The sequence below is a fragment of the Streptomyces sp. NPDC042259 genome, from assembly GCF_055582085.1.
In genome coordinates this window covers 54,379-111,104 of sequence record NZ_JBVJDW010000002.1, presented here as the reverse complement: position 1 = coordinate 111,104, position 56,726 = coordinate 54,379, and the positions used below count along the sequence as shown (strand labels likewise).

Sequence of the window (56,726 nt, the reverse complement as noted above, 5' to 3'; positions counted from 1 at the left end):
AGGTGAGGCGGGCGGTCGAGGCCGCGGCCGCGACCACCACGAGCGCCGGCAGGGCGTCCCGCACCCGGTCGGGTACCAGACCGCCGCCCAGGATCGGCACCATCGCCTTCGCGGTGGCGGCGAGGACCACGGCGGCCGACACCCCCGACACCACCTGGGCGAAGATCATGATCAGCACGGCGCGGGGATCGATCTCCCACGCCATACGGCCGATGCGCCCCACCAGTCGGGGAATCTTGCCGCACAACCGAAGGAACGACGTCTCCTCGAACGCGTTTCTCGTCCCCGCCCCCCGGTAGGCGATCTCCTGCGGTTCCGGCGGCGGTGGACGGCGCCCGGCCCGCCCGTCCCGGGGTGAACGCGGATCGTTCGACATGGGGTCTCCCTCACTCGTTTTCCGTGCCAAGTCGCAGGCACCCGGTGTCCAACCGGCCGAAGTGGGCGAAGGACACGTATTCCCGGCACCACACCGGACGCGGTGCGCGCCGAGAGGGGGCGCGCGGAGAGGCGAATGCGCCCGTCTCTGAAGCGTTCCTGACACGGACTGCACGATCGGGCCGCGTTTTCGCTTAGCTGGTCCATGAGGGCCCAGCGGCCCCCGGGCGCCGAGGGGGTGGCGCTGCCGACCGGTGAAAGGGACACGTCCGTGAAAGACCACATGCCGCCGGACCGGAGGAGGGCCCACCATGGCTGACCAGCCCCGCCCGGTCCTCGGAGAGGAGGTGTCGGCCGCGTTACCGGCCGACTTCGTCGCCTTCTTCTCCGCCCACCACCAGGCATACCTGCGGTACGCCCACATCCAGCTCGGCAGCACCGCCGACGCCGAGTGGGTCGTGGAGGAGGTCTTCGGGCAACTGGCCCTGATCTGGGGGGAGGTGCTGCGCAGACCGAGTGTCCCGGCCTTCGCGCTGGCCACGCTCCGGGAGGAGATCGCCAAACTGCTGGCGGCCCGGGGACGGGACGTGGCCCTGGTCGAGACGGCCGCCTTCGCCGTCGTACGGGAGGCGACCCGGGCCCGCCTGGGCGTCCTGGAATCGGCCCTGGGGCTCTACGCCGCGATCACCCGCCTCCCCGACCGCCAGTACGACGTCATCGTCATGCACTTCGTGCTGGGCTACCCGGTGCGGCGAGTCGCCGGGATCATGGGCCTCTCGCCCGCCACGGTCCGCTCGCACGTGCGCGGAGCCCGTCGGCGGCTGGCCCGTGACCTACGGATCGACTGGGCCGCCGACGAGGAGGACTGAATGATTCACACACCTCACAAGAGCGGCCACGGACAACTCGCCTCGATCGGAGAGCTGTTGGCCCACGCCGACGTGCTCACCACACGGTTCGACGACTACGACGAGGAGGCCGCCCTGCGCCGCATCGCCACCCGAGTCGTCCTGGACCGGGCCAACGCCCTGGACCGCACGGCCCGTGCCATCCGCCACGGTCTCGTGGGCGGCCGCTGGACCCCACCCGACGGTCTGCCGCACGGCCAGCGCACGGCGCTCCACGCGCGCGCGGCCGACGAACTGGGCACGCTGTCGTCCAGGGTCGTGCACGACCGCTCCGCCATCGCCTCCATGGCCCTGCTGGTCGACGACCCGGCCAGGATCGAACCCGTCGGCGCGCTGACCTTCGCCTGCCTGCTCCACCTCGCCGACCGCCAGGAGGGCGCGGTGTTCTGGTGGCAGTTCGCCGCCGGAGCCGAATCCGCCACCGCCGCCCACTGTCTGTATCTGCACCATCTGCGGCACAGCGAACCCGAAGCGGCCCGGCACTGGTTCACCCAGGCCACGGAACTGCACGCGCGAGGAGGCGACGTGTTCGAGGGCGAGGCCCCCGTCCGCGTCAAGGGCGACGCCCCCCCGAGCCGCTACGGAGTGCCCGACCCCGGCCCCCGGCCCTTCTGGGCGGAAGGGCCCGGCCGGCCGGCCGACGGCACCCGGGTCTATCCGCCCGGCGCCCGGTGGCGGACGCACCCCGCGCATCTCACCGACGCGGTGCGGCGGCTGGAGAGCGGCAGCGACACCGACTTCGGTACCGTTCCGCGCCCCGCCCCGGAACTGGCCGCCGAACTCGAGGACACCACCCGGCCCCTGCGCCCGCGTCCCTCCACCCTCGACGGACTGCCCACGGGCCTGCCGTTCTGACCGGGGGCGCCGTTCGCCGGCTGCCGACGGGCGGCCGGACCGAGCGCCTCGTCATGCGGTGCCGGCAGCGACTACTCCGGGCCGCCTGCGACGAGTGCGTCGAAGAGGGGCCAGCCGTCCGACTCCGTCTCCCCGGGGGAGGCGGGGAGCAGTCCCCTCGCCGCCGCCTCGTCGAGGATCCGGCGGACGACGCCCGGTTCATGGAGGTTCAGCAGACCGCCCCGGCCGTCGCCGACCGAACCCGAGTACCAGAGCCCGTCGGCCACGTATCGGCCCGGGCCGGCACGGAAGACGACGCGCAGGGCCGCCCCGGTGCCCTCCCGGTGAAGGGCCAGGACTTCGCGGCAGGGCCGGTGCCGGTGGCGCACGGTCCACAGCCAGGTCTCCTCTCCGACGACGAGGCGCCGGAGACGACGGTCATTTCTCACACCACGACGGTACGAGACCGGGCGCGGTGACCGACATCGCCCGGCAGAGTGCGGCTGGGCCCCGGCGCGCGCCAGGGCCCAGCGGATGTGCGGTGGTCGGGGCCCGGACCCGGCGGGGAGGCTCCCAGGGCCTCAGTGCGCGGAGGCGGTCCGCTGCCGCAGGAAGCCGGTGAGGGCCAGGGCCAGTGCCAGGCCACCGGTGAAGTACACCTGGACGCGGGTGTCCGCGTCGAGGGCCATGAGGATCAGCACCCCGGTGACACCGGCCAGCGTCACCCAGGTCAGATACGGGAAGCCCCACATCCGGACCACCAGCTTCTCGGGCGCCTCGCGCTCCAGCCGGCGGCGCAGCAGCAACTGCGAGGCCGCGATGAAGCCCCACACCACCAGCACGACCCCGCCGACCATGTTCAGCAGCCAGGCGAAGACCGTGGTGGGCCACCAGAACGACAGCAGAACGGCGAAGAAACCGAACGCGGACGAGGCGAGCACCGCGCGCCGCGGCACCCCGCCGGTGACCTTGCCCAGGGCCTTGGGGCCCTGGCCGCGCGCGACCAGCGAGTAGGCCATCCGGGACGAGCCGTAGATGTTGGCGTTCATCGCGGACAACAGGGCGATCAGAATGACCACGTTCATGATCTCGCCGCCGGCCGGGACACCGAGCCGGTCGAGCACGGCCGCGTACGGGCCCTGCTCGGGGACGGACCCGTCGTTCCACGGGATCAGCGTGACGATCACCAGCATCGAGCCGACGTAGACGACACCGATGCGCCACATCGTGGTGCGCACGGCCTTGGCCACGCCCCGCACGGGGTCCTGCGACTCGGCGGCCGCGATGGTGACGGTCTCCAGGCCGCCGAAGGCGACGACAGAGGCCAGCAGCCCGGTGAGCAGCCCGTCCGTGCCGTTGGGCAGGAAACCGCCGTCGTGGAGGAGGTGCGCGGTGCCGGGGGAGTCGCTGCCGGGCAGGAGACCCAGGATCGCGAGCGTGCCGAGGCCCAGGAAGAGCACGATGGCGCCGATCTTCAGGGCGGCGAACCAGAACTCGAACTCACCGAAGTGTGCGACCGCGCCCAGATTGGTTCCGCAGAAGAGCGCCATGAAGACCAGCACCCACATCCAGGACGGGGTGCCCGGGAACCAGCCCTGCATGATGCGGGCCGCGCCGATCGCCTCGACCGCCACACCCACGACCAGCAGGGTCCAGAACATCCAGCCGGCGGTGAAACCGGCCCACGGGCCGATCGCGCGTTCGGCGTGCACGGAGAAGGAGCCCGAGGCCGGATTGGCGGCGGACATCTCGCCGAGCATCCGCATCACGAACATCACCAGAAGACCGGACGCGGCGTACGCGAGCACGATCGACGGGCCGGCCGCGGCGATGCCCGCGCCGGAGCCCACGAAGAGCCCGGCGCCGATGACACCACCGAGGGCGATCATCGAAAGGTGCCGCTGCTTGAGTCCGTTCGACAGCGGGGAACCCTGCTGCGGGGAGTTCTCGGTCCGCGGGGGAGGGGAGTGAAGTGTCCGGCTCATGGTCGTGCCTGTCCATTATGCGAGATCGGGAAGTCACGAGTATGAGCACGCGGAGAACGGTCCGCCCCGCTCGTCCGGTATTCGGACACTTGATTCACGCAACGTGACCGCCGTGCGGCATGCCCGCCGCGGACGAGCCGCCCGGGCCGCCCCGGCAGAGGCGGCCCGAGCCCTCGGCAGGAGGGCGCGGCGGACCGGCACTCCGGGCGCGGCGCGCCGCGCCCCTTGTGTCGCGCTGCGTCACCGGATGAGGCCGGTCATCAGGTGGGGAGCCGGGTCACCAGGTGTGGGCGACGTCTACGATCAACCGGTCGCCGGACTGTGTCACCCGGAAGGGCAGCTTCGCGCGGACGCCCAGACCCACCTGCGTCTGCCCCTCGAAGCTCGCGCCGAACCTGGTGTCCTTGAACGTCTTGTAGCCGGTGATGTTCACGCCCGGCAGCGGCGCTCCGGCCTTCCCGGGGTAGGTCGGCTTGCCGGTCGCCGGGGAGTAGCTCGGAGCGTTCACGTACACCTGCAGGATGGCGCCGCCGCCGACCGGGATCCGGTCACCGGAGCCGTCCTGGTGGAACGCCTTGACGTACCCGACGTGATAGCCGAGCTTGCCGGTCGCACCGCCGATGTCGAAAACCATGCGGTCGTAGCACGCGTTCCGGCTGGTGGTGATGTTTTTCAGCGGCTTGGAGCCCGAGTCGCGGGCCGTCTTGTCACCGCTGCCCCAGGCGGTCGAGCAGGTGGCGGCCCCGGGGGCCGTGCCCGCCCGGCCGGTCGTGGCGTCGGCCGTACCGGCCGTGCCCGCCAGCCCGGCGCCCGCCAGTACGAGCGCCGCGGCCGCTGTCGTCAGCCGTCGCATGACTTACCTCCCATATGAACTGAATACAGTTACACAGGGGAGGACGGTGCCGAGGGCGGCGGAGTTGCGCAGGGGACGCCTTTCGGTCAGCGGCGGGACGAGGTTGTCGCGAAGGCGGGGGCCGGTGGTGCGTTCCCGGCGTTTCGTGGCGGTGTCAGACGACCCAGTGCGGCCGTCGGCCGGCGTTCGAGGGCGCGAGGCCGTCGGCGAGGACGGTGGCCATGCGTCGCACGGCCTCGCGCAGGGTGTCCGCCGGCATCGTGTAGGGGAGGCGAAGACGCTGCTCGAAAATGCCCGGGTCGGTCGCGAAGAAGGCACCGCTCTCGATCCGCACCCCGTTGTCCAGCGCCCGCTCGGCCAGCGCCGAGGCGACCGGCTCGCCCAGGTCGGCCCAGAGCGACAGGCCGCCGGGCGGCAGCTGCCAGGCCCACCGCGGAAGGTGCGTCGCCAAGGCCTCGGCCAGGGCGGCGCGCTGCCCGCGCAACTGCTCCAGCCGGGCCGACAGGAGTTCCCCGCCCCCTGCCAGCAGGTCGAGGGCCAGGAGCTGATCCAGGACCGAGCCGCCCATGTCGGTGGCGACGCGCTGCCCGGCGAGTTCGGTGACGAGCTGCGCGGGCGCGCGCAGCCAGCCGATGCGCAGACCGCCCCAATGGGTCTTGCTCATCGACCCGATGGTGATGACCTGGCCGGTCCCACCGGGTGTGGTGTGGGACGCGAAGGGCGCCGGCGCGGGGACGTCGAGGGCGAGTTCCGCCAGCGTCTCGTCGATGACCAGCCAGGTGCCGGACCGGCTCGCGGCGCGCAGGACGCGGCCGCGTTCGTGCGCGGGCATGAGACAACCGGTCGGGTTGTGGAAGTCCGGTATCAGATAGCCCAGTTGGGGTACCGCCTGGCGCAGCGTGGACTCCATGATCCCGACATCCCAGCCGGCGTCCGTCACGGGGACCGACACGGTGCGGAGCCGGGACCGGCGCATGGCCTCCAGGGCGTTGGGATAGGAAGGGTTCTCGACCATGACCCGGTCGCCGGGGCGGCACAGCAGCCCCAGGACGAGCGTGAGCGCGTGCTGCGCGCCGGAGGTCACCAGGATCTGTTCGGGCACGGTGGTCAGACCTCGCCGGGTGAACCGCCCGGCGATGGCGGCGCGCAGTTCCGGCAGCCCGTAGGGGTGGTAGCCGGGAGTGTGCGCGTGTTCGGCCGCCTGCGGGGTGATGCGGGCGAGGGCGTCGACGAGTATCCGTTCCGGCAGCCCGGGGGCCGCCCTGGCCAGGTCGATCGCGGTGTCCCGGGGGCCGAGTAGCCGGCTGACCCCACGGGGGGCACGGCCCTCGGGCAGGGCCGTCCAGGTGCCGGATCCCTGGCGGCTGCGCGCGTAGCCGCTCTCCCGCAGCAGGTCGTACACGGCGGTGACGGTGTTCCTGCTGGTGTCGAGGGCGGTCGCCAGTTCCCGTTCGGCGGGGAGCCTGACGTGCAACGCGATGCGTCCGTCCAGGATCAGCGCGCCGATCGCCTGGGCGAGATGACGGTACACGGGCCTCGCACCCGCGGGGTCGGGCAGCATCGCCGCCAGCTGCCGGCTGCCGAGGGTCCGGTCCGCGCGGCCCACCCTGTCCGCACGCGGGAACGGATTCGTGTCAGCCATACCATTCTCCGGGGATTGGCCATGTCATCTGGGCCAATCACTGTACAGAGTTGCCCCCGTGGCCCTGAAGGCACGCATCCACGCACACGGCGGAGGCAACCCGGCATGCAGCAGGACATCACGGACCGCGGCGAGGACACGCAGCCCTCCGGGCACTTTGAGCCTGAACTCCCGTGCGGCCGCCACGGTCGGTCCCCGGTCCCGCCCGGCCCCCGCACGAGGCCCTCCCCGCCCCCACTCGCCTACGTACCGCTCGGTGAGCGTCCGCTGCGGCGTCTGCCCCAACTGTTCACCGGCCTCGCCCTGTACGGATTCAGCCTCTCGCTCATGGTCCGGGCCGGGCTGGGCGTCAACCCCTGGAGCGCCCTGAACGAGGGGCTGGAGAAGCACACCACCCTCAGCTTCGGTACCACCAGCGCCCTCGTGGGCGTTCTCGTGCTGCTGTTGTGGATCCCTCTCAAACAGCGACCGACGTTCGGCACCGTGGCCAACGTCGTCGTCCTGGCCTGCTCGTCCGACCTCGGTCTGCTGCTCCTCCCCGCACACCTCGCGCTTCCCGCCCGGACCGGCCTGCTCCTCGCCGGTGTCCTCCTCAACGGATGGTCCGTCGCCCTCTACGTCGGCGCGCGCTTCGGCCCCGGGCCACGGGACGGCCTGATGACCGGTGTGGCCGCCGCGACCGGGCGCTCCCTCCGGCAGGTCCGCACCCTGATGGAGATCACCGTGCTCGTCGTGGGCTGGCTGCTCGGCGGCGGCGTGGGGGCCGGCACCGTGCTGTACGCCCTGGCGGTCGGCCCGGTGACCCAGTTCTTCCTGCCCTGGTTCGCCTACGGGAGCCGGGGCCGCCAGGTTCCGTCCTGAGCTGCGCCGTTCGGGTCCATGATCCCGGGACGTACACGGCGTTCCGTGGAGCGGGACGGTGCCTGCCGCAGACTGAGGGCGTGCAGGCCGGCGGGAGAAGCGCCTGTGCGGCCGCGCGTGCGAGGGAAGGGTCGTCGTGGTGACTCAACGGGAGTGCGGAGCACATGGGCCCCTCCGGTCGGCAGACTGTCCGTGCGGGTTCCGCGCTCATCGGTACCTGAGCGCGGGCAAGCGCCGCCTGTACGCCGGGGTGCTCGCGGCGGGCCTCTTCTGGACCCAGAACCCGCAGGCCGGTGTGGCGTCGGCCCGCAGCGGGGAGGAGCGTCCGCGGTATCCGGTGCGGGTCGCCGCGTACGTGGCCGTCAGCGGTGCCGGGACCGTCGCCGTTTTCGACGCCCGGCTGGACAGACCGGCGGGCTCGGTCAAGGTCGGTGCCGGACCGACCGGCATCGCGGCCGCTCCCGACGGTGACACCGTCTACGTGGCCAACGGACTGTCCGACACCGTGTCCTTCCTCGACACCCGCAGCCAGAAGGTCACCTCGACCGTCCCCGTGGGCCGCTACCCCTTCGCCGCCGTGCCCACCGGCGACGGGAAGCGGGTGCTGACGGCGAACTGGGGGTCGGACTCCGTCTCCGTCATCAGCACCGCGACCCGCAAGGTGACCGCGACGACCCCCGTCGGCAACCTCCCCCACAGCATCGCGACCCTCGCCGACGGACGGGCCTATGTCACCAACAGCGGTTCCAACACGGTCACCGTGCTGGCCCCGGACGGCAAGGCCCAGGCCACCATCACCGTCGGTGACTTCCCCAGTGGCATCACCAGTACCCGTGACGGCAAGCGCGTCCTCGTCTCCAATACCGGTTCGGGCACCGTCTCCGTCATCGACACCGACACCGGCAAGGTGACCGCGACCGTGCCCGTGGGCACGGCACCGCTGGGCCTGGCCGTCGCCCCCGACGGACAACAGCTGTACGTCGCCGACTCCGCCAAGGACACCCTCGTCATCGTCGACCTGACGAAGTCGAGCGTCACCGCCCGTATCCCGGTCGGCAGAACCCCCCAGGGCGTCGCCCTGACCCCCGGCGGCCGCAGAGTCTGGGTCACCAACGACGACTCCGACACGGTGACCGTCATCGACCCCACGACTGCCAGCGTCCGCACGACGACACCGGCCGGCAAGCACCCCGAAGGCATCGCCATCACATCGCGCTAGCACGGCGGAGGTGCCCTCAATCGCCGGACGGGCTGCTGTGCTCTGTCCTCAATCGCCGGACGGGCTCGTTATGGCTGACCTCAGCCGAAATCCAGCCCGTCCGGCGATTGAGGACGCGCCCGCAGGGCGCTCGCCGCCGCAGGCGGCAAGGACGGCCAGGTAGCCGAAGGAGCCGCCGGCCAGGCGAACGGCGCTCGCCGCCGCAGGCGGCCAAGACGGCCCGCAGTCAAAGGCCCGCCGGCCAGGCGAACGGCGATTGAGGACAGCCCATCGTCAACATCCCGGCCACGCCCTAGTTCTGCACCTCGTGGACCCACGCCGACAGCCCCGCCAGGAACCCCGCCCGCTCGCTCGGTGACAACCCGTCCAGAGCGCGCAGCAAAGGCTCGCCCCGGCGGGCGACGAAGTCTTCGAGCGGCGCGCGGAAATCCTCGGCGATCGACACCAGGATCCGGCGGCGGTTCGCCGGATCCTCGGTGCGTTCCACGATGCCCGCCCGGTTCAGACCGCCGACCAGTTCGCTGGCCGTGGGCAGCGACACATGCAACCGGCGGGCGATCTCACTGACCGACAGCGGCTGCCCCGCCAGCAACTGTGGCAGTACCGCGCCGTGGCGCGGCGTCAGCCCGTGCGTCTCCATCGCGTCGCGCAGCGGAGCCGGCATGAGGCCCCGCACCACCGGCCCACGGAAGAACGGTTCCAGCAGCGGTACGAGGCCGACGACGGCGATCTCGTCGGGGGTCGGTCTCCGGGGGGCCTTCCCGGCCTCGTCACTGTGCGGCATACTGCGAGTGTAGATGGTTTGGATTTCCAAACTATTACCATTTTCGAAGGGTGGGTTCCGTGTCCTCGGTCAGCTACATCGACGCCGTCAACGACGCTTTGGAACGGATGGACGATCTCGGGTACGAGCGCGGGCAGGGCGCCGATCTCGCCAATCACGGCCCCATGGGGGCCGAGGCGCTCGCGCTGCTCGGGCAGGAGGACGAGGTCGCCACATGGGTGCGGCGCTACCGGCGTGCGATGGAGCATCACGAGCCGCCGGCCGCGCGCTTCCCCCTGGACGCCTCGGACGAGAGCTCCTGGCGTCCCGCGCTGGGAGCCTTCGACAGGGCCGGGGACTGGGAGCTGCTCTTCGTCCGGGAACTGGCCGAGGCGCACTGGCGGGAGGTCCTCGTCCGCTGGTGGCCCCGGCTGATCCCGGGCCTGTTCGCCGGTCTGACCCACGGCCTCATCCGCACCGCCCACGCGGTGCGCGGGCTGTACGCGGCCGGCGACAAGCCCACGCCCTTGCAACTGCGGGAGCTGGCGCGAGGACTGGCGTACTGGGCCGCCCGCTACGCGGAACTCCCCGGCCGCCCGCGGCTGGCCGGCCCGCGTACCCTGTCCGCCGCGGTCGCCGCTCTGCCCCGCGTGGCGCCGGACGGCCCGATGGGGCCGGACGCGGCCCGCGGCCGCCTGGAGTCGCTCGCCACGCTGCCCGGCTACGCCGAGTCGCTGGAGTGCCTGGCGCCCGAGCAGGCGCCCCGGATGCTGAGCGAGATGACGCTCCAGTTCGCCGACGTCTACCTCGGCCACCCCGAGGTCTTCCCCGTCCCGCTGGTCCACGGCGTCACCGCGCCGGCCGCCGCACGCCTCGTACTCCCGCACCTGCCGCACGAGTTGTACGAACCGACGCTGGCTCAGCTGTGGCAGGTCCACGCGGCGTTCCTGCTGGTCTTCACCACCGACCGGCGCGACGAGGGCACGCGGGCCTGGCGGTCGGAAGTCGCGGAGCTGCCCCCGATGGCCGAACTGGGCGCACGCGCCGCCGAACACGGCGACGAGCATGTCATCAAGTTCACCGAGGCGTGCCTGCGGGAATACGCCCTGTGTCCCGACCCGCGCTACCCCGCCGCCGCGTTCGCCGCGCAGCGGCGCATCTCTCGCCTGGACTCCGGCGGCGCCATCGGCGACGTACGGACCGGCACCCCGTAACCGGGCCGGGCGCTCCTCCGGCCGGGGCGTGGGCAGGGCCGGGGACAGACAAGGGCTGGAGGTGCGCGGGTTCCCAGCGCGGCCGCATGCCTGCCCCCGGTTATGAGATCGCGTACCCACCGAAATGCCCGCGATGCGTCGTGTCCACCGCCGCCGCACGGACGCGCCCGAATCGGCGCCGTCGTCGGACACATGTGTGGGCCGGTCCGGATCCCCACGGATCCGGACCGGCCCACACGACGAACAGGGTCAGGTCACCATCGATACCACCGGCCACGGCCGCCACCCGCGCTGGTGGAGCGCATCAGGAAGCCGAGGAGCCAGATCACGAGCACGACGACCGCGACCCACCACAGGATCTTGAGTGCGAAACCCGCACCGAAGAGGATCAGGGCGAGCAGCAGGACCAGAAGCAAGGGAACCATGTCATCCACCTCCAAACGAACGTGTGCCCCGTGAAAAGCCGTTCACGCCTGGCGGTTCTCCCGGCCCGTCCCCCGGGGTGACGGCAGCGGTACCGTGGCGATCGCGCGCTCCACGAGGCTTCCCAGATACAGCGTCCCGTCGTGTTCCAAGGCGCTGGTGGTCAGGTGATAGTGGGGAGCGCGGCGCCGCAGGTCGTGCACCAGACGGCCCTGGGCGTCGCGGCCCTGTGCGTGTGCCGTGCGCCGGGGTTCGGGCAGCAGCGCGCCCGGCAGCGCCCACAGCGCCTTGCGCAGTGCGGGGTGGTGGCGGTGCAGAGCGTCGAGAAGGGCGTCGCGAGGGCCGGCCAGGGCCACCCAGACCAGACCGTCTCGGCTGGTCGTCAGGTTGTCGGGGAACCCCGGCAGGTCGTCGGCGAAGACGTCGGTGGTACCCGCCCGGTCACCGGTGAGCCACAGCCGCCGCAGCCGGTACGCGCCCGACTCGGATATGACGAGGAACGACTCGTCGGGAGCCAGACAGAGGCCGTTGGCGAACTGCAGCCCGTCCACCACGACCTCCGCGGCGCTTCCCGGCACCCAGCGGATGACACGGCCGGTGCCGGAGTGCTCGAGGATGTCGCCCTTCCAGTGCCGCAGGCCGAACCGCCGGCTGGAGTCGCTCACGAAGACGGTGCCGTCCCGGGTGACGGTGACGTTGCTGCACAACCTCAGCGGTTCGCCGGCCGCCTCGGACAGAACGGTCTCCACCGAGCCGGTCGCCGGATCGGCCCGTAACAGCCCGTTGTCGGCGTCGCAGACCAGGAGCCGGCCGTCCGGGAGCCGGTGCATCCCCAGCGGACGGCCGCGTATGCGGGCCACTTCCGCCACGCGCCCGGAGGCCGTTTCCACCCGCAGGACGCGGCCGTCGGCCACGCCGGTCAGCAGGTTCCCCGAAGCGTCGAGCACGAGGTGCTCGGGGCCGGACCCGTCCAGCGGCAGCAGCCGCAAGGGCGGCATCGTGGGGCTTCCCGCTCCGGCCGGCGGCCGGCGGGGCCGCGGCGGCCGCCAGACGACCGGCTTCAGACGTGGCTTACCCGGCATGGGCGAGCCGTCCCCGCCGGGCCCGTACGCAGCGCAGCATCTCCTCCGCGTAGGGCAGGGCGATGAAGAGACCCACCGCCGCGCCGACCGACGCGAGATACGCCGCCGGAAGCGGCTGGTCCTTGGGGACGAGCTTCCAGTCGTCCGGAGCGGCCTTCTCGCCGCCGCGCAGGCCGGCCCGCACCTTGTCCCAGTGCAGGCAGGCGGTGAAGGCCGCCGCCGACAGCGGCAGCACCTCCAGGAAGCTGTGGATGTGCTGCTCGACCGGCCGCACTTCCCGGTCGTGGGTGGCGATGGTGACGTCCCACAGCGCGGTCGCACCGTGCGCGACGGCCGCGCCGCCCATCAAGGAGAGCACCAGCGGGTTGACCTTCGCGACCAGGGCCGCCACGACCGGGATGCCGGCCTCGGTCATCATCAGCGCGTGCACCGCCGACTCCCGTACGCCGCTGGTCTCCTCGATCCGGGTACGCCGGTGCATCACCCAGTCCGCCACGGCGGGAACGAACCACAACGGCAGCACTCCGTACATGAGGAACCTGCGGCTGGCGTTCTCCACGTCGTCCGCGTCCGGGGGAATGCGCAAGGCGGGCCGGTCACGCCACCGCAGCCACCGGCGTGCGGGGCCTGTCCGGGATATACGCATGGAAGTCCTCCCTCGTGGTGATGGTGGCGGCAAAGCCGGCCTGGCCGCCTGGAGCGGACTCGTTCGGGCCGGGTCCGGGGGTGAGCGGCTCGCATGCCCGCTCGATGTGACGTGGCGCCGGGAGGACAGGGGCGGCTCGCCGGGTGTGCGCACGCCGGGCCCGGCGGGCCTTCCCGCCGGGCGTGGCTCTGTGCCCTGTTTTCCGCGGTGTTCCGCTTCCTGCCATGGCGCCCCTTCACTGTTGCCGCCGCGTGGCCGGGTACCCGGCCACGCGGCGGGTATTCCCGCGTCTCACCCGCCGGACGGGTGAGACCGTGGCGAACCGGTGGGGCCGGTGGGACCGGCGGAGGACCGGAACCCGGGCCGCGCGAAGGCGGTACGGGAGCCGTGGGCGTTCCGCCCGTGTGAGGGTGTGCCGCCCGGGTGCCCGCCCTGTTCCAGGGGGCGAGCGGCCATCCCACCGCCACTCCGACGGCGCTGCCGGAAACCGCAACGTCCCTGCGTAATGGGCGTGTCGGCCGATTCGCGAACCGCTGTCGCCGACCCTTATGCCCAACGCCCCGGGTCGCTACGATGACGGCGATGGTCACGGCCCGGAGCGCCTTCGGTCTGCCGCGGACTCGCCCTGTGGGCGCGGGTCCGCGGCGCCTGTTGTTGCTGGCGACGCTTTTGCTGGGACTGCTGTACACCCACGGTCTGAGCAGTGAGGGGGCCGGCGGTCACGCGGTCACCGCCATGCTCTCCGGGGTGACCGCCACCGGATACACGGCGGAGGCCGAAAGCCTTCCCGCGGCCACTCGTGCGGCCGCGGGCCCCGGCGCCCACCGGCAGGAGCCGGCTCCCCACGGCTCCGCCGGACACGGGGTGGAGGACTGTCTGTCCGGTCAGCCCCAGCAGGCCTCGCCCTTGCCGATTCCCTGTGCCGCACGGCCGGTCCTGGTGCCCGTACGGTCCCTGCCGCAGGCCGTCACCACAGCGGCCGAGGCCGCGTCGGCGCCCCCGCCGTCGATCGATTCCGCGATTCTGATCATCTAGGCCCCGCACCGTAACGAACGGCCTCCCCTCCAGCACGCTCGGCCGCGCTGCCGGAGAGACCGCGTCGCGGAACGCCTTCCCGGGGATTCCTCACGGGTCCTCGCGGCTTCCCGTAGGTCCTCGCAGGCGAACGGCGTCCCCCGAGGGCTCCCCCGCTGTTCGTCCGTCCGCCGCCCCGCCCGTCGTCACGCCTTGTCGTGCCGCGCGCGGTCCGGCCGCCCTACCGGCTGTCATACGGAGCACTGGTGACGTACGACCCCCCACCCTTTCGCGCCCTCCGCAACCCCGCCCCGTCCTCGGCACACCACGCGGGCGCGCGGCGTCCCCCGGTCGCCGCCCCGGCACCCCGCCCACGACGGTGGCTTCCCGTTCTCGGCCTCGCGGCCGTTCTGCTCCTCACCCTCTTCGGCTGTGGCCCCGCCGCCTGCGGCCAAGGCCCGGCCCAGCCCCCGTGGCAGGCGACGGCGGCCAGCGGCCCGCCAGGCGGCAGCCTCCAAGGCGGCAACTCTCAACGCGGCAGCCCGCACGGCACCCGGCCCGCGCGGCCCGAGTCGTCACACCACCACGGGCCGGTCTGTCACGGGCCGGCCACCACGGACCGTTCCGGGCGAACCGGGCGCCGGGCCCCGGAGCCGGTGCCCTCGGCCCTCGTCGTCACCGGCTTCACGGCCCTCTCCCCGCCCCCGGTCGTCCCGGGCTGCCCGCCGCACGGCGAGCGGGCGGGGAGGAGGACGGGGCGGGCGACACTCCTCCGCCTCTGCCGGTGGCGGACGTAGGCCCGTGCGACCACGGCCGAGTGACACCACCTCGGCCCTCCGCACACACCCGGCCCCGCACCGCCCGCATCCCACACGAGAGCGAGACAATGACGCCTCCGCAGAGCCCCAAGGCACCTTCTCCCCACCCCGAAGACGTGGCGCAAGCCCCAGTGAACCCCGCCCACCCACCGGCCCGGGGTGTGTCCGGGCTGGTCGGCAACACCCCGCTCCTGCGGGTGTCCGAACCGCTCGCCCCCGCGGGACGCGGCTTCTGGGCGAAGCTGGAGGGCTTCAACCCCGGCGGGATCAAGGACCGTCCCGCCCTGCACATGGTCGAGCGCGCCCGCGCCCGTGGCGACCTGCGCCCCGGCGGCACGATCATCGAATCCACCAGCGGCACGCTGGGGCTGGGACTCGCCCTGGCCGGCATGGTCTACGGCCACCCCGTCGTCCTCGTCACCGACCCGGGCCTGGAACGGTCCATGACCCGGCTGCTCACCGCCTACGGCGCCCGGGTCAACGTGGTCGCCGAACCCCACCCCACCGGCGGTTGGCAGCAGGCCCGCAGAGAACGCGTGACCCAGCTGATGGAGCGGAACCCCGGCTCGTGGTGCCCGGACCAGTACAACAACCCGGACAACGTCTCCGCGTACACGCCGCTCGCCCTCGAACTGGCCGCGGGGATCGGCCACATCGACGTCCTGGTGTGCAGTGTGGGCACCGGCGGCCACTCCGCCGGCGTCTCGCGGGTGCTGCGACAGCTCTACCCCCGGCTGAGGCTCGTCGGAGTCGACACCATCGGGTCGACCATCTTCGGCCAGCCCGCCCGCACCCGGCTGATGCGCGGCCTCGGCTCGAGCATCTACCCCCGCAACGTCGCCTACGGCGACTTCAGCGAGGTGCACTGGGTCGCCCCCGCCGAGGCCGTGTGGACCTGCCGGGAACTCGCCTCCTCGCACTACGCGACCGGCGGCTGGAGCGTCGGCGCCGTCGCGCTCGTCGCCGGGTGGCTGGCCCGTACCCTGCCCGCCGACACCCGGATCGCCGCGGTCTTCCCGGACGGCCCGCAGCGCTACCTCGGAACGGTCTACGACGACGACTACTGCGCGGCCCACGGGCTGCTGGACGCCCGGCCGGCGGTCGAGCCGGATGTCGTGGGAAGCCCCGACGAGAAGGAAGTCAACCGCTGGACGCGGTGCGGGAGGGTGATCGACCCGCTCGCCTTACCCACCCCACCCCGAGAAGCCTTGGGAGTCCGGCCGGCCGCGTCGGCGGCCCCGCCGGATGTCACCGACGACGACAACCGGCGGACGGCCCCCGGCGTCCGGGAGCGGAAGCGGTGAGGAAAACGATCACTCAGGTGCGCTCCTTCGAGAGCAGCGTCCAGTTGCTGATGGTGAACCAATTCACCATCAATCTCGGCTTCTACATGCTGATGCCCTATCTGGCCCAGCACCTCGCGGGGAACCTGGGCCTGGCCGCGTGGCTGGTCGGATTGATCCTGGGGGTGCGGAACTTCAGCCAGCAGGGCATGTTCCTCTTCGGCGGCACCCTCGCGGACCGGCTCGGCTACAAACCGGTGATCATCGCCGGGCTGACACTGCGCATCGTCGGTTTCGCCGTCCTCGGACTCGTCGATTCCCTGCCCGCGCTGCTGACCGCGTCCGCGGCCACCGGACTGGCCGGGGCACTGTTCAACCCGGCCGTCCGGGCGTATCTGGCCCAGGACGCCGGCGAGCGCCGGGTGGAGGCATTCGCCCTCTTCAACGTCTTCTACCAGGCCGGGATACTCCTCGGCCCGTTGGCCGGCATCGCGCTGACCGGCGTGAGCTTCCGGCTGACCTGTGTGGTGGCCGCGGGTGTCTTCGCGGTGCTGGCGCTCGTGCAGATCCGTGCCCTGCCCGCCCGTACCGCCCCGCCCGACCCGGACAAGCCGGCGGTGTCGGTCCTCTCCCAATGGCGGACCGTCGTGACCAACCGGCCGTTCCTGCTCTTCTCCCTCGCCATGATCGGCTCCTACGCGCTGTCCTTCCAGATCTACCTGGCGCTGCCCCTGGAGGTGAAACGCGTCGCCGGAGACGGAGAAGTCAACACCGTGGGCGTCGGGCTGTTGTTCGCCGCGTCCGGCTTGGCCACGATCTTCTGCCAGACCCGGCTCACCACGTGGTGCAGGAGGAAACTGGGCCCGGGGCCCTCCATGGTCGCCGGGCTGGGCTGCCTCGGCGTCGCCTTCCTGCCGCTCCTGGCCGCCACGGCGCTGACGGTGCCGGGCCAGGGGCCGGCGCGCTGGGCCCTGGCCGTCGGGCCGCCCTTGGTCTCCGCCCTGTTCATCGCCTTCGGCACCATGCTGGCCTACCCGTTCGAGATGGACACGATCGTCGCGCTGGCGGGGAACCGGTACGTGGCCACGCACTACGGCCTCTACAACACCATCAGCGGTATCGGCATCACCGTCGGCAATCTCCTCACCGGTATGACGCTGGACGCGGCCCGCACCGCCGGAGCACCGGCTCTGCCCTGGGCCGTCCTCGCCGCCACCGGCGGTGTCTGCGCCCTGGCCGTCCTCGGCCTCCACCGCACCGGCCGCCTCGGCCTGGCCACACCAACGCGACCGCACCCCGCGACGGTCTGATCCGCCCGGCCGCCGACGGGTGGTTCCCCCAGGGGATTGATCAGCCGGGCCCGCAGTACCTGTCGGGCCCGGCCTCAATCACCGGACGGGCTGGAAACGCGCTGGATGGCGACGAGGGCGACGTCGTCCCCGAGGGTGCCGCCGGTGTGGGCGAGCAGGTCCGCATGGACGTGGTCGACGAGATGCTGCGGGCCGGTCTCCTCGCACGCGGCCAGACGTTCCGCGAGAGGGTAGAAGGCACCTTTGCCGTCGCGTGCCTCGATGACGCCGTCCGTATAGATCAGGATCAGATCGCCGTTCCGGTAGTCGAACGACTCGGAGACGTAGTCGTCCTCGGTGACGTCACCGCCCAGGCCGAGCGGGAGGGCCGGGTCCTTCACCGCGAGCGCGGTGACCTCGCCGTCGCGCAGGAGCAGGGGGGACGGGTGGCCGCAGTTGACGAGCCGGACCCGCTCGCCCTCGTCCGGGATCTCGAGGACGGCGGCGGTCACGAAGCACTCCCCGGCTTCGGGCCCGGTGGCCGGTTCGGCCGTGTCCCAGTAGACGGTGTTGTGGAGGTGGGCGACCAGCCGGGGCAGCGGAGGATGGCGGTGGGCGGCGGCGCGGAAGGCGCCGAGGAGCAGGGCCGCGTGACCGACGGCGGCGAGGCCCTTGCCCCGTACATCGCCGATCATGACGCGGGTCCCTTGCCGGGTGCGGACCGCCGCGTACAGGTCGCCGCCGATACGGGCCTCGGCGTCCGCCGCGATGTAGAGGGACGCCACCCGCAGCGGACCGATCCTGGACGGCAGCGGTCTGAGCAGGACCTTCTGAGCGACATCGGCGACCAGCCGGGTCTGGCCGAGGGTCCGCTCGTGCCGCTCGTGGACGATGCGGAAAGCGACGATGAACAGGGAGACGGCGAGGGTGGCCCCGATCTGCGTCTGCTGGTCGGCTGTGTCCAGGCGGCCGAAGACCACGCTGAGTACGGTCTGGGTGCCCACGGCGAGAGCGCCGATGAGGGCGGTCAGCCGGGGACCGCCGATCGCCGCCGTGATGGCGGGTGCCACGACGAGGAGCGGCCCCAGATGGATGTCCGCACCGGTCGCCAGGTCGACCGCCGCGATCACCGCGATGAGCCCGAGCGGCACCGCGATCAGTCCGGGGCGGTCCCGCCACGGCTGGCCCTGGCCCAGCGGACGGTGCGGAAGGCGCATGGTCCCTGCTTACCCTGCCGACGGCGCCCGGGTCTCGTCCGACACGTCCGGTGTGCGGTGCACGCGGACACCGTCGCCGGCACGCCGCCGTGCGCACCCGCGTGAGATTGGCGTCCTACGGCTTCCGCGCGGGCGGCGGCCGAGGCGGCACCCCCGACGTGCCGGGGCTGCCGCCCTTCGGGACCGCCGGTCAGGTGACCCTGGCGGGAAAGAGGTGCCATCCCCGCGGATCGCTGGAAGACAACCAGGAGACGACATTACGCACGGCACACGGCCGGGCGGACACCAGGGACGGACCATGCAGACCGACACCGTGAAACGGTTCCTCAACGCCCTCAGCCCGGCCAGCCGGGACGACGTACAGCGCATGCCCGCCGAAAAACAGGAACAGATGGCCGCGGCGTGGGAGAAGTACCTCAGCGACGACACCTCACTGCTGACCCTGAGCGAACTCGACCCGCCCACCGCCGAACACCGAGCCGCCGAACACGTCGTTCAAGACCTCCCCTGACGACTCCTCAGCCATGGGGCGGCCCCGGCCGGAGCATGGTGGGGGCGTACGGCCCGAGGGGTCAGGACCCGGTGGTGAACGGCACCGTCCGCCACGGGCTCTCCGGGTCGGTGGTCAGCGCCCGGTGTGCGTCCAGGACCGTCGTGTACCAGGGCCCGAACTCCTCCTCGTCGAAGTGCAGACACCGGCCCAGGACGTATCCGGCGGAAAACTCCTCCCACGAGTCGTACGAGGCCTGCGCGGCCACGGCCGCGCGCTCGATCGCCGTGAGCATCTCGGCCTCCGTGGCATACCGGGCGCCCCGGCCCCAACGGGCCATCTTGGAGCCGCGCCCGATGTCCCAGGCCGCGATCGTGCGCACGAAACCCTCGGGCGGCAGCAGTCCGTCGGCGCGGAAACGGGCCTCGTAGCGCAGCACCTTGCCCACGAGGGCACGCAGATGCGCCACGAACGCACCGAACTCGGGGTCGTCGTCGCCCGTGCCGTTTCCCCCGGCACGCTCGCGCAGCGCCGACTCCACACCGTCGCGCCACCGCCCGGGATCGACACTGCGGGCCCCCGCACGCAGCATGGCCGTCCGCGCCTCCAGCACGAAGTCCCAGTACCAGGGGCTCACCTCGCGGTCGAGAAGCCGCTCCTGGACCCCGAGCCAGTCCGCACGGCCGTGCACGCCCCAGGAGTCGGCGAGCCGTTCGGTCTCGCCCCGGTAGCCCATGCCGTGCCAGTGCGGTGTGTTCCACGCGTCACCGTTGCGGAAGCACAGGTGTGCCCCGCAGGCCAGCCCGTGCAACAGCCGGCCGGAGGGGGCGCCGGTGCGCCGGGTCACCACACGGTCCATCAGCGCGTCCGGGGAGAACAGCTCGTGGTGCAGGCCCAGCCACGTCTCCCGTTCGTCGTCGTCGGTCAGGAAGTACTGCTCGCAGGGCGTGGCCGCGTTGACCGCCAGAATGTCGGCCTCGTCGGGGACGATTTCCGCGAGTGCGCCGAGGGTCGCGTACTCGTAGACGAGGTACGGATGGGGGCGCGGCAGCAGACCGGGGGTGTAGACCTGTGCGATGGTGCGGCCGTCGGGCGTCTCGGTGGTCAGCATGGGGCAGGTGCCCTCACCGGCCGCCTGTGCCTGGTCGAGGCGCACCGGGTAGTACACCCCCTCGATCGCGAGGGTGCGCAGATAGGCGTACGCGTTGTCCGCCCGGCACAGCTTGTACAGGTACTGCTCCAGGTCGGTGGGCGCCTGCCAGCGACTGCCGTCCCGCGGCGCCGGGACCAGGGGGAAGAATTCGTCGTGGACCTCGTCCTCGGCTGCCGCGTGCATGGGGTTCCTTCCGCTCCGGTCCCGGCCGGGCTCCATCTCGAGATCGCGTATGTACGGTAACGGCTGTCCTGCCCGGAGCCGGGCCGGAGCGTGTTGTCAGCCCGTACGGCCCGGCACTCGCGGTGCGGGCTCCAAGGCGGGGGCCTCCGCGCCGTGTTCGGCGCCTTGTTCGGCACGGAGCCGAGCGGCCATCGCGTCCGTGCGTTCCCGCAGCGCACGCACCCGCTCGGCGGCCGGCGTTCCCAGCTGGGGGGCCTCCGCGGGAAGGGCGGGCACGCCGTGTGCCTCGGCGGTGCGTACCAGGCTGCGCATGACCTCCGCCTGCTGGGCCAGCAGGGCCGTGGTGAACATGTTGGCCCGCAGTGTCTTCCGCAGACCGAACGCCCCCCGATAGGTGATCTCGCAGGCGACGGCCACGGTCTCCAGCCGCTGTTCGGCCGCCTGCTCCAGTGCCGCGAGCATGACGGACGCGAGGCCCTCGACGACCTTGGTGACCACCCATTTCCGTCCCGGAAGCGGCGGCAGCAGTTCCCGGATCCGGTCGATCTCGGCGTCCAGCGCCTCCGTGGTCATGGCGCTGAACGCGTCGTGCAGCTGAAGGCTGACGACCTTCGACCACGGGATGTCCTCGCCGTCGAAACCGACCGTCTCGGGCCCGAACCGCAGGGCGCCGATGCTGTCCAAGGGGCGCAATGCCTTCGCGGTGATGGCGGGGACCTTGGGGTGCCGGCAGATGAGGGCGCCGAGCGAGAACTCCCACGGCACGTGCGTGGGCGCGGCGGGGGCGGGCAGGGAGCGCAGGACGGACAGCACCCAGTCACCGGAGGCGTTGGTGCCGGCCCGTCCCGCGTCGGCACCGCGCTGTACGGCGAGTGCGACGTCTCTTCCCAAGGCGGTGGCCGCGGCGCCCACCGAATCGCCCAGACTCCGCGCCCGGTCGAATATGCCCATGCCCTGACCCTGCCTCACCTGCGATGTTCTTGTGGCGGCGACACTCTACCCAGAGTTCCGGCGGGGTGATCACCCTCGTGCGCCGGCGGTGTCAGACACCGGGCCTGCCGATGACGCCATCTCGTCCCCGGCGGGCGCGGGCGCCGGGACCGGTGTGACGGAGTGCGGGGACCAGGAGTGCGCGGAGGGAAGAACGAGCCTTTGCCCCCAGTGGGCCACCGTCCCCTGAGGACGCAGACAGACGGCGGCGGCGAGCACCCACAGCACGCCCCCCACGAGGTTGCCGAAGACGTGCAGGCTGAGGGAAGCCGTCACGGCCAGGGCGAGGCAGGGGCCGAGGAACAGGCCCAGCGCGATCGCCGTCATGCGCAGGCCCCACCACCACGCCGGGACCGGCTGATCGCGAAGCCCCCGTGTGTGGTGCCACGCGTTCATACCGATCAGCGCCGGGAAGAACACGAGGCCCATGCACAGGAGGGACACGGCGATGGGGGAGTGAAGCCAGCGGACGGCTTCCTCGCTTCCCGGCGCACCCGTCGGCCATGGTCCCCGTGGTCCCGTCGTGACGGCCAGGAACCGGTGGATCCCCGTGCCGTCCCAGCCGTGGACGAGGACGAAGAACGACGCGACGTGGGGAAGCAGCAGGTGCAGGACGGCTCTCCGGGTCCTGCCCCGCGTCAGGAGCCGGTAGGTGATCAGACAGCCGAGCGTGCCGAACAGGGTGACGCCGGCGCTGAGGACGGCCGTGCCCCACGGTGGCATCGTCTGGGCGGCGTACATGGTTTCCCAGCCGGGGAACCGGGCGGCCAGCCACATGCCCATCGGGGTGAACACCAGCCCGAGGAACAACAGGGCCCGCAGCAGGGACCGGTCACGGATGCCGCGGATGCGCATGGGGTCACCATCGGCCAGGCGTAGCTGCTCGGCGGCGGCGAGCGCGAAGCCCGCGCCGATCCCGTACGACCAGAACGCGTCGATCTGAACCATGGGAATGCGAGGCCTTTCGCGTGGGTGGTCTTCGGCTGCGCAGCGTCCTGGCCGCCCGCGGCGGCGGGCCCCGCCGGCCTGACCGGCGCTTGAGGGATACGACCTAGACGCCGGCGAGCGACGGTTGTTCCGGGTGCCCCTGCGCGCCCGCTCCCTGTGGCGCCCCGGTGGGCGGAAGGAAGGAGGCGTACGCGGGCGGGAGCGTCACCCCGGCGAAGCGGAGTTGTGCCAGACGGCTGTGGTAGGCGGCGCCCCGCAGCAGGCCCCGGGCGATGTCCGCCGCCCTGCGGTTGCCGGGCGCGGCCCACGGCGTGCCGTGGACCCAGGCGTTGAACGCGCCCATGGCCGGGCCGCACCAGATCTGGAAGTCACCGGCCCGGTCCGCTTCCCCGTGTGCCGCCCAGCGGGAGGACAGCCCCAGATACCAGCGGAAGACCAGGGCCATCCGGAGCTTGGGATCGTGCTCGGCGCGCTCGGCCCGGTCGGGCCGGTTCGCCCGCAGGTAGGCGGCCACCTCGGGCCACACCTCGTCCAGCGGACGGTGGAAGATCTGGGCCTCCAGCCGCTCGCGGTCCCGCGGGGACAGTTCGTGCAGCCCCTCGTGCTCGCGGTAGAGCCGGTACAGCCAGGCCGCCCGGCCCGGAAACAGCGTGCCGCGCTTGAGTACTTGCACGTCGACGCCCATCTCGAACATGTCGGCCGCCGGCGCCATGGCACAGTCGCCGATCTCCGCTTCCGCGAGAAGGGCCTTGGCCGCGGCCGAGGTTCCGGCCTCGACGCAGGCCTGGTTGACCGATCCGGTGACGACGTAGGCCGCCCCCATGGCGAAGGCGGCGAAGGCGGCCTGGGGGGTGCCGATCCCACCGGCGGCGCCGATCCGCACCCCGCCGCCGGGGCGTCCCGCGAGTGCCTCGCGGTCGCGCAGCGCGGTGATCAAAGGCAGTTGGGTCACCAGGGGCCGCCGGTCGGTGTGCCCGGCGGAGTCGGCCTCCACGGTGATGTCATCGGCCAACGGGACCCGCCCGGCCAGTTCCGCCTGGTCGGCGGTGATACGCCCCTCGCGCACCAGCTGGGCGAGAAGTTCGGCGGGGGCCGGCCGCAGGAAGAACTCGGCGGTCCCGGCCTGGGAGACCTTGGCGATCACCCGGTTGTCGGCGTGCACCGCCGTGTGGGGACTTCCCCGCAGCCCGGCCGCCCGGTACCGCACGAGGTCGGGGGTGGGCTGGAGGAACGCGGACGCCTCGACGCGGCGCACCCGGTGGCGCAGGTACAGGTCGACGGCCTGCCGTTCGGCCTCGGGAGCCGCCGGGCTGTGGATGAGGTTGCAGGCCCAGGGCAGGCCGGGGGCATCCCGGCCGAGGCGGATCACGGCCTGTTCGACGCGTCCGGCGGGCAGGCCCGCCGCGCCGAATGACGCCAGGTGGCCGGTGCGCACCAGCGCGAGGACCAGTTCCTCGGAGGAGATGCCGCCCGCCATGGACCCCGCCATGTAGGGCTGTTCCGCCCCGTGGTCACGGAGGAAGGCCGTCGACCCCAGTTGCCGGGTGGCCATCGGCGGCACGGCGGCGAGGACGTGGACCGTGCTGCCGGGCCGCGGGGGGTGGGAGGTGGCGCCGACGCGTCCGCCGGCCCGGACCACGTAGCACGGCTGGTCGAGATCGCCGAGTACCTCGCGGACCCGCGCGGGGTCGAAGTGCACGCTCATACCGTCACCCGCGTCCGGTGGTCGGTGTCGTCCCCAAGGGCGATGTTCTCCACGGCGTAGACGCGCAGCCCGTCCCGCCAGACACTGCCGTCGGCCCGGGCCACGAGCCGGCCGGATTCCCGGCGGACTTCGCGGATGTGCACCTCGGCCTGTACCTGCCGGTGGTGCGGCAGGATCTGTCCCCGATAGGTCCACCGCAGTTCCTCGCCCGGGTGCGGTGCGAGCGCGTGGAGCCGGTCCTCGGGGACGGCGCCGGTGTGCGCGAGAAACACCTTGACCATCTGGGAGAGCATCTCGATGCCACAGGAGCCGGGCATGACGGGGTCGTTGAGGAAGTGCTGGGCGAAGTACCAGTCGTCGGCGTCGACGGGCTTGGCGCACAGCAGATAACCGGCCCCGTGTGTGCCCCCGTCCGGTACCAGCTCGGCCTCGGCCCCGGCCAGGAAGTCGAGCCGGCCGCGGCCCGGCCGGTCGCCCCGGTCGAGGTCGAGGGTCCGGGCGGTGCGCGGCGGTGTCTCCTGGCGGTGCAGCCACGGTGGGACGAGGCGCCCCGCGTCCATGCCCTGCTGCTGGGCCAGGGCGGATTCGGTGAGGAAGCCGTGGACGGTCTGTCCGCGGTAGAAGACGTCGTCGCCCAGCATGAGTTCGACCCCGTACCGCTGGAGGATCGCCCCCGGCAGGGGGGTGTGGGAGAGCAGCGTGGTGTGCTGGCGGATGGTGCGTCCGGGCAGTTCCACGGCTCGCAGCAGGCACGCCTGTCCTTCGAGGTTACGGATGGCGAGGTCCTCTCGCGGGTACTCCAGGCCGGCGCCCATCGCGGCTCCGACGAACCCTGCGGCCTGGAGCGCCGCCTCCAGGTAGAGCAGGTGGGGGACCGGGCCGGCGTTCTCCTCGACGTACCACGGGTCGTCGGGTACGTCGTATTCGGTGGTGTACGTCACTCCGGTGGGGTACTCGCCTTGGCGGTAGGGGACGGTCAGCATCCGGTCGAGCAACAGCAAGTCGCCCCGGGGCAGACGGGGCCGGATCCGCTGGCGCGAGGCGTCTCCGGCCGGGCCGAAGGCGACGCTGAGATCACCTTCGGCGGCGTGCGCCGTGTGCAGTTCGTGGACGTAGGCCGGTTCGCCGCCCGTGGTGTGCCGAAGCGTGTGCGCGGGCTCGCGAGGGATGACGACGGCGCCGGGTTCCTCGCGGAGTACCGTTCCCACGCCGTGCAGGCGCGCCACGAGGCGCGGTCCGTCGAGCACGCGCAGGTCCGCCACCACATGAGGCCGGGGCACGAGGCCCACCGTGACGATGTCGGCCTCCAGGGTCAGCGGCCCGCCGAGCCGGGTGCGGTCCGCGACCTCGACACCCGCCTCGCCGTCCCAGGGATGGAAGCGCGGGGCGGGCAGGCACAGATGCAACCCGAGGTACAGGGCGTAGACCTCGAGGGCCTGCCGTGCCGCTTCGAGGAGAGGCGCCGAACCGGCCCGGTCGCCCGGCCGGGCGGGCCGGGTCGTGGCGGTCAGCCGCCCCTGCCGGTAACGGCCGGCGCGGAGACCGGAGAAGGCGACCTCGTCGAGGAGCCGGAAGCCGTCCGGCCCCGCCGGGGCCGGGTGGTCGCCCCGTGGCCGGAAGGCGGGGCCGAAGACTTCGGCGGCACGTCCGGCGGCCAGCAGGGCCAGGTCCGGCGGCCCGACGCGGTGGCGGGTGGTACGGGCCAGGGGCCGGACCCGGCGCGGATGCTCCGGCAGTGCCCGTCGGGGCCGTGACGGTTCGGCTTCCATGGAGGCCGAACCGCTTGCGGGAACGGCGAGCGGTCCCCGGGGCCGGTCGTCCCCGCCCCGGAGGGAAGACGGCCGGCCGGCGCCTTCGAGGATCCACTCCTGAAGAGCCTGGTGTGCCCGGAGCGTCAACCGGTGTGCCGTGCGGGACATATGGGCGATGTCCTCGGTCAGCTGGGTGACATCGCCGGGACGGTACGGGGTCGCCCGGGTGCGGGGGAGGACAAGGGCGGGCGGGGCGGCGGGGGTACCCTGCCCGGCTTCGGGCCACCAGGGGGTGACGAAGTGCGGGCCGTCGAATCCGAGGTCGTCCATGGTCTCTGCCTGCTCGGGGGAGTCGGGGAAGTCGCGGAGGTCCGGCATCACGCACTCACCGGCTCAGGGTTTCCGGAGCCGGCCATGCGGCCCTGCTCGCCAATTCGGGCGCCACCACGATTCCCTTCAGGCCGTTCCAGCGCTGCAGGACCTCACCGTCGGGGGTGCAGGCGGTGACGGCGCAGGTCAGTTGCAGCGGGTCGCGGTCCATCAGCGTCACATGGATGACGAAGGGTTCGTCGTCGGGCAGCGGGGCGAAGAGTTCCACGTGTTCCACGGCGACCGGCAGGCAGCGGTGCCCGCACAGCCGCCGCCCGAGGAGCGCCGCGCCCTGGAGCAGCAGATCGGCCAGGGCGGGGCTGTAGGACATACCGGAATACGCCCCCTCGGCCAGCGCCGGGTCCCGGAGCCGTGCGGTGACGATGAGCCGTGTGTCGTCCTCGGCCAGCACCGGGCCGAGACCGCGCAGCAAGGGCCCGTGGAAGAGGTAGCCGTCGTCGTAGGCGGAATGGTGGCGGCCCTCCTCGGCTCGGCACGAGGGAAGATCCAGCCGCTTCGGCGCGGTGAGGCCGGCCGCCGACGACTGGAACACGCCTTCGTAGCGCGCCGCCGCCCCGCCGTCGTCGCCGATCACCACATGGACGCCGGTGGTGTCCTGGCCTGCCCGCGGGCGCATCGTGATCCGTCCGCGCGAAGGCTCGGTGCCGTCGAGGACGAGCCCCCTGAGGACGCGGAAGTCACGCACCTCCGTCACCGGCCGCCCGGGGCGGGTGCGTTCCACCGCGTTGAGGCCCCAGCCGATGGCGGCGGTCATCGGCAGCACGGGACGCCCGTCGATGCTGTGGTGGAGCAGCACGGGCTCGGCGGCCAGACCGTCCAGGTCACGCAGCAGGTCCGCGCCCCGCGAGGGCAGCGGAGGTGCCTGGAAGACCGATTCGACGGGTCCGAGGACGGTCACCAGGTCGTCGCAGTGCTCGGCGGCCATCTGCTCGACGAAGTACGCACAGCCTTCCTCCCGGCTGAGCAACGGCAGCCCCAGCCGGAGGAAGAACTCCTGGGCCTGCGCCGAGGCCATGCCCCCGCGCCACGGCCCCCAGGCCAGCGCCGCGACCCGGCAGTCCGGGTGCCGGGCCTTCCAGGCGCACGCGAACCGGTTGAGGGCCTCGTTGGCCATCGCGTAGTCCGTCTGGCGGCCGTTGCCGTAGATGCCGGACACGGAGGTGAAGACGACGAGGTGGCGCAGCCGGTCGGCCGGAAGACAGGCCAGGACGTTGGCCAGCCCGGTGAGTTTGGCCCCCACGACCCGCGCGACGTCCTGTGCGCTCTTTTGCCGCACCGGTTGGTCGGCCAGCACACCGGCGCCGTGGATCACACCGGTCACCCGCTCGGCGTAGGGCGACAGCACGGCCCGGACCGCGGCGGCGTCGCCGACGTCTGCGGCGACGTAGTCGGCTTCGGTTCCGTGGGCGCGGAGTGCGGCGAGGGTGGCGTGGATCTCCCGGTGCTGGTCCAGGCGCCGGGCCCGCGCGTCCAGGGACTCGCGGACGCGCGGGTCGTCGGGGTCGTGGCCGTCGGCCCGGGCCCGCTCGGCACAGGCGTCGCGCAGCGCCGCCTCGCTGTCGAGCCCGGCCGCCCAGGAGGGCAGGTCCTCCAACGGCGTGCGGCCCAACAGCAGGAATCCGCACGGGCGATGGGCCGCGAGGGCGGTGAGGCACCAGGAGGTGATGCCGCGCGCTCCGCCGGTCACCAACAGGAGGTCGTGCGGCTCGGGAGCGGTGGGAACGGTGGTGGCGGGCAGGAGGGGCGAGGGGGCGCCGGACACGGTGAGGGCGTGCCGGGTGGTGTCGTCCCACGCGATCTCGCGCAGGGGCGCGGCGTCGGTGATCTCGTGGAGGAACCGGTCGGCCACCGTGGTGGGGGCCAGACCGGGAGCGAAGTCCACGGCGCGGCAGAACAGGTCGGGTTCCTCCACGGCGAGGGCTTTGACCAGGCCGCCCAGCCCGCCGGTCAGCGCCTGCGGCAGATCGCCGCCGGAGCCGGCCAGTCCCAGGGCACCGTCCATCTGGGTGACGGCCACGAAACCTGCCCGGTGCCCGGCGGCCGCGGTGTCCTTGAGGGCGGTGGTGAGGTGTTTGGCGACGAGGACGGCGTGGCTCAGCCGGGTGATCACCGAGGTGGTGTCGAGCGGCTCCCCCCGGCCGACGGGCAGCACGCACAGGTCCAGCCGCTCCACCGTCGCCAGCGCGTCGCCGATCCGCTCACGCAGCGTCTCCTCCTGCCAGTCGCCGAGCGCCCACCGGTTCGCACCGGCCGCCGCGAGGCCGGGCAGAGTGAGCCGCAGAGTCCGCCAGCCCTGTGTGGTCAGGCCCTGTGCGAGGGCGGTGGCCAGTGTGCTGCCGTCGTCCAGCAGCAGTGCCGTGGGGTGCGGTCCGTAGGCGTCGGCGAGGGCGTCGGGCCCGGGCACGGGCCGCAAGGTCACGAACGCGCGCCCCAGCGGTACCGGTTCGACGGTGTTCCCATGGTCGCCCTCCGGGGTGGCGATGTCCGTCAGGAGGAGGACGAGGTCACGGACCGTACGAGCCTGTGCGAACCGGTAGATCTCCTCACGCGGCAGGAACGGATAGCGGCGCCACGCCTCGGCGGCGATCTCCACCTGCTTGAGGGAGTCGATGCCCAGGTCGGTCTGGATGTCCAGGTCGGGCTCCACCATGTCGACGGTGTATCCCGTCTTCTCCGCGACGAGTTCGCGCAGCACCCGCTCGATGTCCGCCGGGTCCGTGGGGGGTGCGCCGGCGTCCGGCGCGCCGGCCTGCTGGGGGATGGTGTCCGGTGGGCCGTCCTGCCCGGTCGCCGGTGTATCGGGTCCGGTGACGGCGGGGCGGGGCGCGGGCACGGCCAAGGCCTGCGGGAGACGGTCTTCGTCGGCCGGGCCGGACGCGCCGGGTGTGACCTCGGCCGGGGCGTGAGCGGGGTCCGACTGTTGTCCGTCCAAGGGCGCGCTCATGCCGTTCGCGTCCACCGGGCCCGTCGACGGGGTGACCTCATGGCGCAGGCGGGCGAATTCGAGCATGATCTCGTGCGTGCGGATGTGGGCCTGGCTCAGGGCCACACTGTGGTCCCTGACGGCCTCGACCCGGGAGAGCAGGGCGGGGTCCGCCTCCTCGTCGGGACGGGCGCTCAGCAGGTCGGCCAGTCGCCGTGCGGTGTGCAGCTGACTCTCCATGTACCGCGCGTGGAGGTCGAGTTGCTCGGTCGCGGCGCGCGCCAGCTCACCGTCCGACCGGTCCGGGGGCGCCGTCTCCGGCGTGGGTACGGGAGCCGTATCCGGTGCGGGGAGCGCGGCGGCGCACTGATACCCATTGGCCAGCTCCGCCTCGTAGCGCGGCCGGCAGGCGTTCACGGCGAAGGCATGGCTTTCCAGCAGGCGGGCCACCGCGGACGGCTCGGGGCGCCGTGGCGGTGCCGGGGCGTCGTAGCGGTCGATGCCGGTGATCTCCACACCCAGCACGGCCAGCCGCAGAGCGGCGTTCTTGAGGGCCGCCGCACTGTCGGTACCGGGGCCGAGGTCGGTGGGAACGGCCTCCACCGTGCCCTCGCCGAGGGTACGCAGCACCAGCCGTGTCAGGACCTGCTTCGGCCCGAATTCCACGAAGACCCCGAAGCCGTCGGCGTGCAGCTCCCGTACCCGGCCCGCGAAGTCCACCGGGTTCAGCAGCTGCTCGGCGAGGACGCGGCGGTTGGCCGCCGTGTCACCGCCGTAGACCGCGCCGGGGGTGTTCGCCAGGACCGGCGTCGCCGGGGGACACAGCTCCACGCCCTCGACGGCCTCGGCGAAGGCGGCCGCGGCGTGCCGGACCAGCGGGGTGTGGAACGCGGCGGCGACCGGCAGCCGGTGCACCGCGACACCGTCCCGGGCGCAGGCCTCGGTGAAGCGCTCGACGGCCGGGGTCGGGCCGCCGATGACCAGCTCGTCCGGCGCGTTGCGGTTGCACAGCGTCAGCTCGCCGTGGTCGGCGGCCAGCTCCTCCCAGGCGCCCTCGGACATACGCACCGCGGCCATGGCCCCGGGGTCGTAGCCGTCGACGGCCGGCGGTTCCATGGCCTGTCCGCGCTTGCGCGTGAGCGTCCGACACGCGTCGTCGGTGAGGCTCCCGGCGGCCCACAGCGCGGTGAGTTCGCCGCAGCTGTGCCCCAGCAGTGCCCGCGGGGCGAAGCCCAGCTCGGACAGGAAGCGGTACTGGCCCATCGCCAGGGCGCCGATGGCGGGCTGGGCGTAGGAGGTCCGCCGCAGCCTGCGTGCGCTCTCGGGCGCGTCGTACCGCCCCGGCGCGGGGTAGACCACCCGGGCGAGGGAGTCCTCCTCGTCCGGCCACAGTGCGTTGGCCTCGTCGAAGGCCTCACGTACCGGAGGGACACACAGGGAGGCCTCCAGCCCCATGTTCACGTACTGACTGCCCTGCCCGGCGAAGAGGGCCGCCACCTTCGTGCCGGCGGGCAGCGCGGCGCGCCGGTAGTGGACACGGCCGGACAGGCTCCAGTCCGGCAGGCCGGGGTGCGCGTCGAGATGGGCGACGGCCTCGGCCACCAGGGCCGCGCGGGTGTCGTCGTCGGTGGCGAGGACCCCCAGCCGGGCGTGGTCGGCGGGGATCGCCCCGGCGGGCTCGGGGGCGGCCCCTTCCCGGAGCCGCTGCACCAGGGCCTCGGGGGTCGGCGCGTGCCACAGAAACGCCTTCGGGGTGCCGTGCAGGGCTTGCGCGTGGGTGTCGGAGGGCTGGTGTTCCTCCAGGACGGCGTGGAAGTTCACTCCGCCGAAGCCGAAGGCGGACACCCCGCCGCGGCGGACCGGGCGGTGCGGGTCGCGCACCCACGGCCGGGCACGGGTGTTGATGTACAGGGCGCCGTTCCCGGCCACCTTCTCGTTGGGCGCGTCGACGTTGATGGTGGGCGGCAGCAGCTTGTGGTGCAGCGCCAGGGCGGTCTTGATGAGTCCCGCCGCACCGGCGGCCGCCTTGGTGTGACCGATCTGGGACTTGACGCTGCCGACCGCCACGTTCCCGGCTCCCTCACCGGAGCCCTCCAGGAAGGTGTTGAGGGCCGCGAGTTCGGTGCTGTCCCCCACCGTGGTGCCGGTGCCGTGGGCCTCGATGAGTTCGACGGATCCCACGGGCGCGTCGGCGTCGGTGTAGGCGCGCCGCAACGCCTGCAACTGCCCCTCACCGCAGGGCGCGTAGATGCTGTTGGTCCGCCCGTCACTGGAGCCGCCCAGCCCGCGCAGTACGGCATAGACCCGGTCACCGTCGCGCTCGGCGTCCGCCAGGCGCTTGAGCGCCAGCATGCCGATTCCTTCGCCGAGCAGCGTGCCGTCGGCGGACCGGTCGAAGGGCTTGATGTGCCCGCTCGGGGACAGCGCGGGCGTCTTGCTGAAGAACATGAACTGGAGAACCGAGTTGTCCGCGTCACAGCCACCGGTGATCATGAGATCGGCGCGGTGCTCCACCAGTTCGCTGACAGCCATGCGCACCGCCGCCAGGGAACTCGCGCACGCCGCGTCGACGACGCAATTGGCGGCCCCGAAGCCGTACCGGTTGGCGACGCGTCCGGCGACGACATTGGCGAGGCTGCCGGGAAAGCTGTTCTCGGTCCACGGGGGTGAGGCCGCCTTGAACTTGCGGGCGATCTCGTCGGCGTCCCGTTCCGACAGCCCGCAGCTCAGTGCGGACTCCCGGACGATCGGGGCGTAGAGGCGGCTGCCCAGCGGCACGACGTTGCTGCTCTGGCCGCACACTCCGAGAATGACGCCGGTACGCGCCGGGTCGTACCAACCGGACCCCTCGCACCGGGCGTCCTTGAGGACCTCTCCCGCCACCCGCAGGCTCAGCAGTTGGACCAGCCCGATGGAATCCAGGGTCGAGGGGGGCATGGAGAATTCGATCGGATCGAAGACCGTGGGCGGCAGGAAGCCACCACGGCGGCCGTAGGTCTTGTCCTCGGCGAACATGTCCGGGTCGTAATGGTCCGAGACCCGCCATGCCGTCTCCGGTACCTCCGTGATGCAGTCCCGCCCGGACACCACGTTGGACCAGAATTCGCGCACGTCATGCGCCTGCGGAAACATTCCGGCGACGCCGATGATGGCGATCGGGTTTCTGGCCAGCCGGAATTCGTCTGCATCCAGCATACGAACCTCATTATTGTCGGACAGGTGGGGCGGGCGGCGGCAGTGGGCGACAGACCGCTCTGCGGTACGCCCGGCACGGTGACGGCCGAATGCCCCGATGAGAGTGCCTCAGAATGCCACAGGAGGTATGCACCGACTCGGCGCCACGGACGCGTTTTTCTCCGGCTGCCGGCACTCCGCGTGTGGCACAGGGAATTTTCGCCCGCTCCGTAAACACCACTGCCGGTGAATCACCCGTTCGGGAAAGGTGTCGCCTCGATTGACGCAGGGCAACACAGCAACCCTTGGCCGGCTCCTCCGTCGGACGGCAGACGTGAGTCCCCCGTACGGGGGACTTCACGGGTGCGGCCCACCGTCCGCGGGAATCGTCGGATCAGCCTGACAACGGGGCCGGGGTCGGGGTAACGGCCGAAGGACGTAGGGGCGCACCGATGACGACGACCGATTCCGGGCCAGGTCCGCTACCGGCACACGACTGGGCAGTCGACGACCTGCCGGCCCTGGAATTCGACCCCTTCATGACCCGCTTGCTGCACCACGAGCCGATCGCCCGGATCAAGCTGCCCTATGGTGAGGGCCACGCCTGGCTGGTCACCCGCTACCAGGACGTCAAACTGGTGACGTCCGACGCCCGTTTCAGCCGGCAGGCGCTGATCGGCCGGTCCGTCACCAGGCTGTCCCCGCATACCGTCCCCCAGGACGAGGCCGTGGGCTTCGCCGACCCGCCCCGCCACGCCCGGCTCCGCAAGGCCGTCGCCCGGGCCTTCTCCACGCGCAGGATGGAACGGCTCCGGCCCTTCGTGCGGCGGACGGCCGACGAACTCTTCGACGCGATGGAGCGGCACGGCAGCCCCGCGGACCTGATGGAGCACCTCAACGGCCCCCTGCCGCTGACGGTGATCAGCGACGTGATGGGAGTGCCACCCGCCGACCGGCCCCGCATGGCGCACTGGACGGGCATGCTCCTGACCGCGGCGCTCACCCGGGAGGAGAGCGAAGCGGCCAAGGCCGAGGTCCGCGCGTACTTCGCCACGCTCCTGCGCCACCGGCGCGCCGAACCGCGGGACGATCTGGCCGGCGATCTGTCCGCGGCGGTGGCGAGCGGCGAACTCAGCGAGCCGGAGGCGGTCGCCCTGGCCGTGCTCATCCAGATCAGTGCCACCCACGCCGTCCGCAACAACAGCGCCAACATGGTCTACGCGCTGCTCACCGAGCCCGCTCTGGCCGCCAGGCTGCGGGCCGAACCGGCCGCCCTGTCGCGGGCCCTGGAGGAGCTCTTGCGCTGGGTTCCGCACCGCCGCGGGGTGGGCATCGCCCGTATCGCCACCGAGGACGTGGAGGTGGGGGGCATCGTCATCGCGGAAGGCGAGGTGGTGTACGCCTCCTACCTCACGGCCAACCGCGACCCGTCCGTCTTCGAGCGCCCGGACGAGCTGGACATCGACCGGCCGCGCGTCCCGCACCTCTCCTTCGGGCACGGACCCCACTTCTGCCTGGCCTCGATGCTCGCCCGGCTGGAGACCGAGATCATGCTCTCCGGGCTGCTCACCCGGTTCCCGGACCTGCGGCTGGCCGTGCCGGCGAAGGAGATCGCCTGGCAGCGCGCCGCGCTGATCCGGGGGCCGGAGACCCTGCCGGTCGCCTGGTGAACCGTGGCGATAGGCGGCACGGCGCACGGCACAGGGGTGGGCCCGCCGGACTGCCGGCGGGCCCACCCCTGTGTGCTGTTCCGCACGCGGTACCGCCTCAGGTACGGGGGCTGCCGTAGTAGCCGCCCACCTGGTCGTGGTACCCCGGGTCCCCGATGTGCTTGTCCTTGTCGAACTCGGGGGCGTTCTTGATCTCGTCCTTGGTCCGGCCCACGTAGATCTTCTGTTCCTCGGGGTCGATCCGCACGATGGTGCCCGCCGGCAGCAGGACGTGCTTCCCGAAGATCCATACGCCGGTGTCGACGACCAGGTACGCGGAACCCACCTCGTCGCTGTGCTTGTCGACCTTGCCGATGCTTCCGTCGGTGGCCTCGACCTTGTACCCGACCAGGCTGGTACCCGCCGTGTGGCCGGCCGCCGGCTGGTAACCCCAGATGTTGTCGTACATGAAAGGACTCCTTCATCGACGATAAAGCCGTCAGAAAGCCGTCCCCGCAAGGGGGCGACCGTTCCTCGATGCATCGCGTGCCCGTGATTCGCCGGTCGACACACCAGCCGCCAGACCATTTTCAAAAAATTATCCGAGGGGGCGGAAGGCTGGCACGGCTGGTGCCACTGGTCGGCGAGAGAAGGTTCTTTCGAATGGCCGCTCACGGCTGACGAGTGGTGGCGGGGGAGGGCACGCAATCGTTTCCCCGGCCGTCACCCGGGGAACGCGCCTGGTATGGATCATTCGAAAGCGCCTGTCCTGGAAGCATTGGCCGCCTATCACGCGCAAGGGCAGTTGCCCTTCACGCCCCCCGGGCACAAACAGGGGCGGGGCGCGGATCCACGAGTGCGGGAGGTGCTCGGGGACGCGGTCTTCCACTCCGACGTCCTGGCGACCAGCGGCCTCGACGACCGTACGTCCTCCCACAACGTCCTGGAGCGTGCGCAGGCACTCATGGCCGACGCCGTGGGCGCCGAGCACACCTTCTTCTCGACGGGCGGCAGTTCCCTGTCCGTGAAGGCGGCCATGCTCTCGGTCGCCGGCCCGCACGAGAAGATCCTCGTGGGCCGGGACGCCCACAAGTCCGTGGTCTCCGGCCTCATCCTGTCCGGCATGCGACCGATCTGGGTCGAGCCCCAGTGGGATCCCGACCTGCATCTGGCCCACCCGCCGACGGCCCGTTCGTTCGAGGCCGCGTTCGAGGAGCATCCGGACGCCCGGGGTGCCCTGGTGACCAGCCCCACCCCGTACGGCACGTGCTCGGACCTCGCCGCCATCGCCGAGAGCTGCCACCGACGGGGCAAACCGCTGATCGTGGACGAGGCGTGGGGCGCCCATCTCCCCTTCCACCCCGACCTTCCCACCTGGGCGATGGACGCCGGAGCCGATGTGTGCGTGACATCGGTGCACAAGATGGGGTCGGCGCTGGAGCAGGGGTCGGTCTTCCATCTTCAGGGCGACCTCGTCGACCCGGCCGTGCTCAAGTCCCGTGAAGACCTCCTGGGCACCACCAGCCCGTCCTCCCTCATCTACGCGGCGCTCGACGGGTGGCGTCGCCAGATGGTCGAGCACGGGCGCACCCTCTACGACGACACCCTGGCCCTGGTCGGGCGCGTGCGGGAGCGGGTGGAGGGCATCGAGGGCATGCACGTCCACGGGCGGGCCGACTTCTGCGGGCCCGACCGCGCCGCGGACATGGACCCCCTCCAGATCATCATCGACATCACCGCCCTCGGCGTCGTCGGCTACCACGCGGCCGACTGGCTTCGCGACCGGCACCGCATCAATCTGCACTTGAGCGACCACCGGCGGATCAGTGCCCAGTTCACGCACGCGGACGACGAGAAGTCGGCGGAAAGGCTGTTGGAGGCCCTGCACGACCTGGTCCGGCACGCCGGAGAACTGGACCCCGGCCCGCGGGTGCTCGTGCCCTCTCCCGCCGAGCTGCGGCTGGAGCAGGTCATGCTGCCGCGGGACGCCTACTTCGGTCCCACCGAGCAGGTGCCCTGGCAGAAGGCGGTGGGACGCATCACCGCCGAGATGCTGACGCCCTACCCGCCGGGCATCCCCGCCGCCCTTCCCGGCGAACGGCTTACCATGGAGGTGCTCGACTACCTCCGCAGCGGGATCGACGCCGGAATGGTCGTACCCGACGCGGTGGACACCGACGTGACGAGCGTGCGGGTGGCCATCGAGCCGTAACGGCCCCGGCGCCGCATCGGCCACGGCCCGCGTGGCGCGGAACCCCAGGGGAACCGCGCCACGCCACCACCGGCGGTGCGGTGGGGCCGTGAGCGTCGCACCGCCGGCAGTCGTACCTACGGCAGGGGAGTGCCACCGGTGGCGTTGAGGATCTCGGCGGTGATGTAGCTCGCCTGTTGCGAGGCGAGGAAGACATAGGCGGGTGCCATCTCGGCGGGCTGGGCGGCGCGTCCCAGAGGGCTCTGCTTCCCGAAGCCGGCGGTGTCCGGCAAGGTGGCGGGGATCAGCGGGGTCCAGACCGGCCCGGGGGCGACGGCGTTGACGCGGATGCCCCGTTCGGCGAGCTGCCCGGCCAGCCCCTGGGTGAAGGTGACGATGGCGCCCTTCGTGGTGGCGTAGTCGAGCAGGTGGGGGCTTGGCTGGTACGCCTGCACCGAAGTGGTGTTGATGATGCTCCCGCCCTCCGGGATGTGCGGGAGGGCGGCCTTGCAGAGCCAGAACATCGCATACAGATTCGTCCGCATCACCCGGTCGAACTGTTCCGTCGTGATGGCCTCGATGCCCTCGGACTGGGCCATCTGGTAAGCGGCGTTGTTCACCAGGACATCGATCCGGCCGAACTCGCTCACCGCACGGTCGACCACCCGCCGGCATTCGCCTTCCTCACGAAGGTCACAGGGGAGCGCCACGGCCCGGCGTCCCGCCTCCTCGACCAGACGGGCGGTCTCCTGGGCGTCCTTCTCCTCCTCCGGCAAATGGGTGAACAACACGTCCGCGCCCTCGCGGGCGAACGCCAGGGCCACCGCGCGCCCGATGCCCGAGTCACCACCGGTGACCAGCGCCCGGCGGTCCTGAAGCCGGCCGCTGCCCCGGTACGACTCCTCCCCGTGATCGGGCCGGGGCCGCATCGGTTCGGTGTGTCCCGGATGGGCCTGCTCCTGCTGGGGAAACTCCGGCCGCGGGTAGCGCTTCGCCGGGTTGTCCGGGTTTTCCTGCGACATGCTGATCACCTACCGCTTCTCGTGTCCGTCCCGCTTCTTACGTCCGCTCCCGCCGCGTGCGGCCTCCTCCTGCGCCCGGGTACTGGGTGTGATCGCGTCACCCGCCTCGCCGTCGGGCCGTTCGTCCGGCCGGGTCCCGGCCTCCGCGAACTCCTTGATGACCTCATCGACAGCCGTCTCGGCCTTCTCGCCGTGGCTCATCTCCTCCACCTCCCGTGTCACGGAACCGGGGCGGGCCTCGGGGCCACGCCCTCTCACAGGTTGTCTCCGTTCCCCTTCCGGAGCGGGTCATTCCTGGTGAGGGCCCCGAACGAGGGGCTGGGCCCCCGGCCACGGCGCACATGCCCCCGGTTCGCGTCTCACATCCCCGCGGCTGCCTTCCGCCGCCAGCACGCCCAGGACCGTTCGCTCAACCCCGGCTCCACCAAGACGTCCGCGGCGGTACGGGCCAGCGCCCGGGCCGCGGCCAGCATCGTGCGGCGACCCCGCTCACTCGCGGCGGCCTCGGCGAACTCCGGCGTGTGGTCGGCACCGCCGGGGCCCATGACGGCCACGAAGGGGTGGATGGCCGGAACCACGGCGCTCACATCGCCGATGTCGGAGGACCCCAGATACACCCCCGCCTCCGGCGGCCCCAGCGTGATGCCCGCCGCGGCCAGATGCCGGGCGAAGCGCCCGGAGAGGACCTCGTTGTCGCGGAAATGCCGGTAGCCGCCGGTGGAGCGGTCCACTTCGCAGCGGGTCCCGGTGGCGGCCGCGATGCCCTCGGCACAGCGACGCAGTTCACCGACCAGGTCGTCGCGCGCGGTCGTGGTCGCCCCGCGCAGCCCGAACACCCCCCGGGCATAGGCGGGCACGATATTCGTGGCCCGCCCGCCGTCGGTGACGATGCCCTGGAGGTGGGAGCCGGGGGGCAGCCGCCGTCGTAACACGTCGAGTGCGGTGAACAACTGGATCAGGGCGGCGAGGGCGTCCACGCCCTCGGTCGGGTTGCCGGTCGGGTGGGCGGCCCGCCCGTGGAACGCCACCGCGACCTCCACCTGGGCGGTCAGTGGCGCCCACGACCAGTCGTGGACCCCCGGGTGGAACATCAGCGCGGCGTCGAGGTCGTCGAAGACACCCGCCGCCACCTCGGCCACCTTGCCTCCGCCGCCCTCCTCCGCGGGGCTGCCGACCACGGTCAGGGTGCCGGTGCCGGTGCGCCCGGTCTCCTCGCCGAGCGCGGCGCGCAGGGCGAGCGCCGCACCGAGCCCGGCCGCGGCGATCAGATTGTGTCCGCAGGCATGGCCCAGCTCCGGCAGCGCGTCGTACTCCAGCAGGAGAGCCACACGGGGGCGGGGCACCGATCCGGAGTCGGCCACGAACGCGGTGGGCATGCCCGCGACGCCCCGTCGGACGGTGAACCCGGCCCGTTCCAGCTCATCCGTCAGCAGGGCCGCCGCCCGGTGTTCGTCGAAGGCGAGTTCGGGTGTGGCGTGCAGGCGCAGCGCGATGTCCCACAGCTTGGTCGCACGGGCCCGCACCGCCGCGTCGATGCGCTCGTACAGGGCCGGTGCGGAGACCGTGGCCGGTGACGGGGGCGATGGCTGGGGCGGGGGAGCGGGGGGACCGGTCCGCGGGCCGGGCGGGTGGTCCATGGGTTCCTCGGGTCCGGGCACGCTGCCTCCTCCCGGCCGCGCACGGTCGCGCGGCGCCGACGGGTTGTCGTCTACCCGCGGGGCGGCGGACAAGCGCGCGTCTTTCCGGGGACCGGGCCCGGTTGCGGTTGCAGTCGCGGCGAGGCGGCAGTCGGGCGGTGCGGAAGTCGGCGGTAGTCCGCCGCCTCCCGCACCGCCCGGGCGGTCAGTCCCTGTCCTCGTAATGGGCCAGCGCGAGTCCCAGGGCGAAGAAGGTCGGGGCCCACTCTCCGACGAAGATGCCCCAGCGGTCGGCCCGGGCCATACCCGCCGGTTCCGTCTTCAACGAGCCTGCCCACGCCACTACCGTCAAGCCGATGGAGGCGAAGGCCGCACAGTAGGCGTGTTCACTCTTCATTCCGGCCTCGTGAAGCTTCTGGACGATCACGAAAACTCACCCTTTCGCGCAGAGAACGCTTCTAGTGGTCGTCGTTCCAGCGTGCGCGGCCCGGGCGTCCCACGCATCCCGGGGCGCCCTCGCCGACGCCCCCGGTTCACCGCGGGGCGCTCTGCGGTCGGTTACGCACCCAGGGGGGACGCCGGGATTGGCCTTCCGACGTGCGGGTACGGGTAGCTGAGTGATGACCATTGGTGTGGAGGAGGAGTACCTGCTGCTCGACCCCGTCACCGCCCTGCCCGTGCCCCTGGGCGAGGAAACGCGGGCGGCGGCCGGGCTGCAGAGGATCGCGGGCGAAGGAGAGGTCCAGCCGGAGCTGTTGCAGGCCCAGGTGGAGGTGGCCACGCCCGTCTGCGAGGACCTGGCCGAGGTCGGCGGGCACCTGCTGCGGCTGCGCCACGCGGTCAGCGCCGCCGCCGCGAGCGTGGGCTGCCGGGCGGCGGCCACCGGGGCGGCGCCGCTCACCGGCGGGGTCCCGGTCCCGGTCACCCCCAGCCCCCGCTATCTGGCGCTGCGCGCGGAAGGGGTGCGGCTGGTCGACGAGCAACTGGTCAACGGCATGCACGTGCATGTGGCGGTGCCCGACCGGTCGGCGGGCGTGGCGGTCCTCAACCGGGTCCGTCTGTGGCTGCCGGTGCTGGTGGCCATGGCGGGGAACTCACCGCTGTGGCGGGGCCAGGACACCGGCTTCGCCAGCTGGCGCACGGTGGTCTTCGGCCGCTGGCCCGTCAGCGGGCCGCCCCCGCACTTCGCCGACGCGGCCGACTACGAGCGGCGGGTGGACGCACTGGTGAAGGCCGGGGCGATCGCGGACACCGGCCAGGTCTACTGGCAGGCACGCCTCTCCGACCGGTACCCCACCCTCGAGGTGCGCTGCTTCGACGTCCAGCTCCGGGCGGAGGAGGCGGCGATGTTCGCCGGCATCGTCCGCGCGCTGGCCACCACCGCGCTGCGCGAGGAGAGCGCGGGAGTCCCCGTGCCCTCGTGTCTGCCGGAGGCGCTGTACGCGGCGAACTGGCACGCCGCCCGGCACGGACTGGAAGGCAGGCTCATCGACCCCCGGGGCTGCCAGCAGTCCGCCGGAGACCTGGTCTGCATGCTGCTCGACCACATCGCTCCCGCACTCGAGGACAGCGGGGACACCCGCGAGGTGACCTCCCTGCTGCACCACTTCCTCCAGCGCGGTACGCCGGCCGACCGGCAGCGTCAGGCCCTGGCCGACGGCGGGCTGCGCGCCCTGGCCGACCTCGTCACCCTCGAAGGCACCGCGGACTGAGCGGCGGGAAACACGCGGCCGCGCCAGGGCGTCCGCTCCCCGGGACGCGACCCGCGCGGGCCGTGACGTGCGGGTAACCGCCGATCAGATGGCCGGGGAGCGGCCGGCCTGGGGCGAACGAGTGAGGATGCGCAACTTCCACGGTGACGGCCAGTTACCCCGGTGAACCCCCGGCAGGAAACCACTCATCGCTCGAAAGGTCACCGGACGTGCTGAAGAGAGTACTCGCGACGGCCGCCCTCACGGCGTCGGCAGCCGGTCTCGTCGCCGCTCCCGCGCTGGCGGTCGGCAACGACGGCGGGGACACCGCGAACGGCAACGCCGCCCGGACCGGGTACGGCAACACCGTCACCGGCGGCGACCAAAGCCCGCAGATCAGCGCCGTGCAGGGGACGCTCAACAAGCTGTGCCTCGGTGTCGGGAAGGCCGGCATCCAGTCGATCGCCCTGCTGGTGAACATCGGACTCCAGGACATCCCCGTCCTCACCTCGCAGCAACAGCAGCAGTGCGCCGACAACTCCACGATCAGCGACGGGGACGACCAACTGTCCCACCTCGTCGAGGAGATCCCGCTGCTGTCCGGCAACGGTTCCGCCAACCACTGACGGCCGGCTCCGCCGGGCGCGGAGCCGCCCGGCGGAACACCGGACCTACGGGGTAAGCCCCCGGCCGACCCGGCCGGGGGCTTCAGACCACGCCACCGCCCCGGAACAGCAGCAACCCCACATCCACCGCCGCGACCACCACCGCGGCCGCGAACGGTGCCCGGCCCCCACGCCGGCCGAGTGCCACACCCGTTACGGCGGCCGCCGACGCCACCACCAGGGCCGCCACCTCCGGACCACCGGGCGGCCCCGGCGGGCCGAGCGACAGGACGACGGTCGCGGCCACCAAGGGGACGGGCAGCGCCCAGCGCGTCCCGGCGACACCCATCCGGTGCGGCAGTCCGCGCACACCGGTCGCCAGGTCGCCGGGGATGTCCGGCAACGTGTCGGCCAGGTGTGCCCCCACCCCCAGCAGGGCACCCGCCGTCATGATCCACCAGGCCGGCCAGGCCGGGACCGGCAGACTCAGCGTGACGAAGGCCGGCAGGCTCGTGAAGCCCACGGCATACGGCAGCCACGACCACACCGTGGCCTTGAGCCACAGGTTGTACGCCCATGCGGCCGCGACCCCAGCCAGGTGCACCGGACCGGCGAGCAGACCGCACGCGGGTGACAACACCGCGCACACCGCCAACGCGAGGTATGCGGCGGCCCACACCACACCCCGGTGCACCGCACCGACGGCGACCGGCTTCCGTCGGCCCGCGGCGGCATCACGCCGCGCGTCGAAGGCGTCGTTGCACCAGCCGACCGACAACTGCCCGCTCAGCACCGCGGCCGCGATCAGCGCGCATCCCGGCCCCGTATGCCCGGCGCAGACGGCCAGGCCCGCGGCCAGCACGGTGACCGCCACCGCCGGCCCGAGGTGACACGACCCGGCCAGCGCCGCCGCCGACCACGCCCACCGGGCGCCCGGGGCACCCCGTCGCAGCCGCTCCTCGCTCTCCACCCGGTGATCGTAGGCCGCCGTGCCACGCCACGTGACCTCCAGACGGGCGATACGGAGTACTACAACCGCACCGATGGGGCACTCGTCACCCATGGCCCCACGGGCCCCACCAACAGCCTCAAGGCGGGACATACATGACGACCTCGATCGCAGCCGTCCACGGCGCCCTCGCCCCGTACCGCCACCCCCAGCAGGACATCACCGACGCCATCGCCGGACTCTGCCTGCGCCCGGGAGACGACCGCCGCGTCCTGGACCGCCTCCACGCCAGTACGACCGTCCGCAGCCGCCCGATGGTGCTGCCTCTGGACCAGTACGCCCGACTGGACGACTTCAAAGCCACCAACGACGTCTTCATCGAGTCGGCAACCGACCTGGGAGCCCGGGCGATACGCGGCGCGCTGCGTGCCGCCGGACTGCGCCCCACCGACGTCGACATCCTGATGTTCACCTCGGTCACCGGTCTGGCCACCCCCTCCGTCGACGCCCGGCTCGTCAACCGGCTGGGGCTGCGCCAGGACGTCAAACGACTGCCGGTCTTCGGACTCGGCTGTGTCGCCGGCGCCGCCGGACTCGCCCGGCTGCACGACTACCTGCGCGGCTGGCCCGACCACGTCGCCGTGCTGCTCTCCGTCGAACTCTGCTCCCTCACGTTCCAGCGCGACGACCCCTCGATGGCCAACCTCGTCGCCTCCGGGCTGTTCGGCGACGGCGCCGCCGCCGTCGTGGCCTGCGGCTCCCGACGCCACCCCCGCCCCTCCGCGCCGGCGATCGTGGCCACGCGCAGCCGTCTGTATCCCGGCACCGAGCACGCCATGGGCTGGGAGATCGGCGCCTCCGGCTTCCGGGTGGTCCTCGACCCGGCGGTCCCGGACGTCGTCCGCGAGCATCTCGCCGACGACGTCCACGACTTCCTCGACGAACACGGGCTCAAACCCAAGGACGTCACGGCCTGGGTGTGCCACCCGGGCGGCCCGAAAATACTCCAGGCCGTCACCGAGACACTCGACCTCGCCGAGGGGGCCCTCGATCTCACCCGGCGCCACCTCCGAGACGTCGGCAACCTGTCCTCCGCCTCGGTACTCCACGTACTGCGCGACACCCTCGCCGAACGCCGCCCGCCCGCCGGATCCCCGGGACTCCTCCTGGCCATGGGCCCGGGCTTCTGCTCCGAACTCGTCCTCCTGCGTTGGTAGGCACCCACCCATGACCTGGTACACCGCTCTCGTGCTCGCCGTCGCGGCCGAACGCCTCGCCGAACTGTTCATCGCGCGCCGCAACGCCCGCTGGAGCCGGGCCCGCGGCGCGCGTGCGGCCGACGGCCGCCACTACCCGCTGATGGTCGCCCTGCACACCGGGCTGCTGGCCGCCTGCCTGCTGGAAACCGCCCTGGCCCACCGGCCCTTCCCGCCCGTCCTCGGCTGGGTCATGCTGGGCGTCGTCGCCCTGGCCCAGGCACTGCGCTGGTGGTGCGTCCACGCACTGGGCCGGCAGTGGAACACCCGGGTCATCGTCGTCCCCGGCCTGCCCCTCGTGACCGACGGGCCCTACCGGTGGCTGCGCCACCCCAACTACGTGGCCGTGGCCGCCGAAGGGCTGGCCCTGCCCCTGGTCCACGGGGCATGGGTGACCGCGCTCGCCTTCACCGTCCTCAACTCCGGGCTGCTGGCCGTGCGTATCCGCTGCGAGGACGCCGCCCTGACCGCCGCGGCCTCCACCGCCCCGGCCACCGCGCCCGCGAACCGCACATGATCGACGTCCTGGTGGCGGGCGGCGGACCGGCCGGGCTCGCCGCCGCGATCCACGCCGCGCTCGCCGGCTTCGAAGCCGTGGTGATCGAACCCCGCCCGGCCCCCGTGGACAAGGCCTGCGGAGAAGGCATCATGCCCACCGGCGTCGCGGCGCTCCGTACGCTCGGTGTCGAGGTGCCCGGATACGCGCTGAGCGGTATCCGGTACGTCGACGGCGCCCGCAGTGCCCAGGCACGGTTCGCCCGACGCGGCGGGCTCGGCGTGCGGCGCACCGTCCTGCACGCCGCGCTGCACCGGCGGGCGAACGAGCTGGGAGTGCGGTTCGTCCAGGGCCGGGCCGACACGGTCCGCCAAGGCGCCGAGAGCGTGACCACCGCGGGCCTGACCGCCCGCTGGCTGATCGCCGCGGACGGGCTGCACTCACCGCTCCGGCGCGCCCTGGGCCTGGAACTGCCCGCCGCCGGCCCCGCCCGCTACGGACTGCGCCGCCACTACCGCGTCCCGCCATGGACCGACTTCGTGGAAGTCCACTGGTCACGGCACGGGGAAGCGTATGTCACCCCCGTCGCGGAGAACCTGGTGGGCGTGGCCGTGCTGAGCCACGAACGCCGCTGCTACGACGCCCATCTGACGGCCTTTCCCGCCCTGGCGCCCCTGCTGGACGCACCCACCGACAGCACGGTGCGCGGCGCCGGCCCCCTGCGCCAGCGGGTCCGCCGCAGAGTGGCCGGCCGGGTCCTGCTCGTCGGGGACGCCGCGGGCTACGTCGACGCGCTGACCGGCGAGGGCGTCGCCCTCGCCATGGCGACCGCGCGCGAGGCCGTGCACTGTCTGGCCACCGGCCGGCCGCGCGCCTACGAAGCGGCCTGGGCCCGCCGGACCAGACGTCACCGACTGCTGACCGAAGCGCTGCTGCGCACCTGCCGCCACCCCGCCACCGGCCGGCTGATCGTCCCGGCGGCCGGCCGGCTGCCCCGCGTCTTCTCCGCCGCCGTCCACGCCCTGCAATGACCCCGCCGCCGACGGCATCCGCCAGGTCAGCGCAGGGTGTAACCGCCGTCCGGGTAGAGGGTCGAGCCGGTCGTGAAGCCGTTGGTGAACAGGAACGTCACGCTCTGGGCTATCTCGTCCTCCGTGCCGAGCCGGCCGAGGACGGTGTCCCGGCGGTACTGCGCGAACGCGGCCTCCCGGTCCGCCGCCGGCCGGTTGGCCCAGAGGTTGCCGTCGATCGTGCCGGGGGAGACCACGTTGACCCGGACCGGTGCCAGTTCCACGGCCAGGCCACGCCCCAGCCCCTCGATCGCGGAATTGCAGGCCGCGTAGGCGGGCGCGGCAGCCGGTGGACGTGCCCCCGCCGCACCGGCCATCAACACCACGGACCCGTCCTCGGCCAGCTTGGGCACGGCGCACCGGACAGCGTGGTACTGCCCCCAGAACTTGGAGACGAACGGGCTCTCCGCGTCGTCGTCGTCCAACTCCATCATGGGCCCCACCCGGTAGGAGGCCGCCGAGGTGAACAGGTGGTCGACGCGATCGAGTGCGGCGAAGAACGAGGCGAGTGAGGAGCGGTCCGTGGTGTCCACGGCCCGCCACGTCACCCGGCCGCCCAGCTCCCGCGCGGCGGCGGCCAGACGCTCGGGCGTGCGACCGCCGAGAACGACATGGGACCCGGCCGCGACCGCGTGACGGGCGACGCTCAGGCCGATGCCCGAGCCGCCACCGATCAGGACCACGGTGCGTCCTTCGAGGGCCCCCGCCCCGGGGACGGAGGTGCGGGACTGCTGTTCACTCATGACGGTCGGCTCCGTGTGCTGTGAGAACGGCGGACAGGTGATCCGCATGCCTCAGCGCCCTGATGGATCATGGTATTCCCCGCCCCACCAGGCCCTGTACGCAAGCGATTCGCTCCCGCCCGGGGCAACTCACCGGTTTCGCACCCGGCGGAGTGGTTACTCGCTGGGTATGGGGAGCACACCGAAGCGGGGGAGCCGAGCAGGAGTCCCACCGATACATCAAGAAGACAACGCACGGGACGAGGAGCACGGCGAGGCCCCGACTGAGCCGCATGGCTGGCGGGCGGCGGAACGACGGCTCACCCACCACATCGCCTCCTGGGACAACGTGTTCGTCCGCCGCGTCCTGCCGGCCGTGGAAAACGCGGCCGAGCACACCAAACTGTGGTGGGGCGCCGCGGCGCTGATGGCCGGACCAGGCGGCTACCGGGGGAAGAAGGCGGCACTGACGGGCCTGGCGGGCATGGGGATCGCCGAGCTGGCGTCCAACGCCCTGTGCAAACAACTGTCCCAGCGCCGCAGGCCGCCGGAGCACCTCATCCCACATGACGGTGTCTACGACAGGCCCGACAGCTCCTCCTTCCCTTCCGGTCACACCGCCGCCGCCGTCGGCTTCACCGCCGCCGTGGCGGGGGCCTGGCCCGCGGCGGGGGCGGCATGCGCGGCACCGGCGGCCCTGGTGGCACTGGAGCGGGTGCACAGCGGCGCGCACTACCCGAGCGACGTCGTCGCCGGCGCGGCCATCGGTCTCGGCTGCGCCTGGCTCGTCCGCCGCGCGCCCCGACTGCTCCTGCGCACGGTGCTGTGACCGCACCCACCGCTCCGATGGCGGTAACGGGGAGTGGGCCACCGGGCGCGGGGCAGACGGTGCGTGAACGCTGAGAGCCACGACCAAGTGGAGGTGGGCCATGACAGCCCGATACGACTCCCGGGCGGTCGAACCCGGGGCCAGGAAGGGCGAGTGACGGTGAAGAACCCGGCTGATCACGATGTGTCCGACCGGCCCGTGCGTGGCCGCGCCGAGGACTCGGTGAGCGAACTCGTCTCCCGGGCGTCCCAGCAGCTGTCCCAGCTGGTGCGCGAGGAGATGCAACTGGCCCTGGCGGAAATGAGGCAGAAAGGCAAGCGGTTCGGCACCGGCGGCGGACTGCTGGGCGGCGCGGGAGTGGTCGCGTTCGTCGCGCTGCAAGCGCTGGCGGCCACCGCGATCGCCGCTCTCGCCCTCACCCTGCCGGTATGGGCATCGGCACTGATCGTCACCGGCGTCCTGCTCGCGCTCGCCGCGGTGATGGCGGTCGCCGGCAAGAAGCAGGTGCGCCAGGGCACCCCACCGACGCCCGAACGGGCGATCGACGGAGTCAAGGCCGACGTCGCGGAAATCAAGGAGAAGGCGAAACGATGACCAGCAAGCCGCAGGAGAACGACGACCCGGCCACCCCCGAGGAGCTGCGCGAACAGGCCGCGGCGACCCGCGAGCAGTTGGGGCGGACCGTGGAGGAACTGGCAGCCAAGACGGACGTGAAGGCCCAGGTGAAGGGGAAGGCCGCGGCGGTCACGGCCCAGGTGCAGGACACCGCCGCCCAGGTGAAGGGCCAGCTTCAGGAGAAGGCGGCACAAGGGGCCCGCCTCGCCCAGGAGAAGACCCCCGAGCCGGTCCGGGAGAAGGCCGCCGTGGCAAGGACCAAGATCTCGCAGGCCGTTGGGACCACGGCGGCCACGATCGCACAGAAGGCTCCGGAGCCGGTGGGGGAGAAGGCCGGTCAGATCATCGAATCCTCACGGCGGCACCCCGGCCCGGTGCTCGCCGCGACAGCGGCCGCACTCGTCGTCTGGCTCGGGGTGCGGCGCGGCAGGAGGAACCGGTGAAGGCGTCGAAGGTCGCCTACAAGCCGGTGGGGCTCCTGTTGGGAGCGGCCAGCGGCATGATCGCCGGAATGGTGTTCAGAAAGGCGTGGAAGACGCTCGGCCACGAGGAGGAGGCCCCCGACGCCACGGACGAAGAGCGCACCTGGCGTGAGGTGCTGCTGGCATCCGCGCTGCAAGGCGCGATCTTCGCCGTCGTCAAGGCCGCGGTCGACCGCGGCGGCGCGACCGCCACCAGGCGCCTGACCGGCACCTGGCCCGGCTGAGACGAGGAGCGCCCCACACGGTCCCAGGACCCGCACGGTCCCGGGCGACCGCTCGGAAAGGGCCCACGGCAGGGAGGGTGGCCGTACAGCAACCGGCTGTACGGCCACCCTCATGTGCCGCGTCGCCCCGTCTCACTGACGAGGCCGCTCCTCCGGGGCCGTGTCGGTGGGCCGGAGCCGGCGGGTGAGCCGACGGGCCTCCGCGAGCAGCGATCCGAACAGCTCGATCGTGGCCGTGTCCGGCAGCGCGCGTTCGGCCAGCCGTCCGCGCAAGGCGCTGTGTGTCGACTCCAGCGCGCCCAGCCGGCTCTCCAGATCCCGCCGGGCGGCCTCGGTGTCCTCGTCCGTCACCGTGCGTCCGTAGGCGTCCAGGGCCCCGGCGACCTCGTGGAGAAACGACGTGTAGGGCCGCATCACCTCGGGGTTCGGCATGGGGTTCTCAGCGGCGGAATCCGCCGCTTCCACCAGGGTGCGGGTGAGCCCCTGCAGATGGTCCGCCACATGCTCCAGCGTGTGCAGTGTTTCCTCGTACGAGGGCCTGAGCCGGTCGAGCCGCCGGCGGCTGGGGTGCAGACGCGTGCTCTCCTCACTCCACTCGAGCGCCGAGCGGACCCCGCGGAGCAGCCGCGGCAGCCTGCGCACCCGCTCCTGCCACTCCAGAGCCTGTTCCAGGCCCCAGGAGCCGCCCGCGCCGTCGGCGATCATGTCGAGGATCTTCCGGCACTCGGTGACCACTCCGCAGATCGACTCGTGCGCACTCCGCAGATACACCGGTGGCAGGACGAGCGCGTTGACACTCACCCCGACCGCCGCGCCCAAAAGCGCCGCCAGCACCCGGTCGAGCGCGATGCCCGCCGACCATTCCCCTCCGGCCAGGGTGAACAGCGCGGACGTCGCGCCCGCGATGCCCTGATCGCCGAAGTGCTGCCAGTTGCCGATCAGCAGGGCGACGGGCAGGACGACCGCCATGGCGGCCACGGGGTTGCCCAGGACGATGCCGCCGACGGTCGCCAGCACCGTTCCCACCGCGATGGCGACCGTCTGCTGGGCCGCCCGGGCGAGCGAGCGGTAGACCGTGGTCTGCACCAGGAGGACCGCGACCCACGGAGCCATGAGGGCGAGCGTGTTCTTCAGCAGCCACGAAGCGAGTGACCAGGCCAGGACCGCGGCGAGCGTGGCCTTGAGGGCCAGCACCGTCAGGTCCCGTTCGCGGCCCGGCCCCCGCCACGCCTGCCGTACCGACCGTCCGATCCCGGCCGCTTCGCCGCGAAGCCGCCATCCCGCCGTTGCCACTGCTTGTCTCATACATGCTCTGTGCCACGTGAGCGCGGTTCCATGTCCGCGGACGCCGCTCCCGCCGGGCGGGCCCGACGGCGCGCGGGACACAGCCGAGAAAACCACGGAGGGTCTTTGCCACCGCCGCCGTCAATGGGCAGGCTTCTCTCGCGACAACCGGAACTCTGGCCAAGCACGAGTCGAGCACGAGAGGTGCCGTATGAAGTTCATCCTCCGGACGGGTATCGCCGCGGCGATGGCGGCCGCGGCGGTCACCGTGGCCGTGATCCCCGCCTCCGCCGCCTGGAGCGGGACGGACGCCCCCACAGCGGCCGTCGGCCGGGCGGCAGTGGCGAACCCCAAGAAGATCAAGCCGGCCGCGTACAACCAGGCGCGGAACATCCTGTCCCACGCCGGCAGCGTGACGGCGACCAGAGCGCAGCCCCTGCCGGGGAAGGCCCCGGTGCCGGTCGGCTACGGTATCCGGCTGCTGGCCACGGCGCGTGACGAGTTCCGGGGGCTCGACCGGCACCTGCCACCGAGGCAGCGGGTGCCCGACATGTCGATTCCACACCACCACGCGCTCCACAGCGCGGCACAGGTGATGGGCATCGACCGGTGGTGACACGGTAGAGACGCCGGTACGCGGCAGGGTCGGCGGGTTCTCAGCCGCCCGTACGGATCGAACAGTTCGCGTCCGGCGCGCGCCCGTCGGGCCACGCCAGGCGGTCGAAGACGGCGGACTTGGTGCCCGGGTCCAGGTGCACGATGGCGACGGCCTTGTTGTGCGGGTTGCCGTACTGGTCGAGACAGATCCAACCACTGGCGCCGTTGACCCGGTTGCCCCCGTGCATCCGCAGCCAGCTGTTCGCCACCTCGCCCAGCGTGGGCAGCTCGATCTTTCCGACGGTGTCGTTCCGGATCCCGCTGATGGCGGTGGTGACGGAGTCGTACGTGATGATGCTGCGGGAGTCCGAGAGCGAGGTGGGACCGATCCCGGTGGCCGATTCGTTACCGAACTTCCGCGCCAGGGAAGCGAGTTCCTCGTACGCGGCCCTGGATCCGCCGGCCTTCTCCGGCCCCGCCCAGGTGTCCGGGTGGGCCAGCGCCGCGTAGCGCACGGTGATACCGGAACCCGCGGTGAGCGACCCCCACTTGTCCTGGAAATTCCTGTCCACGGTCAGAGTGGAGACGTGCGAGCCGCTGATGACCGTGTAGTGCTTGTGACAGTTGCGCTTGCCCAGTTCCACCAGGAACTGGCGCAGCTGCACGGGCCGGCCGGCGAAGTAGATGGTCTTGGCGTCGGAGGAACAGATGTCCGGCACCATCTGGTGGAAGTCGTTGGCCAGGTTGCCCTCGTCGTTGAAGTCGGGAGGGGACCGGAAGGTCTCCGGGGCGTTGGGCGCCCCCTTGGAAAGCCGCTCGAACGTCTGGCGCAGGGTGGACAGATAATTGTCGCCCTCCCGGATGTCCTCCACCACCATGGCCTCGGCGGGTTTGATCTCCGACCCGAAAGAAGCGAGAGCGGAGGCCTGGTCGGAATTGCTGGGGGCGATACGGGCGAGACCGGGATAGGCGTGCGGCCTGGCCGCGGTGTTCATGATGTCGTCAGCGGTCATGGGCCCGGCGACCACCGGAATGCCCTTGGTCCGGGTGAGGTAGGCGACGGCCTGCTCGGTCTCCTGCAGGCTGATGTTGATGCCGGTGACGGCCCGCAGGTTCTCGGATGCCGACGTGGCCGCCGCGGCGAGCTGCTCGGCCACCGGCTTCCAGAACGCGTACCGCTGACCGGGGTTGGCGAGCAGCAGCCGGATGGGCGGCCGCTGCCCGTTGCCCTCGTGGTTGGCCCGGTACTGGGCGAGATAGGCGCCTTGGACCTGCTCGGTGAACTCGCGCTGCTCGGCCGGATTGTCCGAGATCATGGGGATCATCAGGGCGATCGTCGCCGGCTTCTTGCCGGCGACACTGTCGTTCTCGGCCTTGATGCGCCCGGAGACCCGTTTCAGCGAATCGGAGAAGGCGAATCTGCCGTCGGTGACCCCGACGCACTCGTTGTCCGTCCCGCGCTCCGCCACCCCCGGCGCGCACGAGGGATCGTCGACGATCACACGGGTGACGGCCAGATAACCGCCGAGGCCGAGCGCGATGGCCAGCGCACCGATCAGCAGAGCGCGGTAGAGCCTTCCTTCGGGCAACAGCTTCATGTGCCGGACTCCCCGTATGTCTGCAGGTTGGGTGCCTGGGTCCAGTGGCGCAGTTCCTTCGGCCACTCCTCGTGGGCGCGGAAGAAGACCCGCTGGGCCTCGGGGCCGCTGTTCTGGGCGAGGGTGAGCAATTGCAGCCCGATGCTGCTGATCATGTCGGGCCGGGGTACGGCGAGCGGCTGTGACAGGACCCACAACTGGTTCACCAACAGCTCGACGGCTTGATGGACGGGGTCGTTGGCGGACGCGCAGGCCGCGCACGCCACGATGCCCTGGGGTGGCGCCGGCAGCGAATCCGGTGGGCGCGGAGCCGCGCAGACGAGGTTCACCACCGTGAGCCAGCCCGGAGCCCGCTGTTCCGTGAACCGGTGGTGCAGGGCGCGTACGACGAGGTCCACCTCGCCGAGAGCGAGCGAATGGTGGAGATACCTCGGGTCGGGGCGGCGGGCCGCCGCCCCCTGGCCGCCCGGGTCGTAGAGCGACCGGAGGCGCAGATGGATGTTCTTCCATGGCTCGGCCCCGGCCGCCCGCCCCGTGCGGCGGCTCAGCTCGTGCAGCAGCAGGGGCCGCAGGGTGGGGTCGCCGACGAACGGTCCGTCGAGGCCGGGCCACGGCAGCCGGGCCCACTGGTCGTCCCGCAGATGCGCGCTGCTCTCCTGGACGGGCACACCGCCGGGGTCCGACGGCGGGTAGTGCGTGCTCAGCCGGTGCGCCGCCGCGTCGTCGAGGGCCGGCGCGTAGTGGACGAGCCGGTCGCGGGCCACCTCGTCGGGCACCAGCCGCTCCAGGAGCACGGTCCCCACCGTGCGCTCGGGATCGGCGGCGGCCGGTGTGTCGAGGAGCGCGGCGAGACTCACCCTCTCGTGGAGTCGCACACGTCGCACCACGGCTTTGACCAGGGCGTGGGCGATGCCCGCCCGCCCGCCGCTGAGCCGCAGGATCAGCCGTGCGGTGCCGAGGGGCGGGTGGTCCGCCTCGAACATCTCCTTGATCTCGTCGAGCTCCAACGGTACGAGCGGGAGAGAGGCGATCCAGTCACCCGGCGCGGCGGGCCTGGTCTCCCGCCAGAAGGACCCGGTCGCCCGCCGGGTCGACGGCATGCCCACGGCCTCCCGCGTCCAGGAGGTGTCCCGCAACGCGGTCGTGACGACAACCGGCCGCATCAGACGCCGGGCCCCGGCCGCCTCCTCATGCCAGACGCGTACCAGCTCCCTCAGGAACACGCGGCCCAGCGCGCTGTGGGCGTTGTCGAAGAGTAACAGCGGGCGCGGTACGCCGTTGGCCGTCCGCAGAAAGCCGTAGTGATCCGCGATGTCCGCAAGCAGGGCCGCGATCAGTTGCCGCTCGGCCGACTGCCGGTCCTCGGGGTCCCCCCGGAACCTCATGGCCAGTTCGGTCAGTTGGTCGTGGGCGTCCCCCTGCTGGCTCACGTGCCGGGAGGCCCACCACGCCAGGCCGCCGCGGTGGGCGCGAGGGCTGAAGAGCTCGGCCGCGACGATCCGCATCAAGGCCCGCACCATCGCGTCCATGCCCGCCGGCAGCCCCGACAGCGGCCCGACCGCGTCGATGACCTCGTTGACCCAGTCGGCCGCCTTGTCCCTGCGCCGTTGCTGGTCCGGCTGGCTCGCTCTGAGCAGCTCCGCCAGCCGTCGTTTGGCGGCCGCCAGCTCCTCCGGGCTGACCGCGTGCCCGGGGCCGCCATCCCCCTCCGCCTGCCATCCGCTGACCGCGAGCAATCCCTGGGTCAGCCGCGGTAAGCACATCTGCTTGCCGAACCGCGCCGGCTTCCGGCTCAGCCGGTCGTTGAGATAGAAGAGCAGGTCCGACGTGCGTGAGGCGTTCGCCGTGTCGTCCTCGGCCAACGCCGCCAGCCCCGGCTGCCCGAAGTCGTGCGCGCCCAGATCGGCCCTGGCCTGGGGTATCCGCTGTGCGTACTGCTCCGACAGTGCCGTCAGCACGGCGCTCTTGCCCGTGCCCCGCCCGCCGACACACGTGATCAGCAGCGGATACCCCCGCCCCGGTGCCCCGATGCGCCCCTTGCCGTCCGCTGTGAGCCCGACCAACGAGGGCACAACGGTCTCCAATAACGCCGCCCGCCCGTACAGCCTCGGCATGAATCCCCCCAGTCACCCAGCTCCATGATGCGGAGCTGCGCTGGAAGGAGGATAGGAGCCTTCCTTGGAGAGTGGATGGGATAACGCTATTGACGCACGGTCAGTTACGTATTTGTGACTCGCAGTGCCGTGGGAACGATCGGTTCCCGGGCATGTACGGACCGGAACTGCCATCGCGGGGGCGCAAGGGCGGCTCGGGAGCGGACCGGGTGTCCGGGCCGGCCGGGGGACCGGCCGGCCCGGACACCGGGGGCAGCCGCTGTGCGCACCGGGCCGGTCGCGCCGGTGCTCAGCGGACGACGCGTATCAGCTTGTGGTTGGCGAATTCCTCCATGCCGTACTTGCCCAGCTCACGGCCGAAGCCGGATCGCTTGACACCACCGAACGGCAGTTGCGCGGCGGTTCCGGCGGGGCCGTTGATGAACACCATGCCGGTCTCCAGCCGCTCGGCCACCCGTCGTGCCTGCCGTTCGTCGTCGGTGTGCACGGACGCGCTCAGACCGTAGGGGCTGTTGTTGGCGAACGCCACGGCTTCGTCCTCCGAACCCACCTTGTAGATCATGGCAACCGGCCCGAACAGTTCCTCCTGGTACGCCCGCATCTCCGGGGTGATGCCGGTCAGGACGGTGGGCTCGAACCAGCTGCCGGGCCGGTCGACGCGCCGTCCGCCGGTCAGCACCGTGGCCCCCTTGGAGACCGCGTCCCGCACCTGCTCGGAGAGCGTTTCAACGGCCTTCTCCGAGGACAGCGGCCCCATGAAGGTCTCCGGGTCGGTGGGGTCACCCGGCCGCAGATCCGCGACGGCCGCGGTGAACCGCTTCACGAACGCGTCGTAGTGCTCGTCGAGGACGATGATGCGCTTGGCCGCGTTGCACGCCTGCCCGGCGTTGCCCATGCGGCCGGTGAGGGCGTCGCGCACCACGCGCTCGAGGTCGTCGGTGTCGAGGACCAGGAAGGGGTCCGATCCGCCGAGTTCCAGTACGACCTTCTTCAGATGCCGGCCCGCCGTCTCGGCCACGGCCGCACCGGCCCGTTCCGAACCGGTCAAGGAAACGCCGCGCACGCGCGGGTCGGCGATGAGATCCGCCACCTGCTCGTCGGTCGCGAAGATGTTGGTGTACGCACCGTCCGGCAGGCCCGCCTCGATGAAGACCCGCTCCATCTCCAGGGCCGACCGGGGGCACTGCGGGGCGTGCTTGAGCAGGATGGTGTTGCCCAGCATCAAGTTGGGGGCCGCGAAGCGCGCGACCTGGTAGTAGGGAAAGTTCCACGGCATGATGCCGAGGAGTGTTCCGATCGCTTCCTTCTGGATGACGGTCCGGCCGCCGGAGGCCACGTCCAGCTCTTCCTCGGTGAGGAACCCGGGGCCCTTCTCGGCGTAATAGCGGTAGATGGAGATCACGGTGTCGATCTCACCGAGCGCCTGGGTGACGGGCTTGCCCATCTCCTCGGTGATGACGGCAGCGAGTTCGTTCCTGCGCCGGTCGTAGAGGTCCGCCACCCGGCCGAGGACGGCGGCGCGCTCCTGAGGGGAGAGCGCGCGCAACTCGGGGGAGGCGCCGTCCGCGCGTTCCAGGGCGTGCCGGATGTCCTCGCCGGTCGCCTCCGGGTATTCCCGGAGCGTCTCGCCGGTGGCAGGGTTGGTGACCCGGTAGGCAGTCATCAAGTGATCCTTTCCTGTCCCCTCCCGCGATGAGGCAGGGGACAGCAGTCGCTTGGCTCGTGGGACGGCGGGAGAACGCGTCACAGCGCCTCCCAGCCGATCTTGAGGGTGCGACTACCCGAACCGACACAGGTAATTCATACGCATTGGCGGCGTTTGGCCGAGGCGGGTGGAGCCGGCCTCGGCGGAGGGCTGAGCGGCTCCCGCCCGGGCGCCGGACGACGTGCTCGCCCCCTGTATGGCGGCGGCCCCCGGCGTACGTCGCTCTTCGCGCGTACGCCGGGGGCCGCTCGGCCAGGGGCCGCCGGATCAGACGGACTCCGCTCCCGCCGACTGCTCCGACGGAGCGGCGGGGCCTCCGCGCAGCGGGGTCTCCTTGAGGAACCAGGCCAGCACGAAGCCGAGGACGCTGATTGCCGCGCCCCAGACGAAGACCAGGTGGGTGCCGCTGGAAACCGCGTGCATATACGCGTCCTTGACCATGGCCGGCAGCTTGTCCAGGCTCTTGGGATCGAGCTGGGCGTTGCCCATCGCGGCACCGCCGTCACCGGCCCGCTCCCGCATCACGTCCTGGACCTTGTTGGTGAAGATAGCACCGAAGACCGCGACACCGACGGAACCGCCGATCGTGCGGAAGAGGGTGGACGACGAGGAACCGACGCCGATGTCCTTCATCTCGACGCTGTTCTGCGCGATCAGCATGGAGGTCTGCATCAGACAGCCCATGCCGGCGCCGAGCACCGCCATGTAGGCCCCCGAGGTGAAGCGCGTGGTGCCGGTGTCCATCAGGGACAGCAGCCCCAGTCCGGCGGTCATCAGCGCGGCGCCGCCGACCACGAGGATCTTGTACTTGCCGGTCTGGGTCGTGTAGCGGCCCGCGACCAGCGAGACGGCCATCATCGAGCCCAGCATGGGCAGGAGCAGCAACCCGGAGTTGGTGGCCGAGGCACCCTGCACGGCCTGCTGGTACAGCGGCAGGAAGGTCATCGCACCGAACATCGCGAAGCCGACGAGGAAACCGACGACGGTGATGAGTGAGAAGTTGCGGTTGCGGAAGATGTGCAGCGGCAGGACCGGCTCGCTGACCTTGCGCTCGACGAAGACGAAGGCCGCGATGGCGACGAGGGCCAGCGCGCCGAGCCCGATGATCTGCGCCGACGCCCAGGCGTACTCGGTCCCGCCCCACGTGGTCATCAGGACCAGCGAGGTGATGCCGACGGTCAGCAGCGCGGCGCCCACGTAGTCCACGCGGGCCTGCGAGCGCTTCTTCGGCAGGTGGAGGACGGCGGTGATCGCGATCAGCGCGATCGCGCCGAGCGGCAGGTTGATGTAGAAGCTCCAGCGCCAGCCCATGTGGTCGGTGATCGCACCGCCGGCCAGGGGCCCGCCGATCATCGCGACGGCCATGACGCCGGCCATCATGCCCTGGTACTTGCCGCGCTCCCGGGGCGGGACCAGATCGCCGATGATCGCCATGACGCCGACCATCAGACCGCCCGCGCCCAGGCCCTGAACCGCGCGGAAGCCGATGAGCTGGCCCATGTCCTGAGCCATGCCGGACAGCCCGGAGCCGATCAGGAAGATCACGATGGACGTGAGGAAGACGCCCTTGCGCCCGTACATGTCGCCGAGCTTGCCCCAGATCGGGGTCGAGGCCGCGGTGGCCAGGGTGTAGGAGGTCACCACCCAGGACAGGTGGCTCATTCCGCCCAGTTCACCGACGATCGTCGGCATCGCGGTGCCGACGATCATGTTGTCGAGCATGGCGAGCAGCATCGCGATCATGAGCGCGAACAGCACCGTGCGCACGCTGGCGGGCTTCTTGCCGCCCTTGCTCCCGCTCTGCTCCGGTATGCCTGCTGGAGCCGCTTCTGTTTGCGACGTCCTCATCCTTTGAAT

Annotated in this window: 49 protein-coding genes (1 of these 49 running past the window's edge); 21 read left to right on the top strand and 28 right to left on the bottom strand. The window is 72.0% G+C overall.

Annotated elements, in window-relative coordinates:
- Positions 1–376, bottom strand: the beginning of a protein-coding gene (locus ACZ6MA_RS05710; RefSeq protein WP_469431354.1) for an ABC transporter ATP-binding protein. 1,523 nt of this gene lie to the left of the window's left edge; 376 of the gene's 1,899 nt are visible here — the first part of the coding sequence; the start codon lies at positions 374–376; its stop codon lies off the left edge, out of view.
- A 310-nt stretch (positions 377–686) separates the two neighbouring features.
- Between ACZ6MA_RS05710 and ACZ6MA_RS05705 the strand changes: the two genes are divergently transcribed.
- Positions 687–1,244, top strand: a complete 558-nt coding sequence (locus ACZ6MA_RS05705) for an RNA polymerase sigma factor (protein ID WP_469431352.1) — start codon at positions 687–689, stop codon at positions 1,242–1,244.
- Positions 1,245–2,138 (top strand): hypothetical protein, encoded by an 894-nt coding sequence (locus ACZ6MA_RS05700; RefSeq protein WP_469431351.1) that lies wholly within the window; start codon positions 1,245–1,247, stop codon positions 2,136–2,138.
- 71 nt (positions 2,139–2,209) lie between these two features.
- Here the strand turns inward: ACZ6MA_RS05700 and ACZ6MA_RS05695 are convergent, their stop codons facing one another.
- The 4 genes from ACZ6MA_RS05695 to yczR form a co-directional block, all read right to left on the bottom strand.
- The gene (locus ACZ6MA_RS05695; protein ID WP_469431349.1) at positions 2,210–2,566 is read right to left on the bottom strand and encodes a hypothetical protein; all 357 of its coding nucleotides are present in this window, start codon (positions 2,564–2,566) and stop codon (positions 2,210–2,212) included.
- A gap of 132 nt (positions 2,567–2,698) precedes the next feature.
- Positions 2,699–4,102 (bottom strand): amino acid permease, encoded by a 1,404-nt coding sequence (locus ACZ6MA_RS05690; protein ID WP_469431348.1) that lies wholly within the window; start codon positions 4,100–4,102, stop codon positions 2,699–2,701.
- Positions 4,103–4,379: 277 nt separating this feature from the next.
- Positions 4,380–4,955 carry an AMIN-like domain-containing (lipo)protein gene (locus ACZ6MA_RS05685; RefSeq protein WP_469431346.1) on the bottom strand — a complete coding sequence of 192 codons (576 nt, stop codon included), beginning with the start codon at positions 4,953–4,955 and terminating at the stop codon, positions 4,380–4,382.
- A 154-nt stretch (positions 4,956–5,109) separates the two neighbouring features.
- Positions 5,110–6,597, bottom strand: coding sequence for a MocR-like transcription factor YczR (yczR, locus tag ACZ6MA_RS05680; protein ID WP_469431345.1), 1,488 nt, complete (start codon positions 6,595–6,597; stop codon positions 5,110–5,112).
- A gap of 105 nt (positions 6,598–6,702) precedes the next feature.
- On the opposite strand from yczR, the gene yczE reads away from it, so the two are divergent.
- Both yczE and ACZ6MA_RS05670 read left to right on the top strand, forming a co-directional pair.
- Positions 6,703–7,458, top strand: a complete 756-nt coding sequence (yczE, locus tag ACZ6MA_RS05675; RefSeq protein WP_469431344.1) for a membrane protein YczE — start codon at positions 6,703–6,705, stop codon at positions 7,456–7,458.
- A gap of 250 nt (positions 7,459–7,708) precedes the next feature.
- Positions 7,709–8,677 (top strand): YVTN family beta-propeller repeat protein, encoded by a 969-nt coding sequence (locus ACZ6MA_RS05670; RefSeq protein WP_469431343.1) that lies wholly within the window; start codon positions 7,709–7,711, stop codon positions 8,675–8,677.
- A 292-nt stretch (positions 8,678–8,969) separates the two neighbouring features.
- Here the strand turns inward: ACZ6MA_RS05670 and ACZ6MA_RS05665 are convergent, their stop codons facing one another.
- Positions 8,970–9,461 (bottom strand): MarR family winged helix-turn-helix transcriptional regulator, encoded by a 492-nt coding sequence (locus ACZ6MA_RS05665; protein ID WP_469431342.1) that lies wholly within the window; start codon positions 9,459–9,461, stop codon positions 8,970–8,972.
- A gap of 59 nt (positions 9,462–9,520) precedes the next feature.
- Between ACZ6MA_RS05665 and ACZ6MA_RS05660 the strand changes: the two genes are divergently transcribed.
- The gene (locus ACZ6MA_RS05660) at positions 9,521–10,654 is read left to right on the top strand and encodes a questin oxidase family protein (protein ID WP_469431341.1); all 1,134 of its coding nucleotides are present in this window, start codon (positions 9,521–9,523) and stop codon (positions 10,652–10,654) included.
- Between the two features lie 254 nt (positions 10,655–10,908).
- Here the strand turns inward: ACZ6MA_RS05660 and ACZ6MA_RS05655 are convergent, their stop codons facing one another.
- The 3 genes from ACZ6MA_RS05655 to ACZ6MA_RS05645 form a co-directional block, all read right to left on the bottom strand.
- Positions 10,909–11,079: a hydrophobic protein gene (locus tag ACZ6MA_RS05655; protein WP_469431339.1), complete on the bottom strand. Its 171-nt coding sequence runs from the start codon at positions 11,077–11,079 to the stop codon at positions 10,909–10,911.
- A gap of 42 nt (positions 11,080–11,121) precedes the next feature.
- Positions 11,122–12,075 (bottom strand): SMP-30/gluconolactonase/LRE family protein, encoded by a 954-nt coding sequence (locus tag ACZ6MA_RS05650; RefSeq protein WP_469431338.1) that lies wholly within the window; start codon positions 12,073–12,075, stop codon positions 11,122–11,124.
- Between the two features lie 73 nt (positions 12,076–12,148).
- Entirely contained in the window at positions 12,149–12,805 is a 657-nt protein-coding gene (locus tag ACZ6MA_RS05645; RefSeq protein ID WP_469431337.1) for a diguanylate cyclase, read from the bottom strand.
- A 582-nt stretch (positions 12,806–13,387) separates the two neighbouring features.
- Here ACZ6MA_RS05645 and ACZ6MA_RS05640 point away from each other — a divergent pair.
- From ACZ6MA_RS05640 to ACZ6MA_RS05630, 3 genes are all read left to right on the top strand, one after another.
- Positions 13,388–13,840, top strand: a complete 453-nt coding sequence (locus tag ACZ6MA_RS05640; protein ID WP_469431335.1) for a hypothetical protein — start codon at positions 13,388–13,390, stop codon at positions 13,838–13,840.
- An 865-nt stretch (positions 13,841–14,705) separates the two neighbouring features.
- Complete coding sequence (locus ACZ6MA_RS05635; RefSeq protein ID WP_469431333.1) at positions 14,706–15,941, top strand: PLP-dependent cysteine synthase family protein; 1,236 nt, start codon at positions 14,706–14,708, stop codon at positions 15,939–15,941.
- Positions 15,938–17,230 (top strand): MDR family MFS transporter, encoded by a 1,293-nt coding sequence (locus ACZ6MA_RS05630; protein WP_469431332.1) that lies wholly within the window; start codon positions 15,938–15,940, stop codon positions 17,228–17,230. Before ACZ6MA_RS05635 ends, ACZ6MA_RS05630 begins: the two co-directional genes overlap by 4 nt.
- Before the next feature lie 74 nt (positions 17,231–17,304).
- On the opposite strand, the gene ACZ6MA_RS05625 is transcribed toward ACZ6MA_RS05630, so the two are convergent.
- Positions 17,305–18,426 carry a PP2C family protein-serine/threonine phosphatase gene (locus ACZ6MA_RS05625; RefSeq protein WP_469431331.1) on the bottom strand — a complete coding sequence of 374 codons (1,122 nt, stop codon included), beginning with the start codon at positions 18,424–18,426 and terminating at the stop codon, positions 17,305–17,307.
- A 298-nt stretch (positions 18,427–18,724) separates the two neighbouring features.
- Between ACZ6MA_RS05625 and ACZ6MA_RS05620 the strand changes: the two genes are divergently transcribed.
- Positions 18,725–18,937: a hypothetical protein gene (locus ACZ6MA_RS05620; protein WP_469431330.1), complete on the top strand. Its 213-nt coding sequence runs from the start codon at positions 18,725–18,727 to the stop codon at positions 18,935–18,937.
- 61 nt (positions 18,938–18,998) lie between these two features.
- On the opposite strand, the gene ACZ6MA_RS05615 is transcribed toward ACZ6MA_RS05620, so the two are convergent.
- The 6 genes from ACZ6MA_RS05615 to ACZ6MA_RS05590 all read right to left on the bottom strand — a co-directional run bounded on the left by ACZ6MA_RS05615 (position 18,999) and on the right by ACZ6MA_RS05590 (position 32,154).
- Positions 18,999–20,252 carry a DUF1266 domain-containing protein gene (locus tag ACZ6MA_RS05615; protein ID WP_469431329.1) on the bottom strand — a complete coding sequence of 418 codons (1,254 nt, stop codon included), beginning with the start codon at positions 20,250–20,252 and terminating at the stop codon, positions 18,999–19,001.
- 96 nt (positions 20,253–20,348) lie between these two features.
- Positions 20,349–21,203: a hypothetical protein gene (locus tag ACZ6MA_RS05610; RefSeq protein WP_469431328.1), complete on the bottom strand. Its 855-nt coding sequence runs from the start codon at positions 21,201–21,203 to the stop codon at positions 20,349–20,351.
- Positions 21,204–21,272: 69 nt separating this feature from the next.
- Positions 21,273–22,190 (bottom strand): hypothetical protein, encoded by a 918-nt coding sequence (locus ACZ6MA_RS05605; protein ID WP_469431327.1) that lies wholly within the window; start codon positions 22,188–22,190, stop codon positions 21,273–21,275.
- A 103-nt stretch (positions 22,191–22,293) separates the two neighbouring features.
- On the bottom strand, positions 22,294–23,895 hold the full coding sequence (locus ACZ6MA_RS05600) for a PfaD family polyunsaturated fatty acid/polyketide biosynthesis protein (protein WP_469431326.1): 1,602 nt from the start codon (positions 23,893–23,895) through the stop codon (positions 22,294–22,296).
- Entirely contained in the window at positions 23,892–26,024 is a 2,133-nt protein-coding gene (locus ACZ6MA_RS05595; protein WP_469431324.1) for a 3-hydroxyacyl-ACP dehydratase, read from the bottom strand. Before ACZ6MA_RS05595 ends, ACZ6MA_RS05600 begins: the two co-directional genes overlap by 4 nt.
- A 7-nt stretch (positions 26,025–26,031) precedes the next feature.
- The gene (locus ACZ6MA_RS05590; RefSeq protein ID WP_469431322.1) at positions 26,032–32,154 is read right to left on the bottom strand and encodes an SDR family NAD(P)-dependent oxidoreductase; all 6,123 of its coding nucleotides are present in this window, start codon (positions 32,152–32,154) and stop codon (positions 26,032–26,034) included.
- A gap of 431 nt (positions 32,155–32,585) precedes the next feature.
- On the opposite strand from ACZ6MA_RS05590, the gene ACZ6MA_RS05585 reads away from it, so the two are divergent.
- Entirely contained in the window at positions 32,586–33,803 is a 1,218-nt protein-coding gene (locus ACZ6MA_RS05585) for a cytochrome P450 (protein ID WP_469431321.1), read from the top strand.
- Positions 33,804–33,900: 97 nt separating this feature from the next.
- On the opposite strand, the gene ACZ6MA_RS05580 is transcribed toward ACZ6MA_RS05585, so the two are convergent.
- Entirely contained in the window at positions 33,901–34,251 is a 351-nt protein-coding gene (locus tag ACZ6MA_RS05580; protein WP_469431320.1) for a PRC-barrel domain containing protein, read from the bottom strand.
- A 276-nt stretch (positions 34,252–34,527) separates the two neighbouring features.
- Between ACZ6MA_RS05580 and ACZ6MA_RS05575 the strand changes: the two genes are divergently transcribed.
- Entirely contained in the window at positions 34,528–35,994 is a 1,467-nt protein-coding gene (locus ACZ6MA_RS05575; RefSeq protein ID WP_469431319.1) for an aminotransferase class I/II-fold pyridoxal phosphate-dependent enzyme, read from the top strand.
- Between the two features lie 116 nt (positions 35,995–36,110).
- Here ACZ6MA_RS05575 and ACZ6MA_RS05570 read toward each other — a convergent pair whose 3' ends face one another.
- The 4 genes from ACZ6MA_RS05570 to ACZ6MA_RS05555 form a co-directional block, all read right to left on the bottom strand.
- Complete coding sequence (locus tag ACZ6MA_RS05570; protein WP_469431318.1) at positions 36,111–36,995, bottom strand: SDR family oxidoreductase; 885 nt, start codon at positions 36,993–36,995, stop codon at positions 36,111–36,113.
- Between the two features lie 9 nt (positions 36,996–37,004).
- Positions 37,005–37,196, bottom strand: a complete 192-nt coding sequence (locus tag ACZ6MA_RS05565; protein WP_469431317.1) for a hypothetical protein — start codon at positions 37,194–37,196, stop codon at positions 37,005–37,007.
- 158 nt (positions 37,197–37,354) lie between these two features.
- Entirely contained in the window at positions 37,355–38,653 is a 1,299-nt protein-coding gene (locus tag ACZ6MA_RS05560) for an amidohydrolase (RefSeq protein ID WP_469431316.1), read from the bottom strand.
- A gap of 184 nt (positions 38,654–38,837) precedes the next feature.
- The gene (locus ACZ6MA_RS05555; protein ID WP_469431314.1) at positions 38,838–39,059 is read right to left on the bottom strand and encodes a hypothetical protein; all 222 of its coding nucleotides are present in this window, start codon (positions 39,057–39,059) and stop codon (positions 38,838–38,840) included.
- Between the two features lie 190 nt (positions 39,060–39,249).
- On the opposite strand from ACZ6MA_RS05555, the gene ACZ6MA_RS05550 reads away from it, so the two are divergent.
- Together ACZ6MA_RS05550 and ACZ6MA_RS05545 are read left to right on the top strand one after the other, a co-directional pair.
- A complete protein-coding gene (locus tag ACZ6MA_RS05550; protein WP_469431313.1) occupies positions 39,250–40,344 on the top strand; it encodes a carboxylate-amine ligase in 1,095 nt (364 codons plus the stop codon).
- A 209-nt stretch (positions 40,345–40,553) separates the two neighbouring features.
- Positions 40,554–40,949 (top strand): rodlin, encoded by a 396-nt coding sequence (locus ACZ6MA_RS05545; protein ID WP_469431311.1) that lies wholly within the window; start codon positions 40,554–40,556, stop codon positions 40,947–40,949.
- A gap of 82 nt (positions 40,950–41,031) precedes the next feature.
- Here the strand turns inward: ACZ6MA_RS05545 and ACZ6MA_RS05540 are convergent, their stop codons facing one another.
- Positions 41,032–41,898, bottom strand: a complete 867-nt coding sequence (locus tag ACZ6MA_RS05540) for a UbiA family prenyltransferase (RefSeq protein WP_469431310.1) — start codon at positions 41,896–41,898, stop codon at positions 41,032–41,034.
- Positions 41,899–42,032: 134 nt separating this feature from the next.
- On the opposite strand from ACZ6MA_RS05540, the gene ACZ6MA_RS05535 reads away from it, so the two are divergent.
- The 3 genes from ACZ6MA_RS05535 to ACZ6MA_RS05525 are packed head-to-tail and all read left to right on the top strand — an operon-like array spanning position 42,033 to position 44,660.
- Complete coding sequence (locus ACZ6MA_RS05535) at positions 42,033–43,094, top strand: type III polyketide synthase (protein WP_469431308.1); 1,062 nt, start codon at positions 42,033–42,035, stop codon at positions 43,092–43,094.
- Positions 43,095–43,104: 10 nt separating this feature from the next.
- Positions 43,105–43,650 carry an isoprenylcysteine carboxyl methyltransferase family protein gene (locus ACZ6MA_RS05530; protein WP_469431307.1) on the top strand — a complete coding sequence of 182 codons (546 nt, stop codon included), beginning with the start codon at positions 43,105–43,107 and terminating at the stop codon, positions 43,648–43,650.
- Positions 43,647–44,660, top strand: coding sequence for an NAD(P)/FAD-dependent oxidoreductase (locus ACZ6MA_RS05525; protein ID WP_469431305.1), 1,014 nt, complete (start codon positions 43,647–43,649; stop codon positions 44,658–44,660). The genes ACZ6MA_RS05530 and ACZ6MA_RS05525 overlap by 4 nt, the downstream gene beginning before the upstream one ends.
- Positions 44,661–44,686: 26 nt before the next feature.
- On the opposite strand, the gene ACZ6MA_RS05520 is transcribed toward ACZ6MA_RS05525, so the two are convergent.
- Positions 44,687–45,442, bottom strand: coding sequence for an SDR family oxidoreductase (locus ACZ6MA_RS05520; protein ID WP_469431304.1), 756 nt, complete (start codon positions 45,440–45,442; stop codon positions 44,687–44,689).
- A gap of 169 nt (positions 45,443–45,611) precedes the next feature.
- Here ACZ6MA_RS05520 and ACZ6MA_RS05515 point away from each other — a divergent pair, with 169 nt between their 5' ends.
- The 4 genes from ACZ6MA_RS05515 to ACZ6MA_RS05500 all read left to right on the top strand — a co-directional run bounded on the left by ACZ6MA_RS05515 (position 45,612) and on the right by ACZ6MA_RS05500 (position 47,571).
- Positions 45,612–46,250 (top strand): phosphatase PAP2 family protein, encoded by a 639-nt coding sequence (locus tag ACZ6MA_RS05515; protein WP_469431303.1) that lies wholly within the window; start codon positions 45,612–45,614, stop codon positions 46,248–46,250.
- Between the two features lie 183 nt (positions 46,251–46,433).
- Positions 46,434–46,844 carry a phage holin family protein gene (locus ACZ6MA_RS05510; RefSeq protein ID WP_469432252.1) on the top strand — a complete coding sequence of 137 codons (411 nt, stop codon included), beginning with the start codon at positions 46,434–46,436 and terminating at the stop codon, positions 46,842–46,844.
- Positions 46,841–47,308 (top strand): DUF3618 domain-containing protein, encoded by a 468-nt coding sequence (locus tag ACZ6MA_RS05505; RefSeq protein WP_469431301.1) that lies wholly within the window; start codon positions 46,841–46,843, stop codon positions 47,306–47,308. The genes ACZ6MA_RS05510 and ACZ6MA_RS05505 overlap by 4 nt, the downstream gene beginning before the upstream one ends.
- Complete coding sequence (locus ACZ6MA_RS05500; protein WP_469431300.1) at positions 47,305–47,571, top strand: DUF4235 domain-containing protein; 267 nt, start codon at positions 47,305–47,307, stop codon at positions 47,569–47,571. Before ACZ6MA_RS05505 ends, ACZ6MA_RS05500 begins: the two co-directional genes overlap by 4 nt.
- Positions 47,572–47,703: 132 nt before the next feature.
- Here ACZ6MA_RS05500 and ACZ6MA_RS05495 read toward each other — a convergent pair whose 3' ends face one another.
- On the bottom strand, positions 47,704–48,876 hold the full coding sequence (locus tag ACZ6MA_RS05495) for an FUSC family protein (protein WP_469431298.1): 1,173 nt from the start codon (positions 48,874–48,876) through the stop codon (positions 47,704–47,706).
- Between the two features lie 190 nt (positions 48,877–49,066).
- Between ACZ6MA_RS05495 and ACZ6MA_RS05490 the strand changes: the two genes are divergently transcribed.
- Entirely contained in the window at positions 49,067–49,471 is a 405-nt protein-coding gene (locus ACZ6MA_RS05490) for a hypothetical protein (protein ID WP_469431297.1), read from the top strand.
- A 40-nt stretch (positions 49,472–49,511) separates the two neighbouring features.
- Here the strand turns inward: ACZ6MA_RS05490 and ACZ6MA_RS05485 are convergent, their stop codons facing one another.
- The 4 genes from ACZ6MA_RS05485 to ACZ6MA_RS05470 all read right to left on the bottom strand — a co-directional run bounded on the left by ACZ6MA_RS05485 (position 49,512) and on the right by ACZ6MA_RS05470 (position 56,717).
- Positions 49,512–51,050, bottom strand: coding sequence for an ABC transporter substrate-binding protein (locus ACZ6MA_RS05485; protein ID WP_469431295.1), 1,539 nt, complete (start codon positions 51,048–51,050; stop codon positions 49,512–49,514).
- The gene (locus tag ACZ6MA_RS05480; protein ID WP_469431294.1) at positions 51,047–53,122 is read right to left on the bottom strand and encodes a hypothetical protein; all 2,076 of its coding nucleotides are present in this window, start codon (positions 53,120–53,122) and stop codon (positions 51,047–51,049) included. Before ACZ6MA_RS05480 ends, ACZ6MA_RS05485 begins: the two co-directional genes overlap by 4 nt.
- 331 nt (positions 53,123–53,453) lie before the next feature.
- Complete coding sequence (locus ACZ6MA_RS05475; protein WP_469431293.1) at positions 53,454–54,827, bottom strand: NAD-dependent succinate-semialdehyde dehydrogenase; 1,374 nt, start codon at positions 54,825–54,827, stop codon at positions 53,454–53,456.
- A 309-nt stretch (positions 54,828–55,136) separates the two neighbouring features.
- Complete coding sequence (locus ACZ6MA_RS05470; RefSeq protein ID WP_469431291.1) at positions 55,137–56,717, bottom strand: MDR family MFS transporter; 1,581 nt, start codon at positions 56,715–56,717, stop codon at positions 55,137–55,139.
- Positions 56,718–56,726: the final 9 nt, after the last annotated feature.

Coding starts and splice junctions, on each gene's coding strand:
- ACZ6MA_RS05705 (WP_469431352.1), top strand. CDS start 687: ATGGCTGACCAGCCCCGCCCGGTCCTCGGAGAGGAGGTGTCGGCCGCG.
- ACZ6MA_RS05700 (WP_469431351.1), top strand. CDS start 1,245: ATGATTCACACACCTCACAAGAGCGGCCACGGACAACTCGCCTCGATC.
- ACZ6MA_RS05690 (WP_469431348.1), bottom strand. CDS start 4,102: ATGAGCCGGACACTTCACTCCCCTCCCCCGCGGACCGAGAACTCCCCG.
- ACZ6MA_RS05685 (WP_469431346.1), bottom strand. CDS start 4,955: ATGCGACGGCTGACGACAGCGGCCGCGGCGCTCGTACTGGCGGGCGCC.
- yczR (WP_469431345.1), bottom strand. CDS start 6,597: ATGGCTGACACGAATCCGTTCCCGCGTGCGGACAGGGTGGGCCGCGCG.
- yczE (WP_469431344.1), top strand. CDS start 6,703: ATGCAGCAGGACATCACGGACCGCGGCGAGGACACGCAGCCCTCCGGG.
- ACZ6MA_RS05665 (WP_469431342.1), bottom strand. CDS start 9,461: ATGCCGCACAGTGACGAGGCCGGGAAGGCCCCCCGGAGACCGACCCCC.
- ACZ6MA_RS05655 (WP_469431339.1), bottom strand. CDS start 11,079: ATGGTTCCCTTGCTTCTGGTCCTGCTGCTCGCCCTGATCCTCTTCGGT.
- ACZ6MA_RS05650 (WP_469431338.1), bottom strand. CDS start 12,075: ATGCCGCCCTTGCGGCTGCTGCCGCTGGACGGGTCCGGCCCCGAGCAC.
- ACZ6MA_RS05645 (WP_469431337.1), bottom strand. CDS start 12,805: ATGCGTATATCCCGGACAGGCCCCGCACGCCGGTGGCTGCGGTGGCGT.
- ACZ6MA_RS05640 (WP_469431335.1), top strand. CDS start 13,388: ATGGTCACGGCCCGGAGCGCCTTCGGTCTGCCGCGGACTCGCCCTGTG.
- ACZ6MA_RS05635 (WP_469431333.1), top strand. CDS start 14,706: ATGACGCCTCCGCAGAGCCCCAAGGCACCTTCTCCCCACCCCGAAGAC.
- ACZ6MA_RS05625 (WP_469431331.1), bottom strand. CDS start 18,426: ATGCGCCTTCCGCACCGTCCGCTGGGCCAGGGCCAGCCGTGGCGGGAC.
- ACZ6MA_RS05620 (WP_469431330.1), top strand. CDS start 18,725: ATGCAGACCGACACCGTGAAACGGTTCCTCAACGCCCTCAGCCCGGCC.
- ACZ6MA_RS05615 (WP_469431329.1), bottom strand. CDS start 20,252: ATGCACGCGGCAGCCGAGGACGAGGTCCACGACGAATTCTTCCCCCTG.
- ACZ6MA_RS05610 (WP_469431328.1), bottom strand. CDS start 21,203: ATGGGCATATTCGACCGGGCGCGGAGTCTGGGCGATTCGGTGGGCGCC.
- ACZ6MA_RS05605 (WP_469431327.1), bottom strand. CDS start 22,190: ATGGTTCAGATCGACGCGTTCTGGTCGTACGGGATCGGCGCGGGCTTC.
- ACZ6MA_RS05600 (WP_469431326.1), bottom strand. CDS start 23,895: ATGAGCGTGCACTTCGACCCCGCGCGGGTCCGCGAGGTACTCGGCGAT.
- ACZ6MA_RS05595 (WP_469431324.1), bottom strand. CDS start 26,024: ATGCCGGACCTCCGCGACTTCCCCGACTCCCCCGAGCAGGCAGAGACC.
- ACZ6MA_RS05590 (WP_469431322.1), bottom strand. CDS start 32,154: ATGCTGGATGCAGACGAATTCCGGCTGGCCAGAAACCCGATCGCCATC.
- ACZ6MA_RS05585 (WP_469431321.1), top strand. CDS start 32,586: ATGACGACGACCGATTCCGGGCCAGGTCCGCTACCGGCACACGACTGG.
- ACZ6MA_RS05580 (WP_469431320.1), bottom strand. CDS start 34,251: ATGTACGACAACATCTGGGGTTACCAGCCGGCGGCCGGCCACACGGCG.
- ACZ6MA_RS05575 (WP_469431319.1), top strand. CDS start 34,528: ATGGATCATTCGAAAGCGCCTGTCCTGGAAGCATTGGCCGCCTATCAC.
- ACZ6MA_RS05570 (WP_469431318.1), bottom strand. CDS start 36,995: ATGTCGCAGGAAAACCCGGACAACCCGGCGAAGCGCTACCCGCGGCCG.
- ACZ6MA_RS05565 (WP_469431317.1), bottom strand. CDS start 37,196: ATGAGCCACGGCGAGAAGGCCGAGACGGCTGTCGATGAGGTCATCAAG.
- ACZ6MA_RS05535 (WP_469431308.1), top strand. CDS start 42,033: ATGACGACCTCGATCGCAGCCGTCCACGGCGCCCTCGCCCCGTACCGC.
- ACZ6MA_RS05530 (WP_469431307.1), top strand. CDS start 43,105: ATGACCTGGTACACCGCTCTCGTGCTCGCCGTCGCGGCCGAACGCCTC.
- ACZ6MA_RS05525 (WP_469431305.1), top strand. CDS start 43,647: ATGATCGACGTCCTGGTGGCGGGCGGCGGACCGGCCGGGCTCGCCGCC.
- ACZ6MA_RS05520 (WP_469431304.1), bottom strand. CDS start 45,442: ATGAGTGAACAGCAGTCCCGCACCTCCGTCCCCGGGGCGGGGGCCCTC.
- ACZ6MA_RS05515 (WP_469431303.1), top strand. CDS start 45,612: ATGGGGAGCACACCGAAGCGGGGGAGCCGAGCAGGAGTCCCACCGATA.
- ACZ6MA_RS05505 (WP_469431301.1), top strand. CDS start 46,841: ATGACCAGCAAGCCGCAGGAGAACGACGACCCGGCCACCCCCGAGGAG.
- ACZ6MA_RS05495 (WP_469431298.1), bottom strand. CDS start 48,876: ATGAGACAAGCAGTGGCAACGGCGGGATGGCGGCTTCGCGGCGAAGCG.
- ACZ6MA_RS05490 (WP_469431297.1), top strand. CDS start 49,067: ATGAAGTTCATCCTCCGGACGGGTATCGCCGCGGCGATGGCGGCCGCG.
- ACZ6MA_RS05485 (WP_469431295.1), bottom strand. CDS start 51,050: ATGAAGCTGTTGCCCGAAGGAAGGCTCTACCGCGCTCTGCTGATCGGT.
- ACZ6MA_RS05475 (WP_469431293.1), bottom strand. CDS start 54,827: ATGACTGCCTACCGGGTCACCAACCCTGCCACCGGCGAGACGCTCCGG.
- ACZ6MA_RS05470 (WP_469431291.1), bottom strand. CDS start 56,717: ATGAGGACGTCGCAAACAGAAGCGGCTCCAGCAGGCATACCGGAGCAG.